This is a genomic window from Methylobacterium sp. GXS13, assembly GCF_001455965.1.
Classification (GTDB): Bacteria; Pseudomonadota; Alphaproteobacteria; order Rhizobiales; family Beijerinckiaceae; genus Methylobacterium.
Map to the genome: position 1 here is coordinate 1 of NZ_LKKO01000040.1, position 55,271 is coordinate 55,271.

57 protein-coding genes and 1 pseudogene are annotated in these 55,271 nt (G+C 69.1%); 26 read left to right on the forward strand and 32 right to left on the reverse strand.

What is annotated here, in order from left to right:
* Positions 1–70 precede the first annotated feature (70 nt).
* From AO398_RS15155 to AO398_RS29420, 3 genes and pseudogenes are all read right to left on the reverse strand, one after another.
* Positions 71–289: a hypothetical protein gene (locus tag AO398_RS15155; RefSeq protein WP_058192959.1), complete on the reverse strand. Its 219-nt coding sequence runs from the start codon at positions 287–289 to the stop codon at positions 71–73.
* A 118-nt stretch (positions 290–407) separates the two neighbouring features.
* Positions 408–1,304: a sigma-70 family RNA polymerase sigma factor gene (locus AO398_RS15160; RefSeq protein ID WP_058192960.1), complete on the reverse strand. Its 897-nt coding sequence runs from the start codon at positions 1,302–1,304 to the stop codon at positions 408–410.
* Positions 1,301–1,906, reverse strand: a pseudogene (locus AO398_RS29420) (flavodoxin family protein). Before AO398_RS29420 ends, AO398_RS15160 begins: the two are co-directional and overlap by 4 nt.
* A 210-nt stretch (positions 1,907–2,116) precedes the next feature.
* Here AO398_RS29420 and AO398_RS15170 point away from each other — a divergent pair.
* Positions 2,117–2,650, forward strand: coding sequence for an ankyrin repeat domain-containing protein (locus AO398_RS15170; protein ID WP_058192961.1), 534 nt, complete (start codon positions 2,117–2,119; stop codon positions 2,648–2,650).
* A gap of 4 nt (positions 2,651–2,654) precedes the next feature.
* Here AO398_RS15170 and AO398_RS29805 read toward each other — a convergent pair whose 3' ends face one another.
* The 4 genes from AO398_RS29805 to AO398_RS15185 form a co-directional block, all read right to left on the reverse strand.
* Positions 2,655–2,813: an addiction module antidote protein gene (locus AO398_RS29805; RefSeq protein ID WP_348272361.1), complete on the reverse strand. Its 159-nt coding sequence runs from the start codon at positions 2,811–2,813 to the stop codon at positions 2,655–2,657.
* Positions 2,814–2,832: 19 nt separating this feature from the next.
* Entirely contained in the window at positions 2,833–2,967 is a 135-nt protein-coding gene (locus AO398_RS29810) for a hypothetical protein (RefSeq protein ID WP_348272362.1), read from the reverse strand.
* 85 nt (positions 2,968–3,052) lie between these two features.
* Complete coding sequence (locus tag AO398_RS15180) at positions 3,053–3,517, reverse strand: hypothetical protein (protein ID WP_058192962.1); 465 nt, start codon at positions 3,515–3,517, stop codon at positions 3,053–3,055.
* The gene (locus AO398_RS15185; RefSeq protein WP_058192963.1) at positions 3,514–3,813 is read right to left on the reverse strand and encodes a hypothetical protein; all 300 of its coding nucleotides are present in this window, start codon (positions 3,811–3,813) and stop codon (positions 3,514–3,516) included. Before AO398_RS15185 ends, AO398_RS15180 begins: the two co-directional genes overlap by 4 nt.
* 348 nt (positions 3,814–4,161) lie before the next feature.
* Between AO398_RS15185 and AO398_RS15190 the strand changes: the two genes are divergently transcribed.
* Both AO398_RS15190 and AO398_RS15195 read left to right on the forward strand, forming a co-directional pair.
* Positions 4,162–5,910, forward strand: coding sequence for a PQQ-binding-like beta-propeller repeat protein (locus tag AO398_RS15190; RefSeq protein WP_058192964.1), 1,749 nt, complete (start codon positions 4,162–4,164; stop codon positions 5,908–5,910).
* A gap of 59 nt (positions 5,911–5,969) precedes the next feature.
* Positions 5,970–6,401, forward strand: a complete 432-nt coding sequence (locus AO398_RS15195; RefSeq protein ID WP_058192965.1) for an acyl-CoA thioesterase — start codon at positions 5,970–5,972, stop codon at positions 6,399–6,401.
* Positions 6,402–6,407: 6 nt separating this feature from the next.
* Here AO398_RS15195 and AO398_RS15200 read toward each other — a convergent pair whose 3' ends face one another.
* On the reverse strand, positions 6,408–7,733 hold the full coding sequence (locus AO398_RS15200) for an O-antigen ligase (protein ID WP_058192966.1): 1,326 nt from the start codon (positions 7,731–7,733) through the stop codon (positions 6,408–6,410).
* 390 nt (positions 7,734–8,123) lie between these two features.
* On the opposite strand from AO398_RS15200, the gene AO398_RS15205 reads away from it, so the two are divergent.
* The 3 genes from AO398_RS15205 (at position 8,124) to AO398_RS15215 (ending at position 11,672) form a co-directional block, all read left to right on the forward strand.
* Entirely contained in the window at positions 8,124–9,143 is a 1,020-nt protein-coding gene (locus AO398_RS15205; RefSeq protein ID WP_058192967.1) for an NAD(P)-dependent alcohol dehydrogenase, read from the forward strand.
* 156 nt (positions 9,144–9,299) lie between these two features.
* Positions 9,300–9,920, forward strand: a complete 621-nt coding sequence (locus tag AO398_RS15210) for a GNAT family N-acetyltransferase (RefSeq protein ID WP_058192968.1) — start codon at positions 9,300–9,302, stop codon at positions 9,918–9,920.
* Positions 9,921–10,088: 168 nt separating this feature from the next.
* Entirely contained in the window at positions 10,089–11,672 is a 1,584-nt protein-coding gene (locus AO398_RS15215) for an ABC-F family ATP-binding cassette domain-containing protein (protein ID WP_058192969.1), read from the forward strand.
* Positions 11,673–11,735: 63 nt separating this feature from the next.
* On the opposite strand, the gene AO398_RS15220 is transcribed toward AO398_RS15215, so the two are convergent.
* Together AO398_RS15220 and AO398_RS15225 are read right to left on the reverse strand one after the other, a co-directional pair.
* Positions 11,736–12,638, reverse strand: coding sequence for an alpha/beta hydrolase (locus AO398_RS15220; protein ID WP_058192970.1), 903 nt, complete (start codon positions 12,636–12,638; stop codon positions 11,736–11,738).
* Between the two features lie 83 nt (positions 12,639–12,721).
* On the reverse strand, positions 12,722–13,594 hold the full coding sequence (locus AO398_RS15225; RefSeq protein WP_201025774.1) for a lytic transglycosylase domain-containing protein: 873 nt from the start codon (positions 13,592–13,594) through the stop codon (positions 12,722–12,724).
* A 428-nt stretch (positions 13,595–14,022) separates the two neighbouring features.
* Between AO398_RS15225 and AO398_RS15230 the strand changes: the two genes are divergently transcribed.
* From AO398_RS15230 to AO398_RS15245, 4 genes are all read left to right on the forward strand, one after another.
* Positions 14,023–15,618: a flavin monoamine oxidase family protein gene (locus tag AO398_RS15230; RefSeq protein ID WP_058192971.1), complete on the forward strand. Its 1,596-nt coding sequence runs from the start codon at positions 14,023–14,025 to the stop codon at positions 15,616–15,618.
* Positions 15,615–16,040: a cytochrome c gene (locus tag AO398_RS15235; protein WP_058192972.1), complete on the forward strand. Its 426-nt coding sequence runs from the start codon at positions 15,615–15,617 to the stop codon at positions 16,038–16,040. Before AO398_RS15230 ends, AO398_RS15235 begins: the two co-directional genes overlap by 4 nt.
* Positions 16,037–16,534, forward strand: a complete 498-nt coding sequence (locus AO398_RS15240) for a RidA family protein (protein ID WP_058192973.1) — start codon at positions 16,037–16,039, stop codon at positions 16,532–16,534. The genes AO398_RS15235 and AO398_RS15240 overlap by 4 nt, the downstream gene beginning before the upstream one ends.
* Before the next feature lie 377 nt (positions 16,535–16,911).
* Complete coding sequence (locus AO398_RS15245; RefSeq protein ID WP_244498786.1) at positions 16,912–17,745, forward strand: transporter; 834 nt, start codon at positions 16,912–16,914, stop codon at positions 17,743–17,745.
* A gap of 170 nt (positions 17,746–17,915) precedes the next feature.
* Here AO398_RS15245 and AO398_RS15250 read toward each other — a convergent pair whose 3' ends face one another.
* The 4 genes from AO398_RS15250 to AO398_RS15265 all read right to left on the reverse strand — a co-directional run bounded on the left by AO398_RS15250 (position 17,916) and on the right by AO398_RS15265 (position 23,558).
* On the reverse strand, positions 17,916–19,448 hold the full coding sequence (locus tag AO398_RS15250; RefSeq protein WP_152997534.1) for a hypothetical protein: 1,533 nt from the start codon (positions 19,446–19,448) through the stop codon (positions 17,916–17,918).
* Complete coding sequence (locus AO398_RS15255) at positions 19,449–20,486, reverse strand: NAD-dependent epimerase/dehydratase family protein (protein WP_058192976.1); 1,038 nt, start codon at positions 20,484–20,486, stop codon at positions 19,449–19,451.
* A 336-nt stretch (positions 20,487–20,822) separates the two neighbouring features.
* A complete protein-coding gene (locus AO398_RS15260) occupies positions 20,823–21,845 on the reverse strand; it encodes a phosphatase PAP2 family protein (protein ID WP_244498787.1) in 1,023 nt (340 codons plus the stop codon).
* Positions 21,846–22,172: 327 nt separating this feature from the next.
* Complete coding sequence (locus AO398_RS15265; protein WP_058192977.1) at positions 22,173–23,558, reverse strand: CoA transferase; 1,386 nt, start codon at positions 23,556–23,558, stop codon at positions 22,173–22,175.
* Positions 23,559–23,644: 86 nt separating this feature from the next.
* Between AO398_RS15265 and AO398_RS15270 the strand changes: the two genes are divergently transcribed.
* The 5 genes from AO398_RS15270 to AO398_RS15290 all read left to right on the forward strand — a co-directional run bounded on the left by AO398_RS15270 (position 23,645) and on the right by AO398_RS15290 (position 28,978).
* Entirely contained in the window at positions 23,645–25,282 is a 1,638-nt protein-coding gene (locus tag AO398_RS15270) for an ABC transporter ATP-binding protein (protein WP_058192978.1), read from the forward strand.
* 2 nt (positions 25,283–25,284) lie between these two features.
* Entirely contained in the window at positions 25,285–26,505 is a 1,221-nt protein-coding gene (locus AO398_RS15275) for a phosphopentomutase (RefSeq protein ID WP_058192979.1), read from the forward strand.
* Between the two features lie 11 nt (positions 26,506–26,516).
* On the forward strand, positions 26,517–26,708 hold the full coding sequence (locus tag AO398_RS15280) for a DUF1192 domain-containing protein (protein WP_058192980.1): 192 nt from the start codon (positions 26,517–26,519) through the stop codon (positions 26,706–26,708).
* 4 nt (positions 26,709–26,712) lie between these two features.
* Entirely contained in the window at positions 26,713–28,011 is a 1,299-nt protein-coding gene (locus AO398_RS15285; RefSeq protein ID WP_058192981.1) for a leucine-rich repeat-containing protein kinase family protein, read from the forward strand.
* 97 nt (positions 28,012–28,108) lie between these two features.
* A complete protein-coding gene (locus tag AO398_RS15290; RefSeq protein WP_082643288.1) occupies positions 28,109–28,978 on the forward strand; it encodes a class I SAM-dependent methyltransferase in 870 nt (289 codons plus the stop codon).
* 177 nt (positions 28,979–29,155) lie between these two features.
* On the opposite strand, the gene AO398_RS15295 is transcribed toward AO398_RS15290, so the two are convergent.
* From AO398_RS15295 to fliL, 5 genes are all read right to left on the reverse strand, one after another.
* Positions 29,156–30,007, reverse strand: coding sequence for an FkbM family methyltransferase (locus AO398_RS15295; protein WP_244498788.1), 852 nt, complete (start codon positions 30,005–30,007; stop codon positions 29,156–29,158).
* A 283-nt stretch (positions 30,008–30,290) separates the two neighbouring features.
* Positions 30,291–31,151 carry a hypothetical protein gene (locus AO398_RS15300; RefSeq protein WP_201025773.1) on the reverse strand — a complete coding sequence of 287 codons (861 nt, stop codon included), beginning with the start codon at positions 31,149–31,151 and terminating at the stop codon, positions 30,291–30,293.
* On the reverse strand, positions 31,148–31,645 hold the full coding sequence (locus AO398_RS15305) for a DUF6468 domain-containing protein (RefSeq protein WP_058192983.1): 498 nt from the start codon (positions 31,643–31,645) through the stop codon (positions 31,148–31,150). The genes AO398_RS15300 and AO398_RS15305 overlap by 4 nt, the downstream gene beginning before the upstream one ends.
* A gap of 15 nt (positions 31,646–31,660) precedes the next feature.
* A complete protein-coding gene (fliM, locus tag AO398_RS15310; RefSeq protein WP_152997535.1) occupies positions 31,661–32,878 on the reverse strand; it encodes a flagellar motor switch protein FliM in 1,218 nt (405 codons plus the stop codon).
* A 52-nt stretch (positions 32,879–32,930) separates the two neighbouring features.
* Positions 32,931–33,503, reverse strand: coding sequence for a flagellar basal body-associated protein FliL (fliL, locus tag AO398_RS15315; RefSeq protein ID WP_058192985.1), 573 nt, complete (start codon positions 33,501–33,503; stop codon positions 32,931–32,933).
* Positions 33,504–33,760: 257 nt separating this feature from the next.
* Between fliL and flgF the strand changes: the two genes are divergently transcribed.
* Genes flgF through flgH form a run of 4 tightly spaced genes read left to right on the forward strand, consistent with a single transcriptional unit; the run spans position 33,761 to position 37,282 of the window.
* Positions 33,761–34,501 (forward strand): flagellar basal-body rod protein FlgF, encoded by a 741-nt coding sequence (gene flgF / locus AO398_RS15320; protein WP_058192986.1) that lies wholly within the window; start codon positions 33,761–33,763, stop codon positions 34,499–34,501.
* Positions 34,502–34,515: 14 nt separating this feature from the next.
* The gene (flgG, locus tag AO398_RS15325; RefSeq protein ID WP_007564701.1) at positions 34,516–35,307 is read left to right on the forward strand and encodes a flagellar basal-body rod protein FlgG; all 792 of its coding nucleotides are present in this window, start codon (positions 34,516–34,518) and stop codon (positions 35,305–35,307) included.
* Between the two features lie 34 nt (positions 35,308–35,341).
* Positions 35,342–36,499, forward strand: a complete 1,158-nt coding sequence (flgA, locus tag AO398_RS15330; RefSeq protein ID WP_058192987.1) for a flagellar basal body P-ring formation chaperone FlgA — start codon at positions 35,342–35,344, stop codon at positions 36,497–36,499.
* A gap of 33 nt (positions 36,500–36,532) precedes the next feature.
* Positions 36,533–37,282, forward strand: a complete 750-nt coding sequence (gene flgH / locus AO398_RS15335) for a flagellar basal body L-ring protein FlgH (protein ID WP_058192988.1) — start codon at positions 36,533–36,535, stop codon at positions 37,280–37,282.
* 6 nt (positions 37,283–37,288) lie between these two features.
* Here flgH and AO398_RS15340 read toward each other — a convergent pair whose 3' ends face one another.
* The 5 genes from AO398_RS15340 to AO398_RS15360 all read right to left on the reverse strand — a co-directional run bounded on the left by AO398_RS15340 (position 37,289) and on the right by AO398_RS15360 (position 41,591).
* Positions 37,289–38,587 (reverse strand): Gfo/Idh/MocA family oxidoreductase, encoded by a 1,299-nt coding sequence (locus tag AO398_RS15340; RefSeq protein WP_058192989.1) that lies wholly within the window; start codon positions 38,585–38,587, stop codon positions 37,289–37,291.
* Positions 38,588–38,670: 83 nt separating this feature from the next.
* Positions 38,671–39,039 (reverse strand): PilZ domain-containing protein, encoded by a 369-nt coding sequence (locus tag AO398_RS15345; protein WP_058193019.1) that lies wholly within the window; start codon positions 39,037–39,039, stop codon positions 38,671–38,673.
* A 112-nt stretch (positions 39,040–39,151) separates the two neighbouring features.
* A complete protein-coding gene (locus tag AO398_RS15350) occupies positions 39,152–39,910 on the reverse strand; it encodes a phosphatase PAP2 family protein (protein ID WP_058192990.1) in 759 nt (252 codons plus the stop codon).
* A gap of 31 nt (positions 39,911–39,941) precedes the next feature.
* Positions 39,942–40,460 carry a 2'-5' RNA ligase family protein gene (locus tag AO398_RS15355; RefSeq protein ID WP_058192991.1) on the reverse strand — a complete coding sequence of 173 codons (519 nt, stop codon included), beginning with the start codon at positions 40,458–40,460 and terminating at the stop codon, positions 39,942–39,944.
* Between the two features lie 27 nt (positions 40,461–40,487).
* Positions 40,488–41,591, reverse strand: coding sequence for a spore photoproduct lyase family protein (locus AO398_RS15360; RefSeq protein ID WP_058193020.1), 1,104 nt, complete (start codon positions 41,589–41,591; stop codon positions 40,488–40,490).
* 194 nt (positions 41,592–41,785) lie between these two features.
* Between AO398_RS15360 and AO398_RS15365 the strand changes: the two genes are divergently transcribed.
* Positions 41,786–42,727, forward strand: a complete 942-nt coding sequence (locus tag AO398_RS15365; RefSeq protein WP_058192992.1) for a hypothetical protein — start codon at positions 41,786–41,788, stop codon at positions 42,725–42,727.
* On the opposite strand, the gene AO398_RS15370 is transcribed toward AO398_RS15365, so the two are convergent.
* Positions 42,721–42,945, reverse strand: a complete 225-nt coding sequence (locus AO398_RS15370) for a hypothetical protein (protein ID WP_058192993.1) — start codon at positions 42,943–42,945, stop codon at positions 42,721–42,723. The genes AO398_RS15365 and AO398_RS15370 overlap by 7 nt on opposite strands.
* Positions 42,946–43,182: 237 nt before the next feature.
* On the opposite strand from AO398_RS15370, the gene AO398_RS15375 reads away from it, so the two are divergent.
* From AO398_RS15375 to AO398_RS15400, 6 genes are all read left to right on the forward strand, one after another.
* Positions 43,183–44,157, forward strand: a complete 975-nt coding sequence (locus AO398_RS15375) for a glutathione S-transferase family protein (RefSeq protein ID WP_058192994.1) — start codon at positions 43,183–43,185, stop codon at positions 44,155–44,157.
* 91 nt (positions 44,158–44,248) lie between these two features.
* Positions 44,249–44,716 (forward strand): hypothetical protein, encoded by a 468-nt coding sequence (locus tag AO398_RS15380; RefSeq protein WP_058192995.1) that lies wholly within the window; start codon positions 44,249–44,251, stop codon positions 44,714–44,716.
* Positions 44,717–44,788: 72 nt separating this feature from the next.
* Positions 44,789–45,703 carry a thioredoxin gene (gene trxA, locus AO398_RS15385; RefSeq protein WP_058192996.1) on the forward strand — a complete coding sequence of 305 codons (915 nt, stop codon included), beginning with the start codon at positions 44,789–44,791 and terminating at the stop codon, positions 45,701–45,703.
* 73 nt (positions 45,704–45,776) lie between these two features.
* Positions 45,777–46,442 (forward strand): LON peptidase substrate-binding domain-containing protein, encoded by a 666-nt coding sequence (locus AO398_RS15390; RefSeq protein WP_058192997.1) that lies wholly within the window; start codon positions 45,777–45,779, stop codon positions 46,440–46,442.
* A 12-nt stretch (positions 46,443–46,454) separates the two neighbouring features.
* The gene (locus tag AO398_RS15395; RefSeq protein ID WP_058192998.1) at positions 46,455–46,661 is read left to right on the forward strand and encodes a Trm112 family protein; all 207 of its coding nucleotides are present in this window, start codon (positions 46,455–46,457) and stop codon (positions 46,659–46,661) included.
* A gap of 505 nt (positions 46,662–47,166) precedes the next feature.
* On the forward strand, positions 47,167–47,556 hold the full coding sequence (locus AO398_RS15400) for a hypothetical protein (RefSeq protein WP_058192999.1): 390 nt from the start codon (positions 47,167–47,169) through the stop codon (positions 47,554–47,556).
* Positions 47,557–47,562: 6 nt separating this feature from the next.
* Here AO398_RS15400 and AO398_RS15405 read toward each other — a convergent pair whose 3' ends face one another.
* The 7 genes from AO398_RS15405 to AO398_RS15435 form a co-directional block, all read right to left on the reverse strand.
* Positions 47,563–47,925, reverse strand: a complete 363-nt coding sequence (locus AO398_RS15405) for an STAS/SEC14 domain-containing protein (RefSeq protein WP_058193000.1) — start codon at positions 47,923–47,925, stop codon at positions 47,563–47,565.
* Positions 47,926–48,002: 77 nt separating this feature from the next.
* Positions 48,003–50,189, reverse strand: a complete 2,187-nt coding sequence (locus AO398_RS15410; protein WP_058193001.1) for a primosomal protein N' — start codon at positions 50,187–50,189, stop codon at positions 48,003–48,005.
* A gap of 65 nt (positions 50,190–50,254) precedes the next feature.
* Positions 50,255–51,421, reverse strand: coding sequence for an MFS transporter (locus AO398_RS15415; protein WP_058193002.1), 1,167 nt, complete (start codon positions 51,419–51,421; stop codon positions 50,255–50,257).
* Between the two features lie 258 nt (positions 51,422–51,679).
* The gene (locus AO398_RS15420; protein ID WP_058193003.1) at positions 51,680–51,937 is read right to left on the reverse strand and encodes a hypothetical protein; all 258 of its coding nucleotides are present in this window, start codon (positions 51,935–51,937) and stop codon (positions 51,680–51,682) included.
* Between the two features lie 149 nt (positions 51,938–52,086).
* Positions 52,087–53,187, reverse strand: coding sequence for an alpha/beta hydrolase (locus tag AO398_RS15425; protein WP_058193004.1), 1,101 nt, complete (start codon positions 53,185–53,187; stop codon positions 52,087–52,089).
* Between the two features lie 276 nt (positions 53,188–53,463).
* Positions 53,464–54,744: a phosphatase domain-containing protein gene (locus AO398_RS15430; protein ID WP_058193005.1), complete on the reverse strand. Its 1,281-nt coding sequence runs from the start codon at positions 54,742–54,744 to the stop codon at positions 53,464–53,466.
* Positions 54,745–54,767: 23 nt separating this feature from the next.
* Positions 54,768–55,166 (reverse strand): DUF3775 domain-containing protein, encoded by a 399-nt coding sequence (locus AO398_RS15435; protein ID WP_058193006.1) that lies wholly within the window; start codon positions 55,164–55,166, stop codon positions 54,768–54,770.
* Positions 55,167–55,271: the final 105 nt, after the last annotated feature.

Genomic DNA, 55,271 nt, shown 5'->3' on the forward strand with positions numbered 1-55,271 from the left:
CGGGGCCGGGGCGGCAAGAAGCCAAAATACGGGGGGGGGGCGGCCCCCAGGCGGGGCCGCCCCGCCTCGGTCAGGCGGCCCGGTCGCCCCGGCCGGCGTAGCGGCTCGCCACCGCCTCGCCCTCGTCCACGAGCGCCTCGGCAATCCGGAGGGCGAGGGCGTTGCAGGCCTCGTCATAGGCGTGGGGATCCGCCTGGACGGCCGCCCGCGTCACCGCGCCGACCCGGTCGCGAACGATCTCGCGGGCGATGCGCAGGGCATCGGCGAAGGGCTCATAGGGGCGCGGCATGGTCGTCGCTCCGGCGGCGTCGAGCCATGATGGCCCGGGTGGCGGCTGCAACGGCCACGCGGGCGAAAGTGTTCCCGCGGGTGCTGGGCGTCACTGCCGCACCGGCCCGGCTCGGCCCTCATGCGCATCGCGACGCCCCCTCGCGCAGAACCCGCCCGGTCTTGTCCGGATTGCGCACGACGTAGATGGCGACGACCTTGCCCTCCTGAACGTGCAGGGCCGTCGTCTGGACGAGGCCCCCCGCCTCCACGGTGACGAAACCCGGCACTCCGTCGATGACGGCGTAGCGCACGAGCTGCGACGGGTTCAGGCCGAACTCCCCGGCCATGGCCGCGTGGCGTGCGATGACCGCATCCTGCCCGACCAGCGGCTCCGGCGATGCGGGAACCTTGCCGCCGCCATCGGCCGTGGCGACGACGTCGTCGGCGAGCAGGGTGCGCAGCGCCCCCAGGTCGCCGCTGCGCGAGGCGGCGAAGAACGCGGCGGCGATCTTCAAGCCGTCCTCCCGGGAGACCGTGAAGCGCGGCCTGGCCTCCCGGAGATTCGCGCGGGCGCGGCTGGCGAGCTTGCGGCACGCCGCGTCCTCCCGCCCGATCGCCGCGGCTACCTCCGGAAACGGCATGCCGAACACATCGTGCAGCAGGAACGCCGCCCGCTCCAGCGGCGACAGGCGCTCCAGCGCGATCATCAGCGGCAAGGTGATGTCGTCGAGATCCTCCGGCTCGTCGGGATCGAAGATCGGCTCGGGCAGCCACGGCCCGAGATAGGTCTCCCGCCGGCGACGAGCTGATTTCAGCTGGTTAAGGCAGAGGCGCGTAACCACGATCCGCAGGAACGCGGCTGGCTCCCGCACCACCGCCCGATCGGCGGCTAACCAGCGGGCGTAAGCGTCCTGCACCACGTCTTCCGCATCGGCCAGCGAACCCAGCATGCGGTAGGCCAGCCGGATCAGGCCCGGACGCGATTCCCGGAAGCCAGTTTCGGGGACGGCGGCCCCGTTGCACGAGGGGGTCACAGGCTCAGCGTCTCCCGGCCGCGCACGAAGTGGCCCGTGACCTGCGCCACGCGCCGGCCGAGATGGCGCGCGGTCGCGCGATCGGCCTCCGGCGGTGCGCGGTCGGGACCCTCGTCCGTGTTCCACTGCGCCGCGGCACCGAGCCAGCAGCCGAGCCGGTTCAGATCCTGCTCCGATCCGAGGGTCGAACAATTTGCCGGCGGAAGGTCGAGGCTGACCCAGTGCATGCCGTGCTGCGCCGCGAACAGCGCCATCTGGATGAGCGTCGCCAGCTTGTCGCCGGCCATCGCGCCGGAATTGGTGAACCCGGCGGCGATCTTGTTCGTTCACAGATAGCCCTTAGCCATCATAGCGTTCGAACTCGATTCCTGGAACGCTTTGAACGCCGCGGATGGCCCGGCCACATAGGTCGGCGCGCCGAAGATGATGGCCGGTGCGGCCTCAAGAACCGCCCAGGACCGTTCCACCTCTTCGACAGGCAGCAGCACGGCGTCGGCACCGTCGACCAGCCGCACGCCCTCCGCCACGGCCTCGGCCTGCCGCGCGGTGTGGCCGTAGCCGGAGTGGAACACGATCGCGATACGGATGGGACCCAATCCCATCGCCCGGTCCATTGCGCGCTCACGCACGGTCATATCGGCCATCGTTCCCCCTGTCAGTCGCGGTGCCGATGACATGACAAGGATGGGGGCCCCGATGTGACACCGCGCTCGGTGTCCGCAACCCTGCATCCCGGGAAGCGTTTTTCGCGATGCTGGACAGGGCCGGCTTGCCGTCCCAGATCAGCCCGAGATCGAACCACGCGAGCGACGATGAACCCCGAGACGAGCACGCCCCCGGTCCTCGACGACGAAACCCTGGCCTTTGCGGGCCGGATCTTCCAGTTCGCCCGGATGGGCCATGCCGACGAGCTGGCCGAGCTGTTCGGCCAGGGCCTTCCGGCGAACCTTCGCAACGACAAGGGCGACAGCCTGCTGATGCTCGCGGCCTATAACGGTCAGGCGGAAGCGACCCGGGTGATCCTGGAAGCCGGCGGCGACCCGGAACTCGCCAACGACCGCGGCCAGACCCCGCTGGCCGGCGCCGCCTTCAAGAACGACCTCGCCGTCGCCCGGCTGCTGCTCCAGCACGGCGCCGCCGTGGACGGCACCGGCGACGGCACCCGCACGGCCCTGATGACCGCGGCGATGTTCGACCGCACCGAGATGGTGACGCTATTGCTCAAGCACGGCGCCGACCCGGATCACCGCGACGCCGCCGGCCAGAGCGCCGCCGACATGGCCCGGGCCATGGGCGCCCAGGCGACCCCGGACCCGCTCGACGCGGCGGCGCGGAAGGCGGGGTGAGGGGTCAGCGATTGTCGGCCGACGCTGCCGGGACGACCGCGAGGGTCAGGCCGAGGGCCGAGACCACGCGCTGAACCGTGTCGAGGCTCGGATTCCCGCTCCGCGAGAGCGCCTTGTACAGGCTCTCGCGGCCGAGGCCGCTGGCATCGGCAACGGCCGCCATGCTTCGGCCCCGCGCCACGTCACCCATAGGCCCGGCGGAAAGCGGCGGGATCGTTCTCCTCCAGGGCGGCGGACAGGTAGGCGGCGGCATCCTCCGGCGTACGCAGATACATCGCCACGTCGAAGGGCCGGGTGGATGTCTCGGAACCGGCCATAGGCGTCCTCCTCAAACCGTCAGCGCGCGTTCCTAGAACTGGATCGCAACGAACGCGTTCGCCGTTCGATCGAGCTCGCCAAGGGTCAGGCCGACCTTTGCTTCAAGAGCAGCTGGATCGCCAACGCCACGCGATCCCTGACAGTCGCAGACCCGAGCTTTGCGATACCCTCTTCGGCCAGCGCGATAACCGCGAGGGCATCGGCACGGGTCACGCGATGCGTCGGGTCATAGTCCGCACTGTGCCGCTGCACCATCAGCCCCTGAAAGATGTCGCCGACCTGGATCAACTCGGTTGGGAACCCAAGACTGCGCAGCTGTTTGCAGGCATTCTTGACGTCCCCGTGATTCAGGGCGCGATACGTGTGCCGCCATGCCTTGTCGGGACGGTCCCGCCCCGTGCCGACAAGCCGATCCGCACAGTCTTTTGCGAGCGCGTGGAAGAGCGCGTAATAAGCCGTGCTGATCGCGCGCTTGAGATCCGACTGCCGCGGCTTGCCGGGATTCGCCCGCGCCAGTCGCCGAGCAGTCCCAAGGAGCTCTCGGCTCACCGCCGGCCGCGCGACTCGGGCATGGCCTCCGGCACCTTGTGCCTAAGGTAGGCAAAGCGCGGCTCTTTCAGTTCAAACAGCTTGTCGTTGAGCTTCGTGAGCGCCCCGGAGGCCACCTTGAAATCCGGCTCGGCTTCGGGATCCCGATAATGGACGTTGACGAGGATGACGGGGTCCCCATCGGCATCCTCGGAGTCGATCACCTCGACCTCGCTGACACCAAAACGGCCAAGCTCCTGTCGAATGACGGCTTCGATCGCAGCCTGTAGCGTCGGGGAGATTTCAGTACCGATCATGTCCGTGCCCTACCGCGCATGAGGACGATCCACGTTCGAAACAGACATCGGGCCAAAGATGATCTTAGCATAGATGCCGGTGCGGGTCGTCGATCGCTGTCCCAATGGGATGATGAATCCGAGACGTCGAGCCGGTCTGTCGTCCGAAGCTTTCCAGGCGATCCGATCGAGGATGGAAACTCGGCGCGACGACTGCAATGCGAAGACGAGCCAGAGGCATGGGCGCCGTTCGACCCCGCCCGGGATGGCGATGGCTCTGCGGGTTTAGGAGGCCGCGCATTGTGTTCGCGTGCCAAGCGCGTGAATGACTAGAGAAACGACACATAAGAAGGAAACGCCGTGCCGCCCATGACCGGACTCCGCCCCGCGCTGATCGCCCTCGCGACGTTCCTACCTCTCCCGGCCATCGCCGCCGAGACCCCGTGGCCGGCCTTCGGTCACGACCACAGCAACCGCAACTTCTCCGACCTGACCCAGATCGACCGGGCCAGCGTCGGCCGCCTGCGGGCCGCCTTTCTGTTCCAGACCGGGGTGACCGGCTATTTCCAGGCGCAGCCGGTGATGGTCGATGGCACGCTCTACGTTTCGACGACTCAGAACAACGTCGCGGCGCTCGATGCCCGCACGGGTCGGCCGCTCTGGACCTACGCGCATAAGCCGCGCACGGAAAAGATTTTCGGCCCGCCCTCCAACCGCGGGGTCGCGGTCTCGGACGGCCTCGTGTTCGAGGCGACCATGGACGGGCGCCTGATCGCGCTCGACGCTAAGACCGGGCGGGTGGTCTGGGACAAGGAGGCGGTGCGCCCGGAGGAGGGCGAGAGCGAGACCGCCTCGGATCTCGCGGGCAAGCTCGGCGGCAAGCCAGTGCAGGGCTCGAGCCGGCTCGGCTTCAAGATGCCGCCCCTGGTGGCCGAGGGGCTGGTGATCGTCGGGGTCACCGGGGCGGGCTACGGCCTGCATATCGAGGACGAGGCCGGCGGGCTCGATGGCGGCGCCGTGGTCGGGATCGAGGGCGGCTACGGACGCCGCGGCTGGCTCGCCGCCTACGATGCCAAAACCGGGGAGGAGCGCTGGCGCTGGTACGTCACCCCGTCCGAGGGCTGGGAGGGCGGCTTCGTCGCGCAGACCGTGGACGGCGTGCCGCTCCAGCGGGACATCGCCGCCGAGAAGGCGGCGGCGCCGGCCAATCGCGAGGCCTGGCGGGTCGGCGGCGGCTCCCTCTGGATGACCCCGGCCTACGACCCGGATCTCGGCCTGATCTTCTTGGGCACCGGCAACCCGGCGCCGCAGAATTTCGGCCTCTCGCGCCCGGGGGACAACCTCTACACGATGTGCCTCGTGGCCCTCGACGTGCACACCGGGCAGCTGCGCTGGTATTCCCAGCAGGTGCCGCATGACGAATGGGGCTACGACGTCGCCGCGCCGCCGTTCCTGCTCGATGGGCCGAACGGCGCCAAGGCCGTGGCCTCGGCGAGCAAGACCGGCTGGATCTACGTCCACGACCGCGCGACGGGGGCGCTGCTCGAACGCTCGGCCCCGCTGATCGAGCAGAAGAACCTGTTCGCGCCGCCGACCCCGCAGGGCACCGTGGTGGCGCCCGGGCCGCTCGGCGCCGTATCGTGGCCGCCCACCGCCTATGACGGACGCCTGGCCTACGTGCAGGTCCGCCACGGGGCGACGACCTACACGGTCAAGACCGTCCCGGCCGCCGGGGACAGGCCCGAGATCCGCTACACCGAGACCGGCGAGGCCAAGGGCGAGCCGTCCTTCAGCACCCTCACGGCGGTCGACCTCGCGGACGGCGGCAAGATCGCCTGGACGATACGCGCCGGCAGCCGGCTCTCGGGAGGGACGCTCGCCACCGCCGGCGGCCTGGTCTTCTCCGGCGAGGAGGACGGCCATCTCGACGCCCACGATTCCAGCGACGGCACATTGCTCTGGCGCTTCCAGTGCGGCGCCGGCATCAGCGGGCCGGCCATGACCTACGCGCTCGACGGCAAGCAGTACCTTGCGGTCGCCGCGGGCGGCGCGTCCTTCACCAAGGCCGCCGGGTTCGGCACCGGCGACGCACTGCTGGTCTTCGCGCTGCCCGATTGACGCCCGTCGAGCTTGGCTGGAGGAGTTCCAGTCTTTGGCGGTGGGGATTCGACCGGACCATGACGCACGAGCAGGGCAGGGACGGCGCGGCTGCGGACGCGCAGCCGAGCCATCGCGGGGCGCCGGTGATCCGCACCATCGCGATGCCCGCCGACACCAACCCGGCGGGCGACATCTTCGGCGGCTGGCTGATGGCCCAGATGGATCTGGCCGCCGGCAACGTCGCGGCCCGGCGCTCGCGCGGGCGCTGCGCCACCATCGCGGTCGATGCGATCACCTTCCACCACCCGGTCTTCGTGGGCGACGAGGTCAGCCTCTACGCCTGGCTCATCAAGGTCGGGCGCTCGTCCCTGCGCATCCAGGTCGAGGTCTGGCGACGGGAGCGGGCGAGCGAGACCACCATGAAGGTCACCGAGGCGACCTTCACCTTCGTGGCGATCGGCGAGGACCGCCGGCCGCGGCCGGTGCCGCCGGAGGCGGGCGGGGTCTGATCCGGCTCACCCCCGCGCGATCGCGTAGCGCGTCCGCAGGCGCAGCCCGAACACCGCCATCATGAACATGCAGCAGGTGGCGTTGTTGCCGTTGTAGAGCACCGTCTCGAACGAGGCCGAGACCAGACCCAGGAACCACAGGCGCAGGAACAGCAGCGTCTCCGCGTCGAGCCGCCGGCCGCCGGTGCTGCGTTGCAGGTCGCGCACCGGCGCCAGCACGAAGGCCCAGAGGGTAAGCACCAGGAACGGGAAGCCGCCGATCAGCGCCGTGTCGAGATAGGCGTTGTGCGAGTGGTTGGCGGTGTTGACCCAGGTCAGTTCCTCGGAGCCGCCATACATGGTCCGCTCGGTCATCCAGAAGGCGCCGATGCCCCAGCCCCGCCAGGGGCGGACCATGATGTTGTCGAGGGCGAACTGCCAGATCTCGCTGCGGCCCGTGAAGGTCGCGTCGGTGAGCAGCGCGCCGATCGCGTCCTGGATCGCCGGGACCAGGACCGAGCCGATCGAGATCAGCGAGAACCCGACGATCGGCCCGAGCAGCAGGAGGCCGCGCATGCCCCCGCCGGTGAAGATCCGGCACAGGCTTGTGATCGCGAGGATCACCGGCAGGAGCAGGATCGCGGTCTTGGAGCCGCTCGCCACCAGCAGGCCGACCGCCAGCGCAACGATCGTCCAGCCGAGCCAGCGGCTCGCCGCGGAGCCGACGTAGAGTCCGACGATCACCAGGATCACCATGGCGGCCCCGGCCTCGTTCTTCTGCGGGAAGATGCCCCGCCACAGGCCCGGATGGCTCGGATCGGAGTTCACGTCGAAGGCCGAGTGGATCGCCAGGTCCGGCACCAGCGCCACCGCCAGGTACGAAGAAACCAGGATGACCAGGGCGGAGCCGGCGAGCGTCAGCGCCAGCTGGCGCGGCGACCGGGCGACCAGCAGCACGCCGGCGGACAGCATCGCCGCGATGGCGAACAGCGCCAGCCGCCGCAGCGACAGGCTGGGCTCCACCGACATCAGGGCGGTCAGCCCGAGCCAGGCGCCGCAGAGGATCAGCGGCCGGGTCATCAGCGGGCGCAGATGGCGGAAACCGATCCGGTGGAGCGCCGCCGCCATGCCGAGCCCCGCCGCCACGAACAGCACCTGGGTCAGCAGGCTGCCGTCCTCGGAGGCCGCCAGGGACGACCGGTCGGACAGGTCCTTGAGCCAGACGTGGTTCCACAGCAGGACGAACACCGCCCCGTTCAGGAGCACGCGCAGGACGTCCGGCACGTCGCGCCCGGCCGCGCCGTGCTCAGTCCTCTCGGCCGGGATCCCGATCGCCGCGTCCGCCGAAGCCATGCCGTTCCACCGCAGGGGCCGCGTGTTGCGGCGCTGCCCATTGTAGCGGGTGTGGTCGCCGGGGCGATGGGTCGGCCGGTGGTTGCACCCGTGGATCTGACGATAACCTTAGCGGGTTGGTCAGGTCGGGAAATGCCATGCGTCCCGCAGGTTTGGGTGCTGCGCGAATGCCGACTGGTTCACCTCGTCATTGCGAGCGCAGCGAAGCAACCCAGGGCAGCGCGCGTTCTCAAACCACAGCGTATCCCTAGGTTGCTTCGCTGCGCTCGCAATGACGGTGGGGTCCACGCGCAGCGTGCAACCATCGCGGCGGCTTTGCGTCTACAGACGCTCCGGAGCGGGCCGGCTCGCGTTGCGGTACGATCGGCCCGCGCAGTCAACAGGTGCACCATGACCCAATCGGCATCCCGGGCCGTCATCGTCCAGCCCGGCGGCGGCTTCGACACGGTGACATTCGGCGAGCGGCCCGTCCCGGAGCCGGGCCCCGGCGCGATCACCGTGCGCCTGCGAGCGAGCTCGCTCAACTATCACGACTACGCCGTGGTCAGCGGCCTCTGGGGGCCGAGCGAGCCGCGGGTGCCGATGTCCGATGGCGCCGGCGAGGTCGAGGCGGTCGGCCCCGGGGTGGACGGGTTCGCGATCGGAGACCGGGTGGTCAGCACGTTCTTCCCGACCTGGCTCGAAGGCACGCCGCAGGTCGAGGGCTTCGCCACGGTGCCAGGCGACGGAATCGACGGCTACGCCCGCGAGCAGGTGACGGTGCCGGCCACCGCTTTCACCCACGCGCCCCGGGGCTGGGACCATGCCGAGGCGGCGACGCTGACCACGGCGGCGCTCACCGCGTGGCGGGCGCTTCACGCCGATGCCGGGCTCAAGGGCGGCGACGTGGTGCTGGTCCAGGGCACAGGCGGCGTCTCGCTGTTCGCGCTACAATTCGCCAAGGCGGCCGGCGCGACGGTGATCGCCACCTCGTCGAGCGACGCGAAGCTCGAGCGCCTGCGCGGCCTCGGCGCCGACCACCTGATCAACTACCGCGCCGATCCCGCCTGGGGCGCCACCGCCAAGCGGCTGACTGGCGGGCGCGGGGTCGACCATGTGCTCGATGTCGCCGGCCCGGGGACGCTGGAACAGTCGATGGAAGCCGTGCGCGTCGCCGGCCACATCTCGGTGATCGGGATCCTGACGGGGGTGGCCGGGCCGCTGCCGCTGGTCCCGGCGCTGATCCGCCAGATCCGGCTCCAGGGCGTGCTGGTCGGCAGCCGTCGCCACCAGATCGAGATGATCCGCGGCATCGAGGCCTGCGGGCTGCGGCCGATCGTGGACAGCGTCTACCCGCTGGCCGAGCTCGTGGCAGCGTTCCGGCACCAGGAGAGCAACCGCCATTTCGGCAAGATCTGCATCCAGATCTGAACGGCGGGAAGCGGGTCGAGGGCTCGCCGCCCAAGGGGATACCGGTTCGGCGCAAACGCGCTTGTCCCACCGGGGCCTTGGGGGCGAGCCCGATTGCACCGCGATCGGGACCGCCTCTAGACTGGCGTGCTTCGCCGTCGCCACACCGCCGAGCCGATGCTCTCAAACTTTGACGCCCCGGTGCTGTCCCCCGGCTTCGCGGCGGTCCCGCCGGGCCACATCGCCGCGATCGTCACCAGCCTCGAGATGGTCGAGCCGCCGGCCCTGCGCGATGCAAAGCCATTTCCGGACGGCACGGTGTTGCACCGCCTCGTCCGGCCGGATGGCGAGACCTATCGCAGGCTGTACCGGGTGGTCGGCGCCGATTGGCTGTGGTTCTCACGCCTGACGCTGGGGGACGAAGTGCTGCGGGCAATCCTCGACGACCCGCGGGTAGAGATCCTGGCCTTGCGCCGGGAGGGGGCCGATCTCGGCCTGCTGGAGCTGGACTTTCGCCAGCCGGACACCTGCGAGCTGGCCTTCCTGGGCCTGGTCCCGGAGGCACTCGGGCAGGGGCTCGGCCGCACCCTGATCCATGCGGCGATCGAACGAGCCTGGTCGCGGCCGATCCGGCGGTTCTGGGTGCATACCTGCACGTTCGACCATCCCGGAGCCCTCGGCTTCTACCGACGCTCCGGCTTCACGCCCTGCGCGGTCGAAGTCGAGATCGCACCCGACCCGCGGCTCACCGGCATCCTGCCCCGGACCTGCGCCGCGCACGTGCCGCTGCTGGCGTGACCGCAACGCCACGGCGCTCTCTCGGGACGGCGGGCATGCCCGGCCCCGGCTTGCGCCACCCGCCCCCGCGGTTCTAGCCTTCCGCCGCAGCCATGGAGGAGCGTGCCGCCGTGAACGACTGGACGAACATCGCATGTCGCCCTGTCTCGTCCACGCACCCGGCTCGCCATGTCTGCCTTTCTCACCCTCGACGGGGTCATCCTCCGCACGCCTGAGGGCCGGACCCTCTTCGACGACCTGACCCTCTCCCTCGGCGCCGAGCGGATCGGCCTGGTCGGACGCAACGGCTCGGGCAAGTCCTCGCTCCTGCAGGTCGCCGCCGGCCTTGCCGAGCCCGCCGCCGGCTCCGTGCGCCGGTCCGGTACGGTCGGCCTGCTCCGGCAGGACTGGCCGGACGCATGGACGCTCGCTGACGCCCTGGGGGTCGCCGAACCCTTGGCCGTGCTCAGGCGCGTCCTGGCGGGAGACGGCAGCGCCGACGATCTCGAGGCCGCCGACTGGACCCTGGAGCCGCGCCTGGACGCCGCCCTCGCAGAGGCCGGCCTGCCCGGATGCCCTCTCGATCGGCGGATGGGCACCCTGTCGGGTGGCGAGCGCACCCGGGTCGGCATCGCGCGCCTGCTGGTCGAGGCGCCCGACCTGATCCTGCTCGACGAGCCGACCAACAATCTCGACGGGCCCGGGCGGGTCGCGGTCCGGGCACTGCTGCGGGATTGGCGCGGGGGTGTACTGGTGGCGAGCCACGACCGCGTGCTGCTGGAGCATGTCGACCGCATCGTCGCGCTGACGCCCCTGGGCGTGCGGGTCGTCGGCGGCGGCTGGTCCGCCTTTGCGGCCTGGCACGAGCGCGAGCGAGCCCGCGCCGCCGCCGAATTGGAACGGGCCGGCGCCCAGCTGCGCGAGGCGCGCGACACGGCCCAGCTCCAGCGCGAGGACAAGGAACGGCGCGACCGCGCGGGCCGCGCCGTCGCTTCCAAGGGGTCGGAGCCGAAAATCCTGCTCGGCGCCCGGGCCGAGCGGGCCAAGAAGACCGGCGCTCGCACCCGGGCCATCGGCGAGCGGCTGATCGGCGACGCCGCCGCTCGGACCAAGACGGCACGGGCGCGGGTCGAGGTGCTGGCGCCGCTCACGATCACCCTGCCGCCCTGCGGCCTACCCTCAGGCGCCGAGGTGCTCGCCCTGGAAGGCGTCGTCGCCGATCCCGGCGGCGGGCCGCTCGGCCCCTGGACGCTCGCGATCACCGGGCCGGAGCGGGTCGCGATCGGCGGCCCGAACGGCGCGGGCAAGACGACCCTGCTGAAGGTGGCGGCGGGCGCGTTGAGGCCGGTTGCGGGGCAGGTGCGGCGGGCGGAGGGCCGTGTCGCCCTGCTCGACCAGCATGTCGGGCTGCTCGATCCCCGGGCCAGCATCCTGGCCAATGTCCGCCGCCTCAACCCAGGTCTCGCCGAACGGGACGCCTATGCCGTTTGCGCCCGCTTCGCCTTCCGCAATCGTGAGGCCGAGCGGCAGGTCGACACGCTCTCAGGCGGCGAGCGCCTGCGTGCCGGGCTGGCCGGCCTCCTCGGGCGACCGCAGGCGCCCTGGCTTCTGATCCTGGACGAGCCGACCAACCACCTCGACATCGAGTCCGTGGCGCTTCTGGAGCAGGCGTTGCGCGGCTACGACGGCGCGCTGTTGGTGGTCAGCCACGATCCGGCTTTCTTGGAAGCGATCGGGATCGAGCGGACAGTCGAGATCAAGGTCCGAAGCTGAGTGGTGTCGGCCTGCGCTTCGTCGTTCCCCGAAGGCCGGCGACCACCTTGGGCGGCAAAACCCTTATCGCCGCATCGTGTACTGCGACCGCCCCGCCGCCTGGCGCATCAGGAAGGACGCCATCTCGGCGAGTTCCGGGGCCTTGGAGCGGAAGGTCACCGACAGCGCGAGCAGCGTGTCCTTGTGGTCGAGCCCGGGATAGACCCGCTCCTGCACCGGCACGTGGGCGGCGCGCAGCTTGGCGGCCAGGCTCACCGTGTGCCGCGGCTTCACCACCGTGTCGGCCTCGCCGGTGGCCAGGAAGGTCGGCGGCGAGAGCGGGCCCGCGAAGGTCATCGGCTGGGTCAGCGGCAGGTCCGGGGCCTGCCCGAACACCTTGATGGTGGTGTCCTGATCGAGCGGCAGGAAGTCGTAGGGGCCGGACAGGCCGGCGACCGCCTTGATCACCTTGGGATCGACCCCGGCGGCATTGAGGTAGCGCGGATCGAGCCCGAGCATCACGGCGTTGTAGGCCCCGGCCGAGTGGCCAGCGAGGACGATGCGGCGCGGGTCGCCGCCATAGGCCGCGATGTTGTCGCGCACCCAGGCGATCGCCGCGGCACCGTCCTCGAGGAAGCCCGGGAAGGTCGTCTCCGGGTAGAGCCGGTAATCCGGCAGCACGGTCACGAAGCCCTGGGCGGCCAGCGCATGGCCGACAAAGGCGTAGTCGTCCTTGGAGCCGCTCTGCCAGGAGCCGCCGTAGAAGAACACCAGCACCGACGCCCGCTCGGCCGCCACCGTGGGGACGTAGACGTCGAGGCGCCGCCGCTTCCCCTCGCCGAAGGCTTGGTCGCGCACCGCCAGGCGGCCACCGGCATCGCGCGGGCCGATCGCGTCGAACAGGGTCAGCGGCGAGGCGGCGGCGAAACCGTAGGCCGCGAGCCCGAGGCCGAGAAGGCTGGCAAGCGCGATGAGGAGCCGTGTCATATCCCGTCCGGTTGCCCTGATTGGCACATTCAGCGCGCCGCTCGGGGCGGATTGATGACGGGAGCGGGGCCGGACGGTCAAAATCAGGTTCGAAGCACGATGCACGCGCCCCCGACCTTGCGGATACGGCCGCACAGATCGTCGGCGGCCTGCCGGCTCTGGGCGGGGAGGCGGATCCGGTAAAAGGCCCGGGTGCCGCGGTTGCGCAGGCGGGTGCCGATGATCATCGGCCGCGCCTCGCCGATCACCCCGGCATAGGCGCTGCGAGCGCGGTTGAAACTCTGCAGGGCCAGCGCCTTGGAGAAATTCCCCGCGAGCTGGATGCCCCAGGGCGCCGCCGGCCCCTCGTTCGGACCCAGCGCGAAGCGGTCGCCACGGGACGGAATGCGCAGGCTGGCGGTGACCTGCAGGCAGGTCGCCGGCGCCTCGGGCTTGGCCTCAAGCTTCGCCTCGGGCTTGGACTCCGCCTTGGCTTCGGGCTTCTCCTTCGCCGCGGGGGCCCCGCCCTCCGGATAGGTGATCGCGGCGCCGCCCCGCCAATCCTCGGCCGGGGTCCCGGTGAGGGCGGCGACGTAGGCACGGGTCTCGGCGGGCAGGCCGCCATCACCGGCGAGCCATTTGCTCACCCGGCCGGCACCGCCGTTATAGGCGGCGGCCGCGAGCCCGAGATTGCCGAACTGGGCCTTGAGGTCGGCGAGCAGATGGGCGGCATGCGGGATCGCCTGCTCGGGATCGAACGGGTCGAGCAGGCCGCGTTCCCGCGCCGTGCCGGGCATGAACTGCGCAATGCCTTGCGCGCCGGCCGAGCTCACGACGCCGACGCGAAAGCTGCTCTCGCGCCAGATCAGCCGGGTCAGGAACGGGATCGGCAGCCCGCGCGCCTTGGCGGAGTCGTCGATGAGACGGCAGAGCGCCTGCTCGACGGTCTCGGTCGCGCCCTCCGACGGGGCCGCCATGGCCGGGCCGGCGAAGAGGAGCGGGAGCAGGGCGAGGCGGCGCAGGCGGGGGGCGATCACGCAACCGCTTGGGGGGGGGCGCACGGGGGGATCAATCCGTACGGTTGGGGGGTGATGCCGCGGCGCGAGCTCTCCGGAGATCCCGCCCGCGCCGTCTTCCCGAGGCCTTGGCTACGCCGCGACGTATCCAGATGCGTGGAGGACCAAGAAATATTAGATCGGCTGGCTTTTGTCGGATCCGAAGCAAGTCCACTGATGCCGATGATTTTCAGGCGATGCATCTCCGCTTAAGTTGCAAAACCGGAGGCAACTTTCCCCGGATCGACGCTGGGGACCAAACGTTTCATTTGTCCGGCTCCAAACTTGGCCCCCGACTTGCTTAAGCCAGACCGTCCTTGACGCATCCGGATCGGGAGACGGGAAGCGAGATGGCAGAGGCATCGGGGTTCAGTCGTCGCAAGTTGATATCGCTGGTGGGCGCCGCGGCCGGGAGTGCGGCAGCCTATCAGGTCATGACCAGCCTCGGCTTCGCCGAGGAATCGCCCTATCGCGGGCCGATCCGGCTCGACGGCGATCCCAAGGGCGCCTCGGTCCTGGTGCTCGGGGCCGGGCTCGCCGGCATGACCGCGGCGCTGGAGCTGCACCGGGCCGGCTACCGGGTGCAGATCCTCGAATACAACACCCGCGCCGGCGGCCGGAACTGGTCGCTGCGCGGCGGCGATACCTACACGGAGCTGGGCGGCGCCACGCAACGCTGCGACTTCGACGCGGGCCTCTACCTCAATCCCGGCCCCTGGCGGATCCCCTACCACCACCACGGCGTGCTCGATTACTGCCGCCGTCTCGGGGTGGCCCTGGAGCCGTTCATCCAGCTCAACCACAACGCCTTCGTGCACAGCACCGCGGGCTTCGGCGGCACGCCGCAGCGGATCCGCACGGTCAAGACCGATTTCGACGGCGCCACCGCCGAGCTCCTGGCCAAGGCCACCCGCAAGGGCGCGCTGGACGCGGAGGTCTCCAAGGAGGACCAGGAGATCCTGATCGAGGCCCTGCGGTCGCTCGGCGGCCTCGACAAGGACCTCGCCTATCGCGCCGGACCCGAGTCTTCGGAGTTCCGCGGCTACGCCCACGATCCCGGCGGCGGCCTCTCGGCGCGTCCGGTCGACGGCGAGCCGATGGCGCTCCACGACATCCTGACCTCGCGGCTCTGGCGGGGCCTGCAGAACTTCCTGCTGTACGAGTTCCAGACCACGATGTTCCAGCCGGTCGGCGGCATGGGCGGCATCGGCGAGGCCTTCGCCCGGGCCCTGCCGCCGAACACGATCCGGTACGGCGCCAAGGTCACGACCATCGCCCAGGATGGCCACGGCGTCACCGCCACCTACCAGGATCTCGCTAACGGCGGCGCGGTACGGCAGGCCCAGGCGGATTGGTGCGTCTGCGCCCTGCCGCTGACCGTGCTGAGCCAGATCCCCACCCAGGTCGGCCCCAAGATGAAGGCCGCCATCGACGCCGTGCCCTACGCCTCGTCGGTGAAGATCGGCCTGCAGTTCAAGCGGCGCTTCTGGGAGGAGGACGAGCACATCTTCGGCGGCATCTCCTACACCGACCTGCCGATCCGCCAGATCTCGTATCCCTCCACCGGCTACAATGCCGGCGGCAAGGGCGTGCTGCTCGGCGCCTATACGTGGAACGGGCCGAATTCCTACGAATTCACGGCGCTCAGCCCCGCCGAGCGGGTGCGCCGGGCGGTTGCGTACGGCAGCCAGATCCACCCGCAATACCGCACCGAGTTCGAGACCGGGATCGCGGTGGCCTGGCACCGGGTGCCGTTCACGCTGGGCTGCGCCGGCGACTGGACCGACGCGGCAAGGGCCGAGCACTACGACAACCTCTGCGCGATCGACGGACGGATCATGCTGGCCGGCGAGCACGCCTCGTACATCCCGGCCTGGCAGGAGGGCGCGATCCTTTCGGCGCTCGACACGGTCACGCGGCTTCACAAGAGGGTCCTGGCGGCATGAATGTCTCTTCGATCTCCCGAACCCTGGCGCTGCTCCTCGCCACGTGCGGCGGCGCCGCCGCGCAGGAGCACGCCCTCCACGCGGCCGTCCCGTCGGCCGGCCCGGCGATGAGCGAGGGCAAGACCTTCACGGAGTCCGGGGGCGCGGCGCTCACGGCCCGGGTCTGCGCCGCCTGCCACCAGGCGGGCGGGGAGGGCGCGGTCGGCGCCGCCGCCTATCCGGCGCTCCGGCACAATCAGAAACTCGCCAGCGCCGGCTATCCCGTCACGCTGATGCTGTACGGCCTGCGCGGCATGCCCCCGCTCGGGCGCATGATGAGCGACACCCAGGTCGCGGACGTGGTGAACTACGTCCGGACCCATTTCGACAACCCATACGGCGACGCGGTCGCCCCAGGGGATGTGAAGGCAGCACGGCCATGATCGAACGGATCCTGATTTCCGCCCCCCTCGCGCTGGCCCTGCTGGCCGGGCCGGCTTCGGCCGAGGACATCATCCGGCACCCGATTCCGGGCTCGGACTTCCCGATCTCCGAGGCGGTGGAGGTGCCGGCCGGGCACGCCACCGTCTATCTCAGCGGCTTCGGGCCGGCGGTGACCGACCCCAACGCCGAGAAGAATACCGTGGCCGCCTTCGGGGATACCCGCGCCCAGACCGCCTCGACCCTGGCGTCGATCGAGGCGGCGCTCAAGCGCCGGAACCTGTCGCTGCGCGACGTGGTGAAGATGACGGTGTTTCTGGTCGGCGACCCGGCCAAGGGCGGCCGGATGGATTTCGCCGGCCTGATGGAGGCTTACCGCGAGAAATTCGGCACGGCGGCGCAGCCGAACCTGCCGACCCGCTCGGCCGTCCAGGTCGCGGCGCTCGCCAATCCCGGCTGGCTGGTGGAGATCGAGGTCACCGCCGTGCGCCCGTGATCGGAGGAGCGCCATCCCCACAGGATCCCCGGCATCCCGGACCCGCGACGCGGCGCCCGGGATGCCAGTGTTTCCAGGAGAGCGCCTTCGCGGGGGCCGTGGCACGCCGCCACCGCAGGGTGCGGTCGCGAGAACCGGATGCCGGTCGGACCATGCTCCCGCGCGGCCCACGCCTTGAGGAGCGGCCTCGCCGCCTTGCCTTGCGCCCGGCCGGCGCTGTTGCCCGGCAACGACGCCGGCGGCGCAAGTTTGCATTCCGTGCATGAAAGAGCCGCCGGAGCCCCGTCGCCATGCAATAACGGCCAGCCGAAGATCGGGCACGTTGGGCCCCTGGAATGACAATGGCTGGATGGAACCGGACGGTCCGCGCTCTGGGGATGACCGCCGCGCTCATCGGCGGGCTGGCCGGCATCCCGGCGCAGGCCGGTTCGTCGGCGCAGCCCGGACAGACGGTCGGCATCCCGACCGGCGCGCCGCTGCCGATCGGCCTCTACTTCATCGACACGTCGAGCTTCGGCGCACGCGATATCAGGCCCCGCGGCACGGATTCGAACGTCAACCTGCCGTCCTTCATCTGGGCAACGCCGGCCGAAGTGATCGGCGGACGGCTGCAGCTCGTCGTGCTGCAGCCGATCACGGCCTTGAGCACGCGGGGTGCCCCCTACCAGAGCGGGTTCGGCCAGACCTTGCTCGCCGCCCAGGTCGCCTGGAAACTCGGCGCCAATCTCAACTTCAGCTACCTGCTCGGGGCGTACCTGCCCAGCCAGACCAAGATCGTCATCCAGAACCCGGTCCTGCACCAGCGCTTCGCGATCACCTATAACGGGGACGGCTGGAACCTGACCGGCAACTTCTTGTACGGCACCTTCTTCGACACCCGGTCGAGCGCCGGTGCCTATTACCCGGACTTCCTCAATCTCGACCTCACCGCGACGAAGCATTTCGGCAAGTGGGAGATCGGTCCCGTGGCGTTCGGATCGACCGATCTGCCGACCGCCAACCCGTCCTATGCGCGGCAGGGGCAGTTCGCGGTCGGCGGGCTGGTCGGCTACAATTTCGGGCCCGCGAACCTGCAGGCCTACGTGACGCGGGATGTGGTCCAGCGGAACTATGCCGGCCTCGAGACCCGGGGCTGGCTGCGCGTCACGGTGCCGATCGGCACCGAGCAGGCCGGCACACCCGCGCCGAGCCCCCTGGCGCGCCGATTCTGACAGCCTGTTTCCGAACTCCACCGGCCGGCCATAAGCGGGCGCTCCGCATCCAGCCGATGTCCGGCGTCGGGACGGTGGTCTGCTCTTCCCGAAAACCGATCCCCCTCGGCCGCTCCCCGGCGTCGGCGCCAGGTGGACGACGAGATCGCGAACGCCCGATCCTGACGCACTTAGCCGTCGGCATCGTGCGCAGAACGGCATCTCTGGAACAACAGGATGCCGTCATCCTCAACGCGATCGGTTTTCCAGATCAGGTGGCCGGGAATGTTTGCCGTTACGCAATATCCCTTTTCCGATCCCGCCGCCCTGTACGCGTCCAGATCAAGACCTGGCGGGAGATCGGTCGAGAGGACGATCAGGTCGTACCCTCCGGCCAGCGCGGCGCGGAAGGAAACCAGTTCCACGCGCGGCGAGAAGCGCTGCCGCCGATCCCACAGGTAGAAGGCTGGATTGGACGCGCCGCCGACGTAGTTGGCGAAGACGTTGCGAGGTAACCAGGGCTGAATGGAAAAGGCCTTGAAGCCAATCGCTGCGACCCGCGCCGCCGAATCCCGCTCACGCGCCGCCCGCACGAGCGCGGCCGCCTCCCGACCTGACGAGTAGGGTTCTCTCACCTCCCTGATCCAGGCTGCAGCGGTCTGGACGTCCTGGAGCAAGACGAGGCCGGCGACGCTTGCCAGCACGAGCCTGCGCAGGGTGCGGCTGCCGGCGTTCAGCGTCGGCCAGCTGATCCAGAGACCGAAGATCCACACGAGAAACAGGATGCCTGAGTGCCAGAGATTGGCATGCTGCACGGCCGAGAAGACCATCAGGCTGAGAATGAGGGCGCCGACGAGGATGAAGGTTCCGGCGCGGTGAAACAGAACGAGCGACGGGAGCAGGATCAACAGCGTGGCGAGTCGCTGGACCAGCACGGGCACGTCCAGGGTCCCGAAAGGCACGCCGCCGACGAACGCTTCGCTGAGGAGTCTATCGGCGCGGTCGAAATGGATGCCTGCCGCACCGAAACTCACGTCCGGGGCCGGCCATGCCTGCAGGATGGCACTCAACGCGCACAACGCGAACACGACCATGCTGCTAAGGAAGGCAGGTTGCCTCCAGGTGCCCGCACGCAACCCGAGAAGCAGCGTCTCGGCGCACAGCGTTCCGGCGACGAGGAAGCTGTGCGTATTGGTGTTGGCCAGCAGGCCAAGAACGATCGCGTAGGGCAGCGGGCGCGTTGCCCGCTGCGGGAACAGGCAGGCGGCCAGCGGGACGAGCAGGAGATCGAGCGCATAGCTGCGCGCCACGACAGAATATTGGTAGGCGAAGAAATAGGAACCGATGATGCCGAACCGGAGCCAGACAGGGAACGGCGCCGCGCGAAGGATCAGAAACGCGCTCGACACTGCAATCGCGGAACTGATGAGCCAGAGCGCCGCGAACGGGTAGCCGGCGTGTGAGGCAAGCCACAGCACGGCGTGCCAGAGGCCGGGCGACCCCTCGTAGTGGAGACGTTCGCGGAGCAGCTCCGTGAGTGTGCTGTCGCGGGCCAGGAGCCACGCCTGCGCCTCGTCGAACCAAGCCTCGTGGTGCGATCCGACCGCGATGAGGGCAGCCGCAAGGCCGACCGCGCCGATCGCCGCCAAGGCCGCCTCATGCGACCGCGACGACGTTGCAGGGGTCAGCAATGCGGGCGACGGCATCGCGGCACGCGCGGTCAATCAGGACACCCATTTGAGGAGGCGGATCACACCCATATCGGCCGAGCGGTTATGGGCGGACACGTCGCGTCGCAGGGCGATCTCGGAACGGTTGGCCGCGTAATAGCGATAGGCGCAGAGCAGCATCTCGCGGTTCGTCAGCGTCGGCCGCCAGCCCAGTGCGGCTTTGATCCGCGTCGTGTCGAAGACGAAATCCGAGGCGATCATCCGCGCGTGGTACGGCCCGAGGGGTGATATCCGCAGGGCATGCGCAGCGCGCATCGCCAGGACGGTGGGCCTTTTCGGCAGGCTGCCGATCCGCGATTGGCTTCCGGCGTTCGCGATGACATGGGCGTAGCTATCGCGCATCGTGCCGACATCGTCCGAGCCGATGCCGAACACGCCGGCCGTTCGACGCTGCCAGGCCAGCAGCATAGCCCCGATCAGGTCACGCGCGGCGATGAACTGATACCGGTTCGAACCGTCGCCAACGACCCAAACACGTCGCCCATCGGCGATGAACTCGAACAGGATCGCCAGGAGGCCGAGCCGCCCCTGGTCCAGGATCGTCGGCGAGCGCAGCACAGTCGTGGCGAAATCGCCGGCATGGCTCGCGAGGATCTTCTCGCCCTCCCACTTGCTCGCGCCGTAGATCTCGCAAGGCTCCGGCAGGTCATCCTCGTGCACCGGGCGGCTGAAGCCACGGCCCCACAGGCAATTGCTGGAGATGTAGATCAGGCTGCGGATACCGGCCGCGGCGACGGCCGCCCCAAGCGTGCGTGTGCCCTCGACGTTGGCCGACCACAATTCACCCGGCGAGATCGAGCCGTGCGCCAAGAGCGCCGCACAATGGAAGACGCCGTCGTGCTCGCGCCCTGTCAGCAGCCGGTCGAGCAACGGTCGGTCACGGATGTCGCCGACGACCGCGGTCAAGTTCGGGTGTGATATCCTGCAGGGAAGCAAATCGATGCTGGTCACGGCGTGCCCGTCATCGAGCAGCCGCGCGATCAGCAATGAGCCCAGGAAGCCTGAGCCCCCCGTCACGAGAACACGTGCCACGCGAGTTCCTTCACGCCGGCGCCAAACGCGTAACCGGCGCCAAAACTTGCAACCGCTTGCTTAAGATTGCGTGGCTCCGCGCGCCGTAGGCCGTCCCCCAAGCACCACCGGAGCCGTGAGCGGCATCGCCGGTGCTCCTCGCTCGGGAGCGATGCCACCCCCGCCCTCGCCGCAGCACGCTTGGGTGTCCGTACGCGGACCGGCCGTCATCCCCTTGGGTGGGCCGTTCCGGTCGCGATTCATGACCGGCCCGGTGGAGTGCGTCTGGGTGTTCGCGGACAGAACGTTTCTCCGCTGCCCTTCAATGGGGGCTTCGGGTGGCCTGATCCCGGAATCTCAGGACGACACGCGTGTCGCCACCCCTTCCTGGCTGGGCACGAGCCAGACCGGATGTGTCGGTTTCCCGTCAGGGTCCGTTGCCAACCGGCCGACGCAGCGAGCGGCCGTGATCGCCATGACGGCGATCAGCGCACCCGCACCGACATCGATGAAGTAGTGGCCGCCATCGATCGGCGTCGCCGCAATCAGCATCACGTTCAACGCGAGGCCAGGCCAGCGCGTGATCCGGGACATCCAGAAATAGCGGATGAACAGCACGCCGAGTGCTGCATGGAAGCTTGGGAAGGTGATGATGCCTTCCATGTGGTCGAGGGACACGCTCCGGAGCGTGCCGTCGCGAAGGCCAGACAGATGGGCGAGATGAACGTAAGCCGCGGCCGGGTTCAACCCGGGGAAATCCTCTGGCTTCAGGCCGAGATGCACGAACATCGCCATCGCGGGCATCAGACCCGAGAGCAGGACGGTAACGAGTCCCGCGGTCACGAAGGCCAGCACGAACTCACGCACAGCGCCCAGCCGGCCGCTAAACCCGAGCACGACGACCACTAGGATCATTTGCGGCATCAGGCTCTGGTAGGCCAAGGATAGGACGAAGCCGAGTCGCGGACGGTCGTTCAGGCCGTGAAGGTAGGTCAGCCAATCGAGGCCAAGGGACCTGTCGATGGCCTCGAAGGTAACATCCCAGAGCGGACCGCCGGTGGCGGCGACAGCGTAGGAAAGGAGAGCCGCGCAAGAGCTGAAGGCGATGATGTGCGCGAGGCTCGACAGGCTCACTGCGAAGCGTGGCTCAAGGCGCCGCGTGCTGTAGACCATCGCCAGGACTTCGAGTCCCGCGCAACTCAGGGCGGGGGTCAGTGTGCTCGTGGCATCCAGGGCGAGGCCAGCTGCACGCATCCACGCGGCCGTGAGGATGGCGGTGGCGAGGATCAGCAGCCAGAGACGCGCCCGCGTCTGATGAAAGTCGGACGGCAGGACGAGGACGTGTCGCGATCCTGCGCTGTCCTCACTCTGTTCAGACATCACGGACCTGCCGGCTTCGGTGACGCGGCAGTCTAGAAGGGGGCCCTTAACGGACCTCACTTAGTCGCGCTGAAACAGTGGCACCAATCGTGATTGCGAAGGCAGATACGGATCGTCCGTCGAAAGCGACGCGCGACGCCTGCTTCGTCCGACTTTTGCTCGGCAGCGGATTGGCGCGGATCCACCCGTTGCAATCGTAAGGTACTGCTTCGTCAAACAGCTGGACGCGAACCATTCCGAGCCTGCTAGGGGCCGGAGCCGAACGGCACCATGCGCCCGATCGTGCCGAGGCATTCTGCACCGACGCGATTGCCCAACCCCCTCTTTTTACCGCGCGCCCACCCCTCGCTCACGCCCCCAGGCCGGCGCATCGTCCCCGAGTCGGCGTGCCGCCCGGTCCCAGCGCATCGCGGTCCCGGCCACGACGAGGGGCGGGCGCAGGCGGCGGGCCGGCCCCCAGGAGGTCGCCTCGATCTCCGGGGCCAGATCCTCTCGCGTCTCAGGCGCGAGCGCCGGCGCCGGCTCGGCCGGGCCGGCCGCGATCAGGATGGCCGCGGTCCGGGCGAGCGATAGCCGAGCCTGGCCGCCGGTGCCGTCCGACAGGCGCCGGGCCAGCAGCCGGAGCACGGCCGCCGCCATGAGGTAGCCGGTGGCGTGGTCCAGCGCCTGGACCGGAAGCGGCACCGGGCTCTCGGCCTGCCGCCAACGCTGCCCGGCCTCGGCGAGGCCGCAGCTCATCTGCACCAGGCTGTCGAAGCCGCGCCGGCCGGCCCAGGGGCCGGTCCAGCCGTAGGCGTCGAGCGACACGTCGATCAGGCCTGGGGCGAGGGCGCGCCGCGCCTCCGGGCCGTAGCCGAGCCCGTCGAGGGCACCGGGTCGGTAGCCGTGGACCAGCACGTCCGCCCCCGCCAGCAAGGCCGCAAAGGTCGCCCGGTCGGCCGCCCGGCGCAGGTCGAGGCGGGAACAGGTCTTTCCGAGCGTCGTCTCAGGGACGATGGCCGGCTCGTCCCAGTCGGGCGCATCGATCCGCAGCACGTCCGCCCCGAACCCGGCGAGGAACCGGGTCGCCACCGGGCCGGCCAGCACCCGGGTCAGGTCGAGCACCCGGAGGCCAGCGAGCGGCCGCCCCGCTCGGGGATGCCAGCGCGATGCGGTGCGCTCGGCGGCCGGCGTGAACGCCACCAGGGGTTCTGCAGCCACCGCCCGGCCCTGAGGATGGCCCGTCCAATCCGCGAGCCCGCGCATCTCGGCCGCGCAGCCACCCGCGTCCAGAATCGCCGCCTCCAGCGCCGTCTTGTCCCAACCGGCCACGGCCCGCGCCATGCCGGCCCGGTCGGCCTGGGCGCCGAGCACCCGCTCCGCCGCCGCCCGGTGGTGCGGTGCGTTGGTGTGAAGCCGGATCCAGCCGTCCCGGGTCCGGTAGTCGCCGGCCACCGGGTCCCAGGGTGCCGGCACCCGCCAGTTTTCCGGCCGCAGCGACGTCGCGAACCAGAACGACGCGAGTCGCCGGTCCACCGCCACCGGTCCGTCGAGGCCCGCAACTTCCGCGAGCGCCAAGCCGGCGGCTGCAATCGAGGCCGCGGCAAGCTCGGTGACCCGGAACGCCGAGGGGAGGGTGCCGGTCCCGCTGATGCGAAGGGCCCGGGCAGCCTGCGACGGGTCTTCGACGGGAAGCCGGGTCTGCGCGGCCAATTCTTCGGCGAGATCCGGCATGGCAAGTCCCCGAGTTGCAGGTAGCGCGCATGATCGCGCATCCGCGGCCGGGTAGGCTAGGGTTCCGGCCGCGCTATAAGGATCCCATGTCCGAGGCCGAAACCCCGCCGCTCCTGTCCGTCGAGGGCCTGTCCGTCGCCTTCCGCTCCAGGGAGGGCGAGACCGCGGCGGTCGATTCGATCGGCTTCACCATCCGCCGGGGCGAGACCGTCGCGCTGGTCGGCGAATCGGGCTCCGGCAAGTCGGTGACCGCCCTGGCGATCCTGCGGCTGCTCGACGGCGCGGCGCGTCAGAGCGGAAAAATCCTGTTCCAGGGCAGGGACTTGGCAAGCCTGCCGGAGCGCCAGATGCGCGACGTGCGCGGCGCCGACATCACCATGGTGTTCCAGGAGCCGATGACCTCGCTCAACCCGCTCCACACGATCGAGCGGCAGATCGGCGAGGTGCTGGGCCTCCATCGCGGTCTCTCCGGCAAGGCCGCCCGCAAGCGAATTCTCGAGCTTCTGGAACTGGTTGGCCTGCGCGACGCCGAGAGCCGCATGGGCGCCTACCCGCACGAGCTCTCCGGCGGCCAGCGCCAGCGGGTGATGATCGCCATGGCGCTCGCCTGCGAACCGGACCTGCTGGTCGCCGACGAGCCGACCACCGCGCTCGATGTCACCGTGCAGGCGCAGATCCTGGCGCTGCTCGCCGACCTTCAGAAGCGCCTGGGCATGGCGCTGCTGTTCATCACCCACGACCTCGGCATCGTCGAGCGCATCGCCGACCGGGTCTGCGTGATGCTCAAGGGCAAGATCGTGGAGGCCGGCGAGACCAAGTCGGTCTTCGCCAACCCGCAGCACGCCTACACCCGCCGCCTGATCGCCTCGGAACCGAAGGGCCGGGCCAACCCGGTGCCGGCCGATGCACCGACGCTGGTGGAGGCCGGGCCGCTCAAGGTCTGGTTCCCGCTGAAATCGGGGGCGTTCCGGCGCGTCACCGGGCACGTCAAGGCGGTGGACGGGGTCTCGCTCAAGGTCCGGGCCGGCGAAACCGTTGGCGTCGTTGGCGAATCCGGATCCGGCAAGACCACGCTCGGCCTCGCTTTGCTGCGGCTCACCGGCTCGGAGGGGCCGATCGTCTTCCTGGGCAACCGCATCGACGCCTTCACCGTGGCGCAGATGCGGCCGCTTCGCCGGGACATGCAGGTGGTCTTCCAGGACCCCTACGGCTCGCTCTCGCCGCGCATGTCGGTGGCCGATATCGTCGCCGAAGGGCTGATCGTCCAGGGCGCGGCGCGCTCCGGGGCGGAGCGTCGGGCCGTGGTGTCCAAGGCGCTCACCGATGTCGGGCTCGACCCAGCCGCCATGGACCGCTACCCGCACGAATTCTCCGGCGGCCAGCGCCAGCGCATCGCCATCGCCCGGGCCATGGTGCTCAACCCTCGCTTCGTCGTGCTGGACGAGCCGACCTCGGCACTGGACCGCTCGGTCCAGGCGCAGATCGTGACGCTGCTGCGCGATCTGCAGCGCGAGCGCGGACTCGCCTACCTGTTCATCAGCCACGACCTGAAGGTGGTCCGGGCGCTCGCGAACTACGTGGTGGTGATGCAGAACGGCCGGGTGGTCGAGGAAGGCCCGGCTGAGACCATCTTCGCCGACCCGCAGACAGGCTATACCCGGGCGCTGTTCAAGGCCGCCTTCGCCCTTGACAGCGATGCCGTCACCGAGCTGGAGCCCGCCTGATCGTGGCCCGTGCCCTCCTCATCGTGCTCGATTCCGTCGGCATCGGCGGCGCCCCGGATGCCGCCGCTTACGGCGATGCCGGGTCCGACACGCTCGGGCACATCGCCGAGGCCTGCGCGATCGGGCGCGGTGACCGGGTGGGCCTTCGCAGCGGGCTCCTGCGTCTCCCCCATCTCGCCGAACTCGGGCTCGGCCTCGCCGCCGCCGGGGCGTCCGGCCGGATCCCGCCGAACCTCGCGCCTCAGGGGGATCCGCGCGGCGCCTATGGTCACGCCGTCGAAACAGCCGCCGGCAAGGACACGCCCTCCGGCCATTGGGAAATCACCGGCCTGCCGCTGCCCGAGCCCTGGGGTCACTTTCCGGATACGCGGCCAGCCTTCCCGCCCACTCTGGTCGCGGCGCTGATCGCCGAGGGCGGCGTGCCCGGCATCCTCGGGGATCGGCACGCACCGGGCGTCGCCATCATCGACGAACTCGGCGCCGAGCATGTCCGGACGGCCAAGCCGATCTGCTACACCTCGGCCGACAGCGTCTTCCAGATCGCCGCCCACGAGGAAGCGTTCGGGCTGGAGCGGCTCTACGAGCTGTGCTGCGTGGCGCGCCGCCTGTGCGATCCCTACCGGGTCTGCCGGGTCATCGCCCGGCCGTTCGTAGGCTCGGCGGAGACGGGCTTCCGCCGCACCGGTAACCGCAAGGATTTTGCCGTGGAGCCCCCCGGCCGCACGCTGCTCGACCGGGCCGAGGCCGCAGGGCGGGCGGTCGTCAGCGTCGGCAAGATCGGCGACATCTTCGCCCACCGCGCCACCGGCCGCGAGATCAAGCCGGGCGCCAACGCGGCCTGCCTGCAGGCCGGGCTCGACGCCCTGAGCGACCTGCCCGAGGGTGGCCTGATCTTCGTCAATCTCGTGGATTTCGACACGGAGCACGGCCACCGCCGGGACGTGCCGGGCTACGCCGCCGAGCTGGAAGCGTTCGACGCCCGCGTTCCCGCAATCCTGGCAGCGCTTAAACCCGGCGACCTCGCGGTGATCACCGCCGACCACGGCAACGATCCGACCTGGGCGGGGACCGACCACACCCGCGAGCAGGTGCCGGTCCTGGCCTTCGGCCCCGGCATCGCCCCCCGGGCGATCGGGCGGCGGGACACGTTCGCCGATATCGGCGCCACCCTGGCAGGCCATCTCGGGCTCCCCTGGGATGGTGCCGGCCGCGTATTCCTATAGGGGGCCGCACCATGCGAGACGACGACGACCGGCCGCGCAAGGCTGTCGCCCACGAAATCGGGCAGCCCCTCGACACGCTCTCGCTCTCCGACCTCGACGCCCGCATCGCGCTGCTGCGGGAGGAGATCGCCCGGATCGAAGCGGCGCGGGCAGCCAAGCAAGCGGCGCAGGACGCGGCCGACGCCTTTTTCAAGCGAGGCTGACGCTTTGGACCGAACCGAAACGCTGGCCGCCCTGCGGCGGGGCGACCTGGCGGGTGCGCGGGAATTGCGGCTGCCCGACGGGCTTTCCGAATTTCCCCGCGAGATCTTCGGCCTCGCCGACACCTTGGAGGTGCTGGATCTCGGCCGGGGCGGCTTCACCGACCTGCCCGCCGATCTCGGCCGCCTGAACCGCCTGCGGGTCCTGTTCGCCTCCGGCAACCGGTTCGAGCGCCTACCGCCGGTCCTGGGCGATTGCCCGACGCTGAGCCAGCTCGGCTTCCGCGGCTGCGGCATCCGGGCGGTGCCGGTGGAGGCGCTGCCGCGCGACCTGCGCTGGCTCACCCTCACCGACAACGCGATCGAGACCTTGCCGGACGCCCTCGGCGAGCGCCCGCTGCTGCAGAAGCTGATGCTGGCGGGCAACCGGATCGCGCATCTGCCCGGCGGTCTCGCAGGCGCGGACAATCTCGAACTGATCCGTCTGTCCTGCAACCGGCTCGACACCCTGCCACCCTGGCTCGCCCGCCTGCCGCGCCTCGCCTGGATCGCTTATGCGGGCAATCCCGCCGAGCCCGTATCGGAGCCGACGGCGTCGACGCCGGTGCCGTGGTCGGCGCTGCAGATCGGCGCGTTGCTCGGGGAGGGGGCCTCGGGCCGGGTCCACCAGGCGATCTGGCGTGGGTCATCCGGTCTGGAGGCGGTGGCGCTCAAGCTGTTCAAGGGCACGATGACCAGCGACGGCCTGCCGGAGCGCGAGATGGAGGCCTGCCTCGCCGCCGGCACCCATCCGGCGCTCACCGGTGCGCTCGGCCGGCTCGTGAACCATCCTGACGGAGCGCAAGGACTGTTGCTCCGGCTGCTGCCGGCGCATTGGCGCGCGCTGGCCGGCCCGCCGAGCCTCGCGAGTTGCAGCCGCGATGTCTACGATCCCGCCCTGCGGCTCGACACCGGACAGGCCCTGACGATCGCCCGCGCCGTGGCGGAGGCGGTGGCCCACCTGCATGGGCGCGGCCTGCTGCACGGCGACGTCTACGCCCACAACACGCTCTGGGATGCCGAGACCGGCGCAGCCGTGCTCAGCGATTTCGGCGCGGCCTCGGCGCTGCCGACAGGAGACGCGGGCGCAGCGCTGGCGCAGGTCGAGGTGCGGGCGGTGGGTATTCTGCTCGACGAGTTGCTCGACCGCTGCGACGCGGCGCCGGACGGGCTGCAGGCTCTGACAGATGCGTGCCTGCAGTCCGATCCGGTGCAGCGGCCCCGCTTGGAAGACGTGGCCGCCGCAATCGGACGGATTGCGGAATAACACGCCAAAAATCTCGCGTCCGGGAAGATCTTCCATTGCACGCAGCACCATTGAGGGGTGATCTCCACCATCCTCGAACGTGACCGTGGCGACATTCATGAACAATTTCGGCATCGCGTCCTTAGGGACTGTTCCAGAAACTCTTCTGATCCCGCTTGCCGCCAGGATGATCGCACCCGATCGGCATCCGGATCTTCAGTTCCGGGACGGCGAAGCGGCGCGCATCGGAACAGCACTCGGCTTTGATCCGGCGCGTTTTGCCGACGACACCGGAAGCATGCGCGGGTCGGTGATCCGCGCCCAGTGGTTCGACCGGATTGCGGGCGCCTTCATCGCGGCGCACCCCACCGGCCTGTGCGTCAGCATCGGCTCGGGGCTGGACGACCGCCCGGCGCGCATCCGGTTGCCCGCCACGGTGGACTGGATCGACGCGGATTTCGCCGAGGTCGTCCGTCTCCGCGAGGCCCTGATATCCCGGCGCGACAATGTCCGGATCATCACCGTCTCGAAAACGGAGCCGCTTGCCTGGATCGATGGGATCGGTTGGCAGCCCGGTCGACCAGCCCTGGTGCTGGCGGAAGGCGTCTTCATGTATCTCGCACCGGCTACGGGCGAAGATTTGCTCCGCAGGCTCGTCGACCGCGCCGCGGAAAGCGGCGCCCCGCTCGAATTGGCCGCCGATTTCGCATCGCCCGTCATGGTGCGGCAATCGCGGCGAAATCCGAGCCTCGCCAAGACCAGGGCGTCGTTCCACTGGGCGATGGCGCGGCCGGAGGCCGTGGAAGCGATTGCGCCCGGTCTAACTCTGGTCGAGCATGTCGATATCGCCAAGCGCTGTGGCACGCTGGCTTGGACCATGGCGCGTCTGCACCAGCTCGTGACCGGCCGGCCGGTCTATTTTTGCGGACATTACCGCTATCGACCTTGTGGAACCCCGATGACGGGACCACCGACCGACAGCGCGTAAACAGCATTCAGATCCGTCGGTCGGGACAGAAATCCCGCACTGTCTGTAACCGACTTCAAGCATCTGATAAAATGCCCGGTCGCTGGGCTTTCTCCCCCGGTATGCGACGGTACCGAGGAAGTTCCGCGTGAGGCTCTTCGCGGGGCGTCCAGAGCCCATCTCATACGGGATCGGCGATCACGCGTCCGGGGCTGCAACGATGACTGGGGTCTCTGGCCTGAGTTCCCGGGATACGTACCAACTGTCCCATTGCGAGAATTGGCGGAAAACCCGGATATATCCGTTCGCCGCAAGAAGTTCGTCGATCAAGACTTCATTCTTCGGATTGTTTTCTACGGATATGACATTGAACTTACGACTAAAACTGAAATCCGACAGAATGTCGAGCTCGCTGCCTTCCGTATCGATCGATAGATAGTCGATGCGCTGCGGAGCCCTGTGCTCATCAAGCAGATCGTCCAAGGAGATGGTTTCGATTTCGATCCGTTGGCCACGGCTGCGCGTTTCGGCAAAATGATCGGCATCGGCATAGCGGGCAATACCGCTCAATTCAGGATCTGTATCGTTGGTCGCGATGAATGTCACCGTTTCCCGCGACTTCGAAGACACGCATCGATACTCGATTGCCGCGTCCCGTTCAGCCACCAAAGCGGAATGCCAGATCGGATTCGGTTCCGCCAGAATACCCTTCCAGCCGAGCGTCTTTTCGAGCAGCCACGTGTTACTATTTTTGATGCCGTTCGTCGCCCCGAACTCTACAAAATAACCATCCGTCTTCTCTCCAAGCTCAAAACAAACCCAGAGATCCTGCAAGATCTGAGATCTCGAACGAGCCCTGCGCGCCAGACAATACCCCAGAAACGCAGCATTGCGGTTCAATATGAGACTTCTCACTTCTTTTCTATTGAGGCGCAAAGCATTGAATAAAATTTTCTGAACAGATGCCTTGTCAAAAATCTTATTGAAAAAACCAGCAGCGCTCGACAATATCAATTCTTTTAACAACATCACCAGCCGATCCAGATACATCCATTCGCGATAATAAATAAATATTTTTTGAAGTAAGTCAAGAACAAGGCATCAATGCTTGCACAGCTGGAAGCCCGTTCTGGCCTGCCTGAGTCGGCGGATGAGTTCGCTGCATTGAAACGTTCAGGTCCGTCAAGTCATCGTAGGGCGCAGCGTTCAGGAAAGGCGTCTCGGGCCCTAAATCGAGGGCAGAGTAATCGACCTGCATCATCAGCGCTTCGAGCCGAGGGCCACGCTCCTCAGCAGCCCGGGTCCAACCGGATAGAGCGCAGCGGGTTCGTCATTATCGCGCAGGCCCCGTTCCCGGATCAATCGCCGGCAACTCGTTCGCCGGCAGGCCCGTTCCGGCCTGCGCCTGGCCGACGCCGCCGACGCCGCGGGCGCGGTTAGCGAGCGTCACGGTTAGGCGTTCGGCGGTATCGGGCTGCATCACTGCCAGAACCTCGGCCATCTTGCGCGGGTTCATGGCCAAGACGATCGGCACCAGCACGTCATGGCCGAGGCGGTCGAACACCCGGGCGGCGTCCTTCGGCTTCATCGACTCGTACATCGTGACGATGTTCTTCAGCCCCTGCTTCTCGGCCTCCTCGCGGGCCTTGGCAGCCGCATCGACCTTCTCCTCTGCCTGCTTGAGATCGCCCAAGCCAGTCTCAAGCTTGCGCTCGGCCTCGTTGAGCATTTTCTCGCGCAACTCGAGTTCGTCGTTCTTCTGGCGCAGGGCGTCACGACGGGCGCCGAGCTTCTCGAGAAGCGCACGTTCCGTAGGGGAGCCGGATGCGGCCTTAGCTGGCTCGGGTGCGGGCATCTCCGGCGGCTTCTCGGAAGGCGCCGCCGGCGGCTCCTCCTTGGCACCGACCGAGCCGGTCGTGACGGGATCGGGTGGTTCGTAGCCCGTGCGCGCCCGGGCCACCGCGCGGCCGTATTCCGGCAGGGTCCCGACGCCCGGCAGGCCGACCTGCGCCAGGGTAAGCAGCTTGAGCAACAGAAGGCCGCCGGCCGCGATCGCCACGGCATCGATCAGGCGCAGCCGCATGGGCTGCACCGGCTTCAGACGTGAGCGGCGCAGGGCCGTCGTACCCTGGCGCGGCGGCTTCGGGGTCGGCTTGGCCGCAGGCGGGATCTTTGGAGCCGGGACGCCGGTCACGCGGCGCGCGCCCGCACGCGAGCCAGGGCGCGCTCGCTCATCGCCAGAGCGGCCGCAGCGGCGGCGCCGAGACGCTCGCCGTTCGGGCTCGTAGGCTCGGTCCGGCGCACCTCCGGCTCGGGCGCAGTCCGCGGAGCGGGCGACGGCTCGGCCCGGACCGGTACGGTCCGCATCTGCGCCACAATCGCGCCGATCCGCATCACCACAGTCTCACCGGCCTCAACCTGTGCGGCCAGTTCGGCGGAGCGGGTTGTGGCGGCCTCAATCCGTGTGGTGAGGGTACGGTCACTGTCGTCGATTGCCGAGCGCAGCCCTGCGATAGCGCGCTCGGCTGTGCCGGTCGCCACCATCAGGTCACCGATAGTCTGACGCAATGCCGCCTCGTCACCCTTGAGCTGGCTGATCCGGCGCGACAGCCGCAGGCACGTGACGATCGTGGCCGCCAATAGGACCGCGACCAGGATGTCGGCGGCGAGCGTGACGAAGAGGCTCATGGTTTGGACCGCGCGCTAAACATCGGAATGACTGTTCATTGAGGCCTCGTAGGCCTGGATGGTCGTGCGCGATCGGCGCAGGGGCCGCGTAACCTGAACGGCGATATTGCCGTCGACCTGGCCGATCCGCCCCTGGGTCAGGGCCCAGTCACCACAGCGCACGGCGATCAGGTCCGAGGGCTTGGCGTCGAACATCAGGGTATCGCCAACCTTGAGGCGCATCACCTGCTTGAGCGGCAGCATCATCTCGTGCAGCACCGCCTCCATGGTGACGTCGGCCTGCCAGATTTCGGTAGCGAGGTGCCCCTCCCAGACATGGTCGCGGCCGAGCTTCTCACCCATGAAGCTCTGGGTCAGCAGTTCCCGGATCGGCTCGATCGTTGCGTAGGGAAACAGGATCTGCAGCATGCCGCCGCGCCCATCGACGTCGAGGCGCAGGCTGATCAGGATCGCGGCGTTGCCGGGCCGGGTGATGGTGGCGAAGCGGGGGTTGGTCTCGATCCGGTCGATGCCGAAGGTCACGGGCGAGAGCGGCTGGAACGACTGCTCCAGGTCGCCCAAGATGATCTCGACGAGGCGGCGGACCAGCGTCATCTCGATCGACGTGAACGGCCGACCGTCGAGGCGGCTCGATGAGCCGCCGCGCTTACCCCCGAGCAGCAGATCGAAGGTCGCGTAGGCAAGGTTCGAATCGACCGTGACGAGGCCGGAATTCTCCCATTGCTCGGCGCGGAACACGCCCAGCAGGGTCGGCAGCGGGATCGCGTTGAGATAGTCGCCGAACCGGACCGAGGTGATGTTGTCCAGCGTCACCTCGACGTTGTCCTGGAACAGGTTGCGCAGGGAGGTCGACAGCAACCGGATCATCCGGTCGAAGACGATCTCCAGCATCGGCAGGCGTTCGTACTGGACGACGCCCGAATCGACGATGGCCTGAACGCCCCCGGCCCCTGAGGCCGAGAGTTCGCGCATGGAGAAGCCGAGGACGCCGTCGATCTCGTCCTGGTTCAGCACGCGGTCGTTGCCGGCGAGTTCGGGGAGGTTGTCGCTCTCCCCGTCCTCGATCATCGTCGCCCATTCGGCGGCGACGTCTCCGGCGTTGCGCGTGGTGCCCTGCTCAGCGAGCGCCGCGCCCCATTCCTCGGCAAGCGACGTGTCGCCGCCCTCGGCGCCCTGTTCCAGGAGGGCGGCCGACCAATCGTCTTCGGGGAGCTCGTCCTCGGGTTCCATCAGGCGCGTCCGCTCTTGGCCTGGCTCTTGAAGACCGTCAGGGTCATCCGGTGGATCACTGGACGATCACGTCCTTGAACAGCACCGCCTCGACCTTGGCGGGGTAGACGGCGACGTTGACCCGCCGCAGCAGCTCCTCGCGCAGCCGGTAGAGGCCGACCGAGCCGGTGAGGTCGCTCACGCGCAGCTCGCGCATGTAGACCTGAAGGGTGTCCTCGATGCGCGGCATCAGGGGCTTCACCTCGTCCTCGACCCCGGCATCCTTGAGCTCCAGGGCGAGCCGCAGCTTGGCGTACTTCGCCTTCTCCTGCGGCATGTCGGGGCTCAAGTTCAGCAGCATCTCGCGCAGCTCAACGAACACGATCGGCCTCTTGCCGTCGGGACCGACGCCCTTGGCGGCGTCCCCATGCCCGCCACCGTGACCGCCCCCGCCGTGACCGCCGCCCCCGGCGGCCGCCTCCTTGCCTTCGGCGTTACCGCCTTGGCCCATCATCATGAAGGCGCCGCCACCGCCGACCACCAGCAGGGCGGCGGCGGCTCCGATGATCACGAGCTTCTTCTTGCCCTTGGGGGCGGCGTCGGCACCGGCCTCGCCGTCTTCGGCGGCCTTCTTGGGCTTCTTGGCCATGGGAAATAATGCTCTATCGCGGATATCCGCGTGCCGGGTATGCTCGGATATCGAAGCATTACGGTTAACGTGTCGTTAAGCGGGCAAATCCTGCCGGGCCAGGATTGCCGCCACGCAGCTCCAGCCTGTCGACGGCGTTACCGGACCCGCACCCAACCCATTACAATTGAAAGAAAAATCTAGGTCCTCGCCGTTGGCACAGCGGATGCTGAATGGATCGTTGCCGCCACCGCGGCACGCGAGTGTCAGAGTCCACGATGCAGAATGCCCTCTTCGTCGGCGTGTCGAGCCAGATGGCGCTCCAGCGCGAGTTGGACGTCATCTCCAACAACATGGCGAACGTGTCGACAAGCGGCTTCAAAGGCCGGAGCACGCGCTTCCAGGAATACCTGATGCCAGTGGCGAGCGCGGATTCGTTCGCCCGGCCCGACCGGCGCCTCTCCTACGTCATCGACCAGGGCACCACCCTGGATCTGGGGCAGGGTCCGATCGAGCAGACCGGCAACCCGCTCAACGTCGCCGTCAAGGGCTCGGCGTTCATCGCGGTCCAGTCGCCCCAGGGCGAGCGCTACACCCGCAACGGCGCCTTCGAGGTCGACCCGACCGGCGCCCTCGTGACCAGCGACGGCTACAAGGTGGCGGGCGACGGCGGGCCGATCACCATCAACCCGCAGGAGACCGGCCTGACGATCGGGACCGACGGCACCGTGTCGACCAATCTCGGCATCCGCGGCAAGATCAAGCTCGTCACCTTCGCCAACCCGCAGCGGCTCACCAACGAGGGCGGCAACCTCTACGCCTCCCCGGAGCCCGCGCGCCCGGCCGGGCTCGAGGGCCGCGTGGAATCCGGAGCGCTCGAGCGCTCGAACGTGCGGCCCGTCATCGAGATGACCCGGCTGATGGACGTGAACCGCTCCTACGCCATGGTGTCGAGCATGATCAGCCGCCTCGACGACCTTCGAGGCACGGCGATCCGCCGCCTCGCCGACGTCGCGTAAGGAGGGCTCGACCGATGCGCGCCCTCTACTCAGCCGCCACCGGGATGGCGGCCCAGGAACTGAACGTCCAGGTCATCTCCAACAACATCGCGAACCTGCGCACCACCGGCTACAAGCGCCAGCAGGTCCACTTCCAGGATCTGCTCTACCAGAACCTGCGCCGGGCCGGCTCCTCGACGTCCGAGCAGAACACCCAGCTCCCCGCCGGCCTCGCGCTCGGCTCGGGCGTGAAGACCACCTCGACCGCCCGCGTCATGTCACAGGGCACGCTGAGCTCGACCGAGAAGGATTACGACGTCGCGGTCCGCGGCGAGGGCTTCTTCCGGGTCACGCTGCCGGACGGCCGCACCGCCTATTCCCGAGACGGCTCCTTCGACCTGTCGGCCACGGGCCAGCTCGTCACCCGCGACGGATACCTACTCGATCCGGCGATCACCGTGCCGCAGACCGCGACCGCGGTGACGATCAGCGCCACAGGTGCCGTCCAGGCGACGCTGCCCGGGCAGACCGCGCCGCAGGCGCTCGGGCAGTTCCAGCTGTCGCGCTTCGTCAACAAGGTCGGCCTCGAATCGATCGGCGACAACCTGTTCATCGAGACCGCGGCCTCGGGGCCGGCGATCAGCGGCCTGCCGGGAGCGGAAGGGTTCGGTAACCTTCAGCAGAGTTATTTGGAAGAGGCGAACGTCAACGCCGTCACCGAGATCTCGTCCCTGATCGCCGCCCAACGTGCCTACGAGATGAACTCGAAGGTCGTGACCGCCGCCGATCAGATGCTCTCCACCACCTCGCAGATGTTCCGCAGCTGACCGCGCGTCCTGCCCTCATTTCAGGTCTCCGCTCATGTATGCTGGCCTCCATCCCGACACGGCCTTCGCCGATCTGCCCCTTGTCAGCACGGCGGCGGACGAGAGCGACCTCAGCCCGATCGTCCGACGGGACCGCCCGCGGGTGGCCGCCCCCGGCGCCGCGGTGCTGCTGCGCGCAGCGCTCGCTTTCATGACCTTCGCGGCCATCGGCGCGCTGGCGATCCCCGCCATGGCCGAGCCCGGTGTGCAGCAGGCCCAGACGCAGAAGGCCCAGCCGCGGCTGCGCGGCGACGTGACGGCGCGGGGCGATGTTCTGGCCCTGGCCGACCTCATCGAGGGCGCACCCGACTCGCTGGCCGCCCGACCTCTGTTCCGCTCGCCGGCTTTGGGCGCCACCGGGACGATCCAAACTCGCCGCATCGCCGATGCGGCCGCCGCCCTGGGCATTACCGGACTGGAAACCGGGGGCCGGATGCAGATCGCCGTGCAGCGCGCCGCCCGGCGCCTGGGGCCGCCGGATCTGGAGGCGGCACTCAAGCGCGGCCTGGAATCCGGCTACGGCCTCGATCCAAGCAGCGTCGCTGTTCGCTTCGACGGCGACGGCCCGACCCTGCTGGCGCCCATCGACCTCGCCGGTCAGGCCACCGCCCTCGACCTGACCTACGATCCGCGCTCGCGTCGAGTCTCGGGCCTCGTGAGCCTGGGCGAGCGGCAGGCCTCGCTGCGGGTCTCGGGCGTCGTGATCGAGCTGCGTGAGGTGGCGGTGCTGACCCGGGCGCTCAACCGCGGCGACCCGGTGCGCGAAGGCGACCTGGTCGTCGAGCGCCGCCCCCGCGAGGCGGTGGCGAGCGACGTACAGCTCGGCGGCGCCACGGTCGTGGGCGAAGTCGCCCAGCACCCGCTCCCGGCCGGCACGGTGCTGCGGGTTTCCGACACCGCCCTGCCGGAGCTCGTCGCCCGGGGCGAGAGCGTGACCATCGTGTACGAGACCGCCAGCGTCAGCCTGTCGATGCGCGGCCTCGCCAACGAAGCTGGCCGTATGGGCGCCGTCGTCAACGTCGTGAACGTCGCCTCGAAGAAGGTCCTCCAGGCCACCGTGATCGGACCGGGCCGGGTCTCGGTCGGGCCTGGCCCGGTGGCCCAGCAGAGCGCCGGCACCCCGCAAGTCCAGGCGACGGCGTCCCTGCGCTGATCGCCCTTATCGATGCGTCAACGAGTTTCCCCGATGGCCAGTCGCCTTGTCCTGAACCCGCTCGTTGCCGCGCTCATCGCCGGCGCGCTGGGCGCCTGCAACACCGCCGACCGGCTGTCCCAGGTCGGCGCGACCCCGGCCCTGTCGGCGATCGAGGATCCCACGACCCAGCCCGGCTACAAGCCGGTCCGGATGCCGATGCCCGACGTGCAGCCGGTCTCCTACGCGCCGAACTCGCTTTGGCGCACCGGCTCCCGAGCATTCTTCAAGGACCAGCGGGCCGCCCGGCTCGGCGATCTCCTGACCGTGAAGGTCAACGTCACCGATCAAGCCAACATCAGCAACGAAACCAAACGGTCCCGGGCCAATACAGAGAGCTTCGGCCTGCCGAATGCGCTTGGGTTGGAGAACAACGCGCTCGGCAAATCCTTCGGTGTCGGCAGCACGGCGCTGCTGGCCGCGACCTCGGCGACCGCCAATGACGGCGCCGGCTCTGTTCAGCGCGCCGAGACCGTGACGACCAATGTCGCCGCGGTGGTCACCCAGGTCCTGCCCAACGGCAACCTCGTTGTCGAGGGCAAGCAGGAGATCCGGGTGAACTTCGAGGTCCGCGAGATGGTGGTGGCCGGCGTCGTCCGGCCGGAGGATATCGAATCCGACAACACCATCGACTCGACCAAGATCGCTCAGGCCCGGATCGCCTATGGCGGCCGCGGCCAGATCACCGACGTGCAGCAACCCCGTTACGGCCAGCAGATCGTGGATATCCTGCTGCCGTTCTGAGGCGCGTCAGTTCGGCTCCTCCGGCTCCGGCCCGCGGGTCACGTCGAGACCTGTGCCGGCACCAGCCGGAGGGCCGACCTTCACCGGTGTGCCGGTGCGGGCGGATTCGTAGATCGCCTCCATCAGTACCTGGTCCTGCAGCCCCTCCTCGCCGGGGGTGCGGGGGCGCAGGTTCTCCTGGATGCACCGGGAGAAGTGGTCGATCTCCAGGGCGAACTGGTTCTTCGGGCTCAGAACTTTCTCGTCGCGGGCGCCGGACTTGCCGTCGCGGTGAGAGATGAACAGGCGCTGGCCCTCGTACGCGAAGGCGTTCTGCAGATCGACCGCGGCGTTGCCGGTGTGCAGCGTCAGGCTGCGCGCCTCGTAGACGCCGTAGCTCGACGTGCATTGCGCGATCACGCCGGACGGGAAGTGCATCGTGAAGCTCACCGTCTCCTCGACCTCGCGGAACTTCGGATCGTCGGGCGGCGAATGGATCTGGGCCTGGATCAGGTCCGGCTCCTCACCGAGGACCGCCCGGGTGGTGTTGAGACAGTAGAGCCCGATATCCGGCAGGGAGCCGCCGCCCGCGAGCGCCTTCTTGAGCCGCCACTGCTCCGGCAGCCCGGTTGTTTGACCGTTGAACGCCTGGATCATCCGCGGGCGCCCGAACTCGCCCGAGCGGGCGAGCTTGATCACCGCGCGGTTGTGCGGCTCGTACTGGCAGCGATAGGCAATCATCAGCTTGACGTTGGCCTGGTTACAGGCCGCGATCATGTCACGACACTCCTGCGACGCCACCGCCATCGGCTTCTCGCACAGCACCTGCTTGCCAGCTGCCGCCGCGGCCAGGACGTTCTCCCGGTGCACGCTGTTGGGCGTCACGATGTAAACCGCCTGGATTGCGGGATTGGCCTTGAGCCGATCCCACTCGTCGTAGCCGTAGACGGCATCATCCGGCAGGCCGTATTGCCGAGCTACGAGCCTGGCCTTGTCGGGGGTGCCCGACATCACCGCGGCGAGACGCGAACGCTTGGCTGCCCCGAACGCCGGAAGGATCTCGTCGAGGCTCAGACGCCCGAGGCCGACCACGCAGTAGCCGATGCGCTGACCCGGGGGCTGGGGCGCCGGGCTTGGCGCCGGCGGGCGATCGGCCGGACCTCGCCAGTTCGGAAACATCACGCGCCCGCCTTGGACCGCGCCGGTATCAGCCGGAACCGCGGGACCGGGCTGGGCCGCCTGGGCCGCGCCGCCGAGGCTGGCACCGGCCAAGGCGCCCCCGGCCGCCAAGAGATTGCGTCGTGAGAGTCGGATGTCGTCCGCCATGAGCCTCGCCGTTCCGCTAAATCCGGGTCACGGCGCCGAATCGCCACGCCGTCGGGCGAGCGTCCGATATCGCTCCTGTCCCCTCAGTGAACGCAGTCCAGCATCCGGTCGTTTCCACTAAGAAGCGCGGCGCGCAGACGCGTGACTTCGGCTTCGCGATCGGCGAGCCGGCGGACGATCGCTTCCGGCGTGTTTGCCGCCCGCGTCGCCTCGAAACCGATGCCGATCACGGTGGCGGTCCGCCAAGCCACGAAGGCCCGCCGGATCTCATTGCGAGAGGGTATGAACAGATCGAAGCAGTCCGGTAGCGTGGCCATGGGCGGGACACCGAGTTTCGCACCACCAAGCGAGACGTCGCGCACCACGCAATCGATTTCCGGCAGAAAGGCGGCGACCCGGACACGTCCGCCGAAACAGACGCGGCGGCGGGCGGTTTGACGACGCTCGGTCACGATCGCTGTCCTCAGGCTATAGGTCGCTTCGATCAATCGCTCGACAACCTCATTCGAGCCTAGATGGTGCTGTTAGGTCCACCTTAACCTTCGGTTTACCTTAATCCTGTGGTCAGGCTGGGGGCGGCGGATCCGGTGCCTCGACTTCGCCGCGACGCTGGAGCTGGAGGGCGACGAACCAGCACAGAGAGGCCCAGGCCGCACCGATGCACCAACCGGCCACCACGTCGCTCGGCCAGTGCACGCCGAGATAGATTCTGCTGAGCCCGACGAGCAGGGTGAGGCCAACACCAAGTCCGAGCACCAGAGCCTTCGCGCGCCGGTTGCGGTCGATCCGGGCGACCAGCGTCGCCAGGGTCAGGTAGGCAATCGCCGACATCGTGGCATGGCCGCTTGGGAAGCTCGCGGTGAACACCTCCATACCGTGGGGCACGAGATCCGGCCGCGGTCGTTGGTAGAAGAGCTTCAGCACCGTCGAAACCAGTTCGCCGCCGCCCACCGCGGCGAGTACGAACACGCCAATCCGACGCCTCCCGGACACCGCCAGGTAGGCCGCCACCGCGCAGGTCAGGAACAGCACTGTGAAGACGCTGCCGAGCCCGGTGATGTCGCGCATCGTCTCCTCGAGCCAGGGCGGCCCGATCGGGTCGGAGAGATCGGCCGGGTTGCGCAGGGCGAGCAGGATCTTGCGGTCGAGCGCGGCGGTCGAGCCCTCGCCGACCTCGTGAGCGAGATAGAAAAAGCCGTAGCCGAGGATGCTGACGCCCAGGAGGGCGACCAACGGACCGACTTCGTTCAACCGCAGGCGCAGCCAGACGGCCATTGCCCGCCCGGTGAGCGGATTGTGCTGCAAGCCACCCGGCGCCCTCATGGCGCTCTCTCCCCAGTCAGCGTGAGAACCATCAGGCATTCTCCCCGAAGGCCAGCGTAGCGACGGCCTCCCAGGGGCCGCCCAGATAGCGCCACAGCCGGGTAGCCGGCGCCGTGAAGTGGAACGGCGTGAACCCGGTGGCCAAATCGGCGTGGAGCGCACGCGCCTTGTCGGGGGCAACCTTGTTCTGCACCGTCACGTGGGGGCGCCAGCCCTGCTGATCCTGCGGGGTGAGGAAGGGCTCGAAGGTCTTGGCGAGCCGAGTCCGGAAGTTCGACAGCGAAGAGGAATCGAGGACGTAGGCGACACCCCGCCCTGTGAAGCGCAAGCCCGTGACGGCGACCTCCGGGGCCGGCACCGTACGGGCCAGGGTCGTCACGGCCTCGATCACGCCGCGCTCCCGATCCCCCGGCAGGTGGTGGAACAGGGTCGCGTGGGCCGGGATGAAGTTCAGGGCCTCGGGAAAGTGGCGCCGCCGCTCGCCATCGAAGCGCGCGAAGGTCGGATCGTCGAAAGCCAGGGTCAGGATCAGGGGGGCCGCGTCATGCATGCAAGGCGACATGGCGCCTGAACCCACTCAGGTCCAGTACAGCACCCGCGCAGCCGGCAGATCGCGGGCCAGGCAATCCGTGAGATGCGTGCGCATCGCCTGCATCAACGGCTTCGGGAAGACATGTTTTACCGTACCGAACTTGGTGCGCTTCTCGACGCGGTCAGCTTCGTCCAGGGGCAGGTCCGAGCCGGGATACCAGGCACGCAAGACCGTCTTCGAGATCGGCGTGAACCGATGGGTGATGAGTTCTGCGGTGAGGTCCAGATCGGGGATTCCGGCGAGCGCGTCGGCGGCGTCGCGGATCAGGCCGGCATAGGCGGCCTCCCAATTGGCAACCGGAATGATCGGCGCGATGGTCAGCCCCACCGGATATCCGGCCCGCGCCATCGCACCCATCGCGGAGAGACGCGCGTCGAGCGGATCCGTGCCGCCCTCGTAACGGGCGGCCGGCCGGGCGTTGACCGAGAAGCGGATGCGCGTGCGCCGGTTGTGCGGCAGGTCAAGGAGCGGCGCGACAGCAGCGAACTTCGTAGTGAAGCGCAGTTGCACAGGCGCGTCCCAGGCGCCGAAATGCCGGATCGCTGCCGAGAGGGAGCCGGTGAGGTGCTCGATCCCCAGCGGGTCGGTGTAGCAAGAGGCCTCGAAGGTCGTGCCTTCATGCGCACGCTCGACCGAAGCCGAGGTCACGGCGCCCTGGCCGGCATAGGCGGCAAGGTTGTCCAGGATCGCGTCGAGATTGGCATAGGCGCGGGTGACCGGAGGACCCTGGAGCGAACCGGCGAGGTAGCAATACTGGCAGTGGGCCGGGCATCCTTCCGCCAGGTCGAAGCGCCAGTCGGCCGAGGGCGGGATCGGCTGGAGCCTGAGCTTGGTCGGCGGCGCCACCGTGATGGCGAGGGTCGCCTTGGCGGCAATGTAGGCCCGGCGCGGATCGGCGTCGCGCAGGCCGGTCAAGCGGTTGGCCGAAAGCCGCTCCACAGGTAGCCCCATCGCCTCGGCGCGCGCCACCATGGCCCGCCCATGCGCGAAATCCAGCGCGGACGGGGTCACCAGAACCCGGCGGGGATGCCACAGCCGACCCGGACGGGGACGTTCCGAATCGGGGCGTTCGGTCGGCAGGGCGGGCATCAGGGCTGGGGACGACGACATGCTTGTCGAACGCAGGCCCTCCGCGTCGGGTCCGCCCCAAGCGTCCGGGTGCGGTGCGGCCGAAGCGCTCGCCGCCGTCGCGGGGCTGGTTGGGCTCAGGCGAGCGTCCGACGCCCGCAGCTCGGAGCCGTTCCCGATTGCAAGCGGATCCGGAACAGATCTAAAGCACCGCCATGGCTGCAGGCAGGGAGAGCGTACATGTCGGCCGCAACGGATGGCTGTTCCTCATCGGCGGCAGCAACCGCGTCATGGACCGCTACCGGGGCGGGCTACGGCACTGGCTGCTCCTGCGCGGCTGGACGCGGCTGATCGAAGCCCGGGCGCGCCGCGCCGAAAGCCTCGGGATCCGCTGCCTGCACGTGATCGTGCCAGAGAAGCTGTCCGTCTACGACAACAAGGTCGAGGGGCTGCGCTACGCCCCGGCCAAGGCCTCGACCCGGCGCCTCGCCCGGCGCCTCGCCCGGCACCCGGCTTATCTCGATCAGCTCGGGCCCCTCCGCGCGGGTCGCGACGGCCCGACTCCGCTGTATCTGCGGACCGACACGCACTGGACCATCCAAGGCTGCCTCTTGGCCTATCGCGAGATCATGCGTGCCCTCGGGGCGATCCCGCCGGCCGATATCGGGGCGCGGCCACAGATCGTCTCAGAGGCGATCATGGATCTCGGCGAGAAGCTCCGGGAGCGGCCGCGGGAACAGCTGGATCGGCTTATGCTGCAGCGCGACGCGAAACGTGTCGAGGTCGGCCCGATGCTCGCCGCCTACGAGGCGCAGGGGCGTGACCGGGAGGCGCATGTCGGCGCCCATGTCGTTTACCGGAACGAGACGGACGGCGCCGATCCGCGCCGTCTCGTTCTGTTCGGCGATTCCTGCGCGCATTTCGACCCGTTCCTGCTGACCGGGCTGCTGGCCGAGAGCTTTCGCGAGGTCCACTTCGTCTGGTCAACGAGCCTGGATTGGCACTACATCGAGCGCGTGCGTCCCGACATCCTGCTGTTCGAGCTCGCCGAGCGCTTCCTGGCCCGGCTCCCGAAGGACGATTTCGACGTGGCGGTGGCGGGCCAGCGCGGAACCGGCGGGCGCGTGGCGCAGATGAGAGCTGCTCCCGCTCAGTAGATCGCTGGATCCAGGCGCGCGAACTCGGTCACGCTCGCAGCCTGGTACTTGGCGAAGGATTCCGGCGCGCAAGCGATGCCGATCATCAGGAGGAGTAGCGTCGCCACACAGGCCAGCGTCGCTGTCACGAGGTCCGCGTGCCGCCGGAGGGTGTGGATGATCAGGCACCCCAGGGTGAACAGGGCCGCCTCTGCGACGGGCACCAGCGCGAACGACATCTTCCAGCTCCATCCAGTCTCCCACCGGGCCAAAGCCTTCGCGAGCACGCACCGGCAGGCGGGTGTCGCCTAGATGGCCGATTATGCTGCACTGCAATAGAAGGGGTCGCGCAAACCAGCGTTGCACGCGGCTCTTGAGCGCAGCGCACCAGGGATTGATCGTCCCGCGCATGGCCCTTTCCCCGCGGCGCCGGCCTCCCATCTGGCCTCAATCGCCATTTGCAACAGGATACGACCATGGGCCTCCTCGTCGACGGCGGCGGGCGCGACCAGTGGTACGACACCGCCTCGACCGGCGGTCGGTTCGAGCGGAAGGCTTCGTCCTTCCGCAACTGGGTGACTGCGGACGGCGCGCCGGGCCCCTCGGGGGAGGGCGGCTACAAAGCCGAGCCGGGGCGCTACCACCTCTATGTCTCACTGGCCTGCCCCTGGGCGCACCGCACCTTGATCGGTCGCGTTCTGAAAGGCCTGGAGGAGGCGATCACCGTCTCGGTGGTCGATCCGCATATGGGCTCAGAAGGATGGGTGTTCGGCGACACGCCGGGGGCGACGCCGGACCCGATCCATCAGGCGAGCCGCCTCTACGACGTCTACCGGGCAGCCGACCCGACCTATACCGGCCGAGTCACGGTGCCGGTTCTGTGGGACCGGCACCGCGCCACCATCGTGTCGAACGAATCCGCCGACATCCTGCGGATGCTGAACGGCGCCTTCGGGGGGACAGGGCCGGACCTCTACCCGGAGGACCTGCGCGCCGAGATCGATGCGATCAACGCGCGGGTCTACGACCGGGTGAACAACGGCGTCTACAAAGCCGGCTTCGCCACCGCGCAGGACGCCTACGCGGCCGCGTTCGAGGCGCTGTTCGCCGAACTCGACGCCCTGGAGGAACGCCTCGATCGCGGTCGCTATCTCTGCGGCGACAGGCTGACCGAAGCCGATATCCGGCTATTTACAACGCTGGTGCGGTTCGACGCAGTCTATGTCGGGCACTTCAAGTGCAACCGGCGCCGGATCGCCGATTATCCGAACCTGTCGAACTATCTGCGCGACCTCTATGCGCTTCCCGGCGTCGCCCCGACCGTGAACCTCACCCACATCAAGCGCCACTATTACGAGAGCCACCCGACCATCAATCCGACCGGGATCGTGCCGTTGGGACCGGATCTGGACTTCTCCGCTCCGAACGACAGGGCCCTCCGCTTCGGCTAGCGCTCGAGGTCCCAGACGAAAAGGCGCGCCCGGCTCGACAGGAAGCCGCCCGAGCCTAGTTCGACGGCAAACGGAGGAGACCCGGCCCATCATGACCATACGCCTGCGCCTTGCGCTGCTCTGCACCCTTCTCAGCCTGCCGAGCGCGGCGCAGGCCCAGGCGGCGCTCAAGCTGGAGGGGACCTGCGAGAAACTGGTCGTCGATGGACGCGATCTCAGCGCCTCCTGCAGCAACGTGCTGGTCAACGCGGTGAGTCGCAACCGCACCAGCTTCGACTTCAGCGCCGCGGACGGCCAGGCGCTGAGCTTCAGCGGCAACGGTGCCCAGCAGGAGGCCACCGAGGAGACCGATCCGCTGCAGCCGATCAACCTCGTGATGGTCGGCAAGGATGGCGCCCCGACCCTGGCGATCGGAGCCTGTCGGTTCTCCACGCCGGAGCCGGGCCGCACTGCGATTACCTGCGAGGCGAGCACTTCGGACGGCCATGCCTATGCAGGGACTTTCGTCACCGCCGCGAAGGCTGCGGAGAAGGCAGTTCCTGGGACTCAGGCTCGCTGAGTTTGGGCTGGTCAGAGCGCGTCCGAAGCCCCATCTAAGGCGCTCCACGAAAAAAGTTCCGAAGCCAGGCCAATGCTGAATGACACCCTCGCCGGCGGCGCTGCCCCGGCCGGCGATACCGCTGCCCTGATCAAGGATACGACGACCGCAGGCTTCCGGCAGGATGTCATCGCCGAGTCGATGCATCGGCCTGTCCTGGTCGATTTCTGGGCACCGTGGTGCGGCCCCTGCAAGCAGCTCCCGCCGGTCCTGGAGAAGGTGGTCAAGGCGGCCAAGGGCGCAGTTGCCCTGGTCAAGATGAACATCGACGATCATCCCTCGATCGCCGGCCAGCTCGGCATCCAGTCGATCCCCGCCGTGATCGTCTTCCAGAAGGGCCAGCCCGTCGACGGCTTCATGGGCGCGGTGCCCGAGAGCCAGATCAAGGAGTTGATCGACCGCGTCGCCGGTCCGGCGCAAGACCCGGTCGAGCTGGCGCTGGCCGACGCCGCCGCCCTGATTGAGGAGGGCGACCTCGCCGGCGCCTCCGAGATCTACGCGGCCGTGCTGGAACAGCAGCCCGACAACGTGACGGCGCTCGCCGGCCTGGCGAAAATGCAGCTCGACGCCGGCGAGATCGAGAACGCCAAACGTGTGCTGGCGATGGTCCCGGAGGCGAAGGCCGCCGATCCGGCGCTCGCCGGCATCCGCGCTGCCCTCGAACTCGCCGAGCAGGCGGCCTCGCTGGGCGATCTTGCGGGTTTCCAGCGGGAGATTGAAGCCAACCCGGACGCGCATCAGGCGCGGTTCGACCTCGCCCTGGGCCTCGCCGCCGCGGGCGAGCGGGGTCAGGCAGTCGATCACCTGATCGAGCTGCGCAAGCGCGACAAGGACTGGAACGAGGACGCCGCGCGCAAGCAGCTGCTGCAGTTCTTCGAGGCCTGGGGCGTGATGGATCCCGATACGATCCGGGGACGGCGCAAGCTCTCGGCAATCCTGTTTTCGTGACGCGTCGACTCGCACTGGGACGGATCGTCCGCCCCAGCTTTCGGTCCGGCTTCGGGTCCATCGGGGAAGCGCCATGAGCACCCACGCGAGCTACAAGGGCCCGGCGGATTGCCCCGCCGTCATCCCGGTCTTTCCGCTGCCCGGCGCACTGCTGCTGCCGCGCGGTCAGATGCCCCTCAACATCTTCGAGCCGCGCTACCTGTCGATGATCGACGACGCGATGCGCACGGACCGGATCATCGGGATGATCCAGCCCGATCCCGAAGGCTCGGGCGCGGCCAATCCGAAGCTCTTCCGGGTCGGTTGCGCCGGACGGATCACGCAATATGCCGAGACCGGTGACGGCCGATACTTGGTCTCGCTGACCGGCATCAGCCGGTTCCGGCTGGAGAGCGAATTGGCCTCAACCAGTACCTACCGCCGTTGTCACGTCTCCTACGACGACTTCGCGGTGGACTTCGAGCCACGGGCGGGCGAGGAACAGGTCGACCGCGACGGCGTCCTCAAGGCGCTGCGCGACTTCGTGGACTCGAACGACCTGAAGGTGGACTGGGCCGGGATCGACGAGGCGCCTGACGAGGCACTGGTCAACGCCCTCTGCATGATGAGCCCGTTCGGCGTCCGCGAGAAGCAGGCGATGCTGGAGGCCCCCGACCTCAAGACCCGGGCGGAGATCCTGATCGCGGTCACGCAGATGGAACTGGTTCGCGGCTCCGGCCCCGAGCCGACGATGCAATAGGCTGCACGACCAATGACCAACGCTCTCACAACCGCCGTCGAGGCGACGCGCGTAGACCCCAAGCTCCTGGAAATCCTGGTCTGCCCGCTGACCAAGGGCACGCTGGAATACGATTCCGCCCGCCAGGAGCTGATCAGCCGTTCCGCCAAGCTCGCCTACCCGATCCGCGACGGCATCCCGATCATGCTGCCGGAAGAGGCACGCCCGCTGACGGATTGAGGGCCGCAAAAAGCCCGATCCAACGATGGCGCGCGTCTCCCTCCCCCCCTCTGCAGGGGAGGGTGGCCCCCGAAGGGGGTCGGGAGAGGGGAGCGACGGTGCGGAACAGAACGTCGCCCGTTATGCTGGTCGCGCCCCATCCTGAACCCGGGTTCCCCTCTTGCGGGACTTCGTCCCGGCCCGACCCGGCCTGACGACCGGCCCACCCTCCCCCGCAGAGGGGGGAGGAAGAGGCGCATGTGCTGCGCCCCTGTACCCATTCATCGAAGATCCAAACACGAACTTCGAACGGACACCCGCCCGCTCCGCGAATACTGCCAAGCAATCGCAAAACGCAGCGTGGCTATTCCCGTCCCATCCGCCCGCAGATCCTGATCTCACCTCAGAAACCACGCGGTCATACTCTCGCCGCTTCTCGCATTCAGCATCGAGTCATCCTCCATCGACGAGTGTGACCCAGCGCGCCATGACGGGCGGCGCGTGCTTTGCTGAAAGAAAGTCCTGCATGATCAAGCTGGTCGCCGCCACAGCTCTCGCCGCCGGCCTGTCCTCCATGGTCTCCCTCCCGGCCCAGGCTGAGCCGGGGGCGAACAACGGGACATGGTCGGTGGAGTTGGTGACGGAAAGCGGCCTGTGCAGCGCCCGCTATTCTTACGCGCTGGCGATCCGTGAAGGTCAGGTGCAGCTCGTCTCGGGCGCCGCGGGCGCGCGGGTGAGCGGCCATGTCGGCGCTGACGGGAGCGTCGGGCTCGCCGTCACCAATGGGACGGCGAGCGGCACCGGGACCGGCCGGCTTCAGGCCGGGACCGGCTCGCGCACCTGGAAGGTCGCGTCCCTGTGCTCCGGCCGCTGGACCGCGCGGCGCCGGGATGACCGTACCGCGCAGGCTGACTGATCGCGCTCAGGCGGCCCCGGCGAGCCAGGTCCGCGCCTCGGCGAGACGCGCGCGCTCGAACACCTTGATCTGTGTGGGCGAGACGAAGTTGAAGGTCTCGGCCAACGCCTTCAGCCAGGGTGCATCCGTCACCAGGGCGACATGGCTGACGCTCTTCATCATCGAAATCCCGAAGCGCGGGTCCTTGAAGAAGGCCGCCGGCTCCATGCCTTCGAAAGCGCGGATATCCTCGAGCAACTTGAGTTTGCCGCCCTTGTCGAGATCCGCCTTCATGGCGTTCATCGCGGTGTTCATCTCCTCGTCGGAGATCTTGCCGTCGACCACGATCTCGGCGACGTTCGAATCCGGCGTCTTGGTATAGGTCAGCACTGATCGCTCCTCCGGGAACCGCACGCGTCCCGCCTCCGGCATCCGGAAGCGGGTCCGCCGCCCGTGTCCGCAGTGTCTTACAAAAAGCTCTGCGGGTCGACATCGATCGCGACCTTGACGTTGCCGCGCACCTTCGGCCCGCGGGCAATCCAGGCCCGTAAATAGGTCTGCATGTCGATGTTGCGCTCGGTCTTCACCAAGAGCCGGAACCGGTAGCGGCCCCGGACCAGGGCGACGGGCGCCTCGGCCGGCCCGAGCACCATCACGCCCTCGGGCGGGTCGGCGGCGCGGGCGAGTGCCTGGCCATGGGCCTCCGCGACCTCCCGCTCGGCGGCCGAGACGATCAGTGCGGCAAGCCGCCCGAACGGCGGCAGGCCCGCCGCCTCCCGAGCCTGGATCTCCTCTTGGTAGAAGCGCTCGGCATCCCCGGACAGCAGCGAGGCGATCACCGGGTGCTCGGGTTGGTAGGTCTGGACCAGCGCCCGCCCGGGCTTGTCGCCGCGCCCAGCCCGGCCGGTGACCTGCTGGAGCAGCTGGAAGGTGCGTTCGGCCGCCCGGGGATCGCCCGAGGTCAGGCCGATATCGGCGTCCAGCACCCCGACCAGGGTCAAGCCCGGGAAGTTGTGGCCCTTGGCCACCAGCTGCGTGCCGATCACGAGATCGCACTCGCCGGCCGCCACCGCCTCCAGCTCCTGCCGCAGACGGTCGGCGCCACCTGGAAAGTCGCTCGACAGGACGACGATGCGGCGGTCGGGAAACAGCCCGGCGGCCTCCTCGGCAATCCGCTCGACCCCGGGGCCGCAGGCCGTCAGGTTGTCGAAGGTGCCGCACTCAGTGCAGGCGTCGGGCCGCCGCTCGGTGTAGCCGCATTGGTGGCAGACGAGCGCCCGCCGGAACCGGTGCTCCACGAGCCAGGTCGAGCAGTTCTTGCACTGGTACCGGTGCCCGCAGGCCCGGCACAGGGTGAGCGGCGCGTAGCCCCGGCGGTTGAGGAACAGCAGCGCCTGCTCGCCACGCTCCAGGGTGGCCTTCACGGCGTTGACCAGCGGGGGGCTGAGGAAGCGGCCGCGCTCGGGCTGGTCCTTGCGCATGTCGATGGCGGCGATGTCGGGCAGACGCCGGCCGCCGAAGCGCTCCGGCAGCAGGACGTGGCGATAGCGGCCCCGCGCGGCGTTAACCCGGGTCTCGATGGAGGGCGTCGCCGAGGCCAGGACCACCGGGCAGCCCTCCAGGCGTCCGCGCACCACCGCCATGTCGCGGGCGTGGTAATGAACGCCGTCCTCCTGCTTGTAGGCGGCCTCGTGCTCCTCATCGACCACGATCAGGCCCAGGCGAGCAAACGGTAGGAACAGCGCCGAGCGGGCGCCCACCACCACCAGAGCCTCGCCGGCCGCGACGGCTGCCCGCAGGCGCTCCCGCCGCTTACCGCCGATGCCGGAATGCCAGGCCGCGGGCCGGACCCCGAAGCGCTGGGCGAAGCGCTCGAGGAACTGAGCCGTCAGGGCGATCTCGGGCATCAGGATCAGCGCCTGCCGCCCGGCCCGGATGCAGGCCGCCACGGCCTCGAAATAAACCTCGGTCTTGCCTGAGCCGGTGACGCCCTCGAGCAGGACCGGCCGGTTGTCGGCCGCCTCGGCCTCGCGATGCTGCCAGGGGAATGCCTCGACCAGTTCGGTCACCGCTTCGGCCTGGGCCGGCGAGAGCGGCGTCCGCGGAAAGTCGGGGTCGGGCCGCGCCGCCACTGGTTCGGGCTCCACCGCGACAGTCTCCAGGACGCCGTCGTCGATCAGGCCGTCCACCACCGAGAGCGAGACCCCGGCTTCCTTGGCGAGCGCGCTCTTGCCGCGCAGTTCGCGGTCCACCGCGACCGCCAGGACCTTGGCCCGCGCCGCGGTCGGCCGGGTCGGCTGCTTGTCGGTGAGGCGCACCGCTACCCGGGCGGTCTCGGCGGCGGCGGCCTCGTCGGGCAGGCGCAGCACCATGGCGAGTGCCGAACCCTTCGGAGCCAGGGTGTAGCGGGCGATCCAGTCGACCAGGCTGCGCAGGGGCTCGGAGAGCGGCGCGTAGGGCAGGCGGCCGGTGACCGGGCGCAGGTTCGAGCCGCCCGGCGTCTCGGCCAGGCCCCAGACCACGCCCACGATCTCCCGGGGCCCGAGCGGGACCTGCACCACGTCGCCAACCGCCAGCTCAAGGGTGCCGGGCACGACGTAGCTGTAGGGCGCATCGAGCGCCAGCGGGATCAGGATCTCGGCGACAAAGGGCATGCGGGGCGTATCGGGCGGGTCCGTTCCGGGTCCGTACCACAGGGCCGGGAAAAGAACCCGCGGCTTCACTCGTCGCGTAGGCCCGGCACCAGCGGCAGGGCGGCGAGGCTGAGCGCCGCCATCGCCCAGAAGGCCGAAGCGCCGAACGCCCCGTAGAGCGCACCGGAGGCCAGGGTCGCGAGCACGCCGGACAGGCCCAGCGCCACGGTGCCGTAGAGCGCCAGGGCGGTGGCGCGGAGTTCCGGCGGTGTGGCGGCCTCGATCAGGCCGAGGCAGGCGAGATGCAGGAGCGCGAAGCTCAAGCCGTGCAGGGCCTCCGCGGCAGCGATGAGCGGGACCGCGGTGGTGGAGGCGAGCACCGACCAGCGCAGGGCGCCGGCACAGGCCGCGACCGCGATCCCGGCGGGCAGGCCGATCCGTGCCAGCAGCGGGGGACCGGCGAGGAGGAAGACCAGCACCTCGGCGGCCACCGATCCGGACCAGAGCAGACTGGCGGTTCCGGCCCCGATTCCGGCGCCGCGCCACAGGATCATCGCGAAGGCGTCGTGAAGGGAATGGGCGCCGATTACCAGCGAGCCTGCGAAGAGAATGCGACGGAAGCGTGCGAGCCGGAGCAACCCGTCGACGTTCTGGCCAAGCCATCCGCCGACCTTCGCCGAACCGTCCCGAACCGGAAGGGCCAGGGCCGCGGCGGCTGCCGCGACGAACAAGCCGCCACCCGCGATCAGGGCGGCGGCCAGGCCGGAGGCGGCGATCAGCCAGCCGGCGGCGGCGGTGGCGGCGATGAAACTGGCCGAGCCGGCGGCCCGGACCCAGCCGTACTGGAACACCGTCCCACCCCGGGCGGCGGCGAGCGCCAGTGCGTCGGCGGGGGGCGCCGGCGCCGCGGTTCCGGCGGCGTAGAGCAGCGCCGGCCCGAGGAGTTGCCAGAACCCGGCACCGGGCAGATGTGCCAGAACCGCGAGACCGGCGAGCGCGACGCTCGCGGCCAGGACCGGGCGGCCGGCACGGCGCCGGTCGGCGACGGCGCCGGACAGAGGCCCGACCACGATCCGCAGGGCGCCTGCGGCGGCGAGGAGGGTGCCGATCTCACCCGGAGTGAGGCCCCGGGCCGCCAGGAATCCAGGCAGGATCGGAGACAGGATGCCGTAGGCGCCATAGAGGCTGGCGTACAGGACAAGGAAGCGGGCCAGACCGCCCCGCCACCCCGTGCAGATCGCGCCCGGATCCATCGGGGCGCCGGGTCAGGATGCCGGCGGGGGGCAGGGGGGCATGCGGGTCCGGTCGGTCGGGCTACGAAAAGATAGCCCAGACAAGCGTATTCGGAGTGCCGACGCAAATCACGCGGGCGGCTGGACTATAGATCCGGCCACTGTCCCAAAAACTTCAGGATGAAGGCACGGGCGGGACAAGCATCGCGCCGGCCACGTCACAGCGTTGGGCCGAGCGACGCGATCCGGTCCCCCGCGCCATCCCGGCGCGCCCCCCCCTCACGAATGCCGGCGAACCGCGTAGCGGTAACGGCGGCCGTGCTCGTCCAAGAGTTCGCTGTCGGAGCCCTCCTGCCAGACGACCTCGTCCTTCGGCCCCTTGGCATTGGTCAGGGTCGCGCCTCGGACGATGTCGAGGCTGAGGCCGAAGCCGTAATTGGTGGCGGTGGCGTCGGTGATCGCGGCCGAAATGTCGGCCCCGTCGGGCAAGCAGGCAAACAGGACGCCGTCGGCGATGGCCAGGGTGTAGGTTTGCACGGAGGGCTCCGGAGATCGAGGCGAGGGGGGCCGGCACGTGAGCCCCCCAAGCTAGGAGACCCTTTCGGGATGTGAAGCGCGTTTTTAGGAATGCGGCATTGCAACATAGGGAGAGGCCGCGCCTTCACAAGGTGCCGAGCCCCGGCGTCTCAGCGGGCCAGATGTGCGTCCAGGAACCGGGCCATCTCGCCGAACACCGCTTTGGTCTCCGGCGCGTTCGGCGCGGCGAGGTACTGGGCGTGCGACATGCCCTCGAACAGCTGGAGATCGGCCTCGATCCCGGCAGCGCGCAACTTCCGGTGAGTGCGCACCGTGTTCGAGAGGAACAGGTCGCGGGTCCCGCTGATCAGGATCGCGGGGGGCAGGCCGGCAAAGTCGCCGTTAATCGGCGAGAGCTGCGGATCCTTCAGGTCGCGGCCGGCGGCGTAGAGCTTGGCGGCGGGCGTCAGGTAGCCGGAATAGCTCACCAGCACGTTGTCGAGCCATTCGTTGGTCCGGTACGTGTCGCCGGTCTCGGTCATGTCCGACCAGGGCGTGCCGAGACCGATCGCGGCCGGCAGGGCCAGGCCCTCCTGCTTGGCCCGCAGCATCAGCGCCAGGGTCATGCCGCCGCCCGTGGAGGTGCCGAAGACGCCCATGTTCTGCGGCTTCTGCATGGCCAGCATCGCCTTCCAGACCGCGGTCGCATCGTCCATGGCGGCCGGGTAGGGGGCGTCGGGCGGCATGCGGTAATCGACCGAGATCACCTTGAAGCCGCCGAGCCCGGCCATCAGGATCGCCTCCAGGGTGCCGGCCTCGCCCGGATTGTAGACATAGCCGCCGCCGTGGATGTGCAGCAGCAGCCGGTTGCGGTTGGCCTCCGGGATCGTCTTCGGCTGAACCACGAACACCTTCACACCGCCGATCATTGCGGTCTCGCTGGTGACGCCAAGTTTTTCGCGCAAAGCCGGCAGGGTGGCGGCGCCGGCGGCGGCCAGCCGATCCACCAGGGCCTTCCAGCCGGCGGCATCCGGCGGGTTCGCGTTCCAGGCCGGCACCCGGTAGGGGGCCGCCACGGCATTGCGGAAATCCGGGCTGATCGTGTCGGGCACGGGGATGACCCGGCCCGGCACCGTGCGGGGTCCGGGCGCGGCATTGGCCGCCCCCATCTCGGCTTCCAGGCCTTTGAAATCGGCCCCAGGAGCCGCTTGCCCGAAGGCGGCGTGCGTGCCGAGCGCGATCAACAGCAGGGCGGGCAAGCTCAGGCGCATTGGGTTTCCTCCAGCGAGCGACTTCTCGCGATGGCCTGTCGTTGCAGGCAGGGGGCGCTCGGCCGTCAAGGATACAGGGGGTGAGGGCAGGATGGGACCTGTTTTTCGTCCTAAGGTTCGGGCGTTGCACGAACCTTTGAACGCAGGACCGTCATTGCGAGCGCAGCGAAGCAACCCAGTGATGCGCAACGTTCTGAGATCGCGCGTTGCCCTGGGTTGCTTCGCTACGCTCGCAATGACGGTGTGGGGGGGACAGCTCGCTCCCCCCAAAAAGTATCACCCGGCCACCCGGGGCAGGGCGGCCGGGTGTTCCGGCTCGACCACCACGGTGGCGGGTACGCTGCCATCGCCGATGAGCGCGTCCGCCACGGCGTCGGCCGAGATCGCGGCCTCGCGCGCGGTCTCGCCGGGCTCGGCGGTGAGCCGGGCGGTCTCGCGGCGGGGCGGCGTGTCGGCGCCGGCGTGCTCGTCGGCGACGCGGGCGACCGCATCGGCGGTGATCAGACCGATCCCGGCGGCGTGCTCGGCCATGGCGACGCTGTCGGCGGCGAGGACCAGGCTGGAGCCGGCCCGCGCGACCGCCCCGGCGAGCCGGACGATCTCTTCCACCCGGGCGGCATCGTTGGACACGTTGCGGATGTAGACGGCCAGCACCCGTCCGGGATGCTCCTCGACGATCTGGGCGTAGACCTCGGGGTCGTGCTGGCCGCTGTCGCCGATCAGCACGAAGGGCAGGTCGTGATAGAGGGACAGCATGTGCCGGATCAGCGCCTGCTTGTGGTCGGTCGCCCGGCGCGGCAGCGGGTGCGTCCAGGACAGGCCCCATTCCCGCAGGAACAGCACCGGCCCCACCGGGATGCCGTGCCGCTGGAAGAACTCGGACAGCATCTCGTAGAGGCCCCAGGGCGCGCGGGAAACGTAGAGCATCGGATTGCCCTCGGCCCCGCCGGCCCCGTCATGGAGGGCACGGTACAGGGCGGCCACACCCGGAAAGGCGACCCGGCTGTCGGCATCCTCGACGAACAGCCGCCACAGCATCTTCAGTTTGTTGGCGACGCCGGTATGCATCACCGTGTCGTCGATATCGCTGATCACGACGCAGCGGCTGTCATCGGGCGGGATGAACACCGCACCCTCGGCGGGGATCGGCGTCTCGTCCTCCAGCACAAGCTCCACCGGCGGGCCCGCCCCGGGGCGCCCGGGCAGCGCGCGCGGATGCAGATGCAGGCGGAAATAACCGTCCCGGTCGGTCTCGACCCGAGCCGCATCACCGCCGAACCGGGCCGTGATCGCGGCGCCCGCCACCGTGCGCCGGGCGATCCGCCGGCGCAGGTCGCGCCACTGCGCCCTCAACGAGTCCGGGTCCTCGCCGGGGATCCCAGGGGATTGCCGGAAGACCCGGCCGATCAGGAAGATCTCGCGGCGGGAGCCGTAGCCGCGATAGGGCTCGACCACGAGACGGCGAGGGCCCGTCCCGCCATGCCCTTGGGCGCGGCGGACGGGGCGGGTAAGGACCCGCACCGCCTTGTTGACGCCGCGGCGAACCCGGGTAGCCATACCGCTGGTCTCCGGTCTGCGCGTCAGGCTTGGGGCAATTCGGGGGTCAGCCCCATCGCGTCGAGGCCCTCCTCCAGCAAGTCGCCGGCATCCGGCGCGCCCAGCAACTCCTTCACGGCGCCTTCACCGACGGCTTCGCGCTCGCGGGCGAAGCGGACCGCATCGCCCCACTCCTCCGGCTCCATGTCGCCGCGGCCGATATAGAACAGGGCCAGGAGTTCGGCCCGGGCATCGTCGTCGAGCCCGGCGATGGCGCCGCGCACCTCGGATTCGGTGGCGTCATCGGTGCCCGAGATCAGGACGTCGGTGGAGCCGTCGTCGATCGGGTTCGACCCCGAATCCGGATCGGTGTTGCCTTCCTTCACCTCGATGGCACGCAGCCGCAGAACGAGGTCGGTGACGGTCTCGACGGCGATATCCATGCTCTGATCTCCGGACGCTGACTGGGTCGGACGTTTCCGCCCTCAAGCGGCGACAACGGGCGAGCGGCCCCCGGGTTCGCCTTGCCGAACGCGACGGGCGCGCAC

What these genes read in the sequence shown, in the direction of transcription:
- AO398_RS15235 (WP_058192972.1), top strand. Translation starts at nt 15,615, where the DNA reads ATGAATGTCTCTTCGATCTCCCGAACCCTGGCGCTGCTCCTCGCCACG.
- AO398_RS15155 (WP_058192959.1), bottom strand. Translation starts at nt 289, where the DNA reads ATGCCGCGCCCCTATGAGCCCTTCGCCGATGCCCTGCGCATCGCCCGC.
- AO398_RS15410 (WP_058193001.1), bottom strand. Translation starts at nt 50,189, where the DNA reads ATGCCCTTTGTCGCCGAGATCCTGATCCCGCTGGCGCTCGATGCGCCC.
- AO398_RS15415 (WP_058193002.1), bottom strand. Translation starts at nt 51,421, where the DNA reads ATGGATCCGGGCGCGATCTGCACGGGGTGGCGGGGCGGTCTGGCCCGC.
- AO398_RS29805 (WP_348272361.1), bottom strand. Translation starts at nt 2,813, where the DNA reads ATGGCGGCCGTTGCCGATGCCAGCGGCCTCGGCCGCGAGAGCCTGTAC.
- AO398_RS15395 (WP_058192998.1), top strand. Translation starts at nt 46,455, where the DNA reads ATGACCAACGCTCTCACAACCGCCGTCGAGGCGACGCGCGTAGACCCC.
- AO398_RS15225 (WP_201025774.1), bottom strand. Translation starts at nt 13,594, where the DNA reads ATGGCGGCCCCGTCGGAGGGCGCGACCGAGACCGTCGAGCAGGCGCTC.
- AO398_RS15170 (WP_058192961.1), top strand. Translation starts at nt 2,117, where the DNA reads ATGAACCCCGAGACGAGCACGCCCCCGGTCCTCGACGACGAAACCCTG.
- AO398_RS15400 (WP_058192999.1), top strand. Translation starts at nt 47,167, where the DNA reads ATGATCAAGCTGGTCGCCGCCACAGCTCTCGCCGCCGGCCTGTCCTCC.
- AO398_RS15430 (WP_058193005.1), bottom strand. Translation starts at nt 54,744, where the DNA reads ATGGCTACCCGGGTTCGCCGCGGCGTCAACAAGGCGGTGCGGGTCCTT.
- AO398_RS15435 (WP_058193006.1), bottom strand. Translation starts at nt 55,166, where the DNA reads ATGGATATCGCCGTCGAGACCGTCACCGACCTCGTTCTGCGGCTGCGT.
- AO398_RS15210 (WP_058192968.1), top strand. Translation starts at nt 9,300, where the DNA reads ATGCTCTCAAACTTTGACGCCCCGGTGCTGTCCCCCGGCTTCGCGGCG.
- fliL (WP_058192985.1), bottom strand. Translation starts at nt 33,503, where the DNA reads ATGGCCAAGAAGCCCAAGAAGGCCGCCGAAGACGGCGAGGCCGGTGCC.
- AO398_RS15185 (WP_058192963.1), bottom strand. Translation starts at nt 3,813, where the DNA reads ATGATCGGTACTGAAATCTCCCCGACGCTACAGGCTGCGATCGAAGCC.
- AO398_RS15265 (WP_058192977.1), bottom strand. Translation starts at nt 23,558, where the DNA reads ATGCCGGATCTCGCCGAAGAATTGGCCGCGCAGACCCGGCTTCCCGTC.
- AO398_RS15200 (WP_058192966.1), bottom strand. Translation starts at nt 7,733, where the DNA reads ATGGCTTCGGCGGACGCGGCGATCGGGATCCCGGCCGAGAGGACTGAG.
- AO398_RS15220 (WP_058192970.1), bottom strand. Translation starts at nt 12,638, where the DNA reads ATGACACGGCTCCTCATCGCGCTTGCCAGCCTTCTCGGCCTCGGGCTC.
- AO398_RS15380 (WP_058192995.1), top strand. Translation starts at nt 44,249, where the DNA reads ATGACCATACGCCTGCGCCTTGCGCTGCTCTGCACCCTTCTCAGCCTG.
- flgH (WP_058192988.1), top strand. Translation starts at nt 36,533, where the DNA reads ATGGCCAGTCGCCTTGTCCTGAACCCGCTCGTTGCCGCGCTCATCGCC.
- AO398_RS15305 (WP_058192983.1), bottom strand. Translation starts at nt 31,645, where the DNA reads ATGAGCCTCTTCGTCACGCTCGCCGCCGACATCCTGGTCGCGGTCCTA.
- trxA (WP_058192996.1), top strand. Translation starts at nt 44,789, where the DNA reads ATGCTGAATGACACCCTCGCCGGCGGCGCTGCCCCGGCCGGCGATACC.
- AO398_RS15355 (WP_058192991.1), bottom strand. Translation starts at nt 40,460, where the DNA reads ATGCATGACGCGGCCCCCCTGATCCTGACCCTGGCTTTCGACGATCCG.
- AO398_RS15290 (WP_082643288.1), top strand. Translation starts at nt 28,109, where the DNA reads ATGAACAATTTCGGCATCGCGTCCTTAGGGACTGTTCCAGAAACTCTT.
- AO398_RS15190 (WP_058192964.1), top strand. Translation starts at nt 4,162, where the DNA reads ATGACCGGACTCCGCCCCGCGCTGATCGCCCTCGCGACGTTCCTACCT.
- AO398_RS15280 (WP_058192980.1), top strand. Translation starts at nt 26,517, where the DNA reads ATGCGAGACGACGACGACCGGCCGCGCAAGGCTGTCGCCCACGAAATC.
- AO398_RS15370 (WP_058192993.1), bottom strand. Translation starts at nt 42,945, where the DNA reads ATGTCGTTCGCGCTGGTGCCCGTCGCAGAGGCGGCCCTGTTCACCCTG.
- AO398_RS15340 (WP_058192989.1), bottom strand. Translation starts at nt 38,587, where the DNA reads ATGGCGGACGACATCCGACTCTCACGACGCAATCTCTTGGCGGCCGGG.
- AO398_RS15215 (WP_058192969.1), top strand. Translation starts at nt 10,089, where the DNA reads ATGTCTGCCTTTCTCACCCTCGACGGGGTCATCCTCCGCACGCCTGAG.
- AO398_RS15365 (WP_058192992.1), top strand. Translation starts at nt 41,786, where the DNA reads ATGGCTGCAGGCAGGGAGAGCGTACATGTCGGCCGCAACGGATGGCTG.
- AO398_RS29810 (WP_348272362.1), bottom strand. Translation starts at nt 2,967, where the DNA reads ATGGCCGGTTCCGAGACATCCACCCGGCCCTTCGACGTGGCGATGTAT.
- AO398_RS15375 (WP_058192994.1), top strand. Translation starts at nt 43,183, where the DNA reads ATGGGCCTCCTCGTCGACGGCGGCGGGCGCGACCAGTGGTACGACACC.
- AO398_RS15205 (WP_058192967.1), top strand. Translation starts at nt 8,124, where the DNA reads ATGACCCAATCGGCATCCCGGGCCGTCATCGTCCAGCCCGGCGGCGGC.
- flgF (WP_058192986.1), top strand. Translation starts at nt 33,761, where the DNA reads ATGCAGAATGCCCTCTTCGTCGGCGTGTCGAGCCAGATGGCGCTCCAG.
- AO398_RS15260 (WP_244498787.1), bottom strand. Translation starts at nt 21,845, where the DNA reads ATGTCTGAACAGAGTGAGGACAGCGCAGGATCGCGACACGTCCTCGTC.
- AO398_RS15240 (WP_058192973.1), top strand. Translation starts at nt 16,037, where the DNA reads ATGATCGAACGGATCCTGATTTCCGCCCCCCTCGCGCTGGCCCTGCTG.
- AO398_RS15360 (WP_058193020.1), bottom strand. Translation starts at nt 41,591, where the DNA reads ATGCCCGCCCTGCCGACCGAACGCCCCGATTCGGAACGTCCCCGTCCG.
- AO398_RS15350 (WP_058192990.1), bottom strand. Translation starts at nt 39,910, where the DNA reads ATGAGGGCGCCGGGTGGCTTGCAGCACAATCCGCTCACCGGGCGGGCA.
- flgA (WP_058192987.1), top strand. Translation starts at nt 35,342, where the DNA reads ATGTATGCTGGCCTCCATCCCGACACGGCCTTCGCCGATCTGCCCCTT.
- AO398_RS15390 (WP_058192997.1), top strand. Translation starts at nt 45,777, where the DNA reads ATGAGCACCCACGCGAGCTACAAGGGCCCGGCGGATTGCCCCGCCGTC.
- AO398_RS15425 (WP_058193004.1), bottom strand. Translation starts at nt 53,187, where the DNA reads ATGCGCCTGAGCTTGCCCGCCCTGCTGTTGATCGCGCTCGGCACGCAC.
- flgG (WP_007564701.1), top strand. Translation starts at nt 34,516, where the DNA reads ATGCGCGCCCTCTACTCAGCCGCCACCGGGATGGCGGCCCAGGAACTG.
- AO398_RS15230 (WP_058192971.1), top strand. Translation starts at nt 14,023, where the DNA reads ATGGCAGAGGCATCGGGGTTCAGTCGTCGCAAGTTGATATCGCTGGTG.
- AO398_RS15245 (WP_244498786.1), top strand. Translation starts at nt 16,912, where the DNA reads ATGACCGCCGCGCTCATCGGCGGGCTGGCCGGCATCCCGGCGCAGGCC.
- AO398_RS15295 (WP_244498788.1), bottom strand. Translation starts at nt 30,007, where the DNA reads ATGTATCTGGATCGGCTGGTGATGTTGTTAAAAGAATTGATATTGTCG.
- AO398_RS15270 (WP_058192978.1), top strand. Translation starts at nt 23,645, where the DNA reads ATGTCCGAGGCCGAAACCCCGCCGCTCCTGTCCGTCGAGGGCCTGTCC.
- AO398_RS15195 (WP_058192965.1), top strand. Translation starts at nt 5,970, where the DNA reads ATGACGCACGAGCAGGGCAGGGACGGCGCGGCTGCGGACGCGCAGCCG.